Raw genomic sequence first — 56,581 nt, forward strand, 5'->3', positions numbered from 1 at the left:
ACCGCCTGGCCGCTCTATCGCCACGTTGGACGTCGATGACGTGGGGGTCGGGCGCCGGTGCCAAGAAGATAACGCAGACCGCGGGGGTGCCCCTCGACCAGGTGCTCAGCGCGTTGGCCGGCGATGCAATCGAACTGTTTTCGGGTTCGGACGCCGTACGCCTGCGGATGTGCGAACGCCCGGGCTGCGATTTGTTCTTCCTCAAAGACCACCCGCGACGTGAATGGTGCACCCCGGCGTGCGGTGCGCGGGTTCGAGCAGCGCGGTCCTATGCGAAGCGCGTCAGCAGCCAGCGCGCACATTCCGCCTGACGTGTCCTAGTACGCTCCTCATTCAGTTGAACATGCTTGAATCGAGTCATGGATGCTGCCGAGGATCAGGACGAGTTCACCATCGTTGCCGTGCCGGAGAAGAACCGCTACGAGATGCGCGATGGCGAGAAGGTGGCGGGTTTCGCCGAGTACATGCTCACACCCGACCAGATCGTGTTCACACACACGGTGATCGACAAGGAGTACGGCGGACGGGGCCTCGGCTCCAAGCTCGCCAGGCATGTACTGGATGATGCGGCGAGCACCGGTAAACGGATCGTGCCGGTGTGCTCGTTCATCGCCGCCTACGTGAAGAAGCACCACGACTGGGACGAGTTCCTCGAGCCGTCGGGCAGCGCTCCACCTAGCTGAGCGAATGCTTCCAGCCGGCTAAGGCGCTTCGCTGACCACCTCAGCGGTGAAGGTACTCGACCTCCACGGGATCGTGCTGGGGTAAAGGGCGGTTCCGTCTGCCTTCACGGGGGAGGGGGCGAACACCCGCTGGCTGAGCAGCGTGCCGGTCACCGTGTCGATCGTGATCTCACGAAGGCTGGCAGCCTCAGGCTCATCGATGGCATCGTCGGCGGTCGCCACTGTGGCATCCGGCAGACCGATGGTGACCGTGGGGTGCCCGTCCTCGGTGGTGCCTTCGTCGGAGATGACGATGCCCGGGATGGATGCCATGGCCCTCCAGATTTGTCCCCGCTGGGCTGCCGGAAAGAGATTCCAGCGAAGGTCGATTGCCATCAGGTCGAATGCTGAACCGTCGTCGCCTCGCATCCACTCCTCATCTTGGGCTTGCTGCCGGTACCAGGCCATCAGGTCGTTGGGGTCGGATGGCATCGAGTCGGCCAGGTGGAGGCGCGGGCTCCACGTGCCGCGGTAGAGATTCTTGGTTTTGAGGAATCCATCACGGAACCGCAGAACGAGGTCCTCACCCGGATAGGCCCCGTAGATGAACGACATGCGCTCCTGGCGCCCCTCGGCAGCGCCTTCTCCCCAGGACTGGAGCACCTGGCCGCCCAACGCCTCCGGAGTGGTGTCCATCACCCACACCCATTCATCGGCACGGTTGGCCGGAATGTACAGCTCGGATTCGGTCCGCTCGAGCCACCCCCACGTGGCGGTGCGATCAATATCGACAGCGCCCCGGAACACGTTGGTGAAAACCTGTTCTGTCGTTGTGGTGACTTTGAGAAAGCTGCCAGGCCCGACAACGGGATCCGCGGCGGCTTCACTGAGGGACGCCGTCTCCAGGAGCACCTCCGCAGCGCTGGCGCTGTCCATGGGCAGCGTTACTTCGGGAAAGCCCGGAACGGTAACGCCGCCGGAGAGGTTCACCGCGACCAGAGCCACGGTGAGTGCGGCGGCCAGGGGAATCCCGGCTCCCCAGAGCACCCGTCCGCGATGACGGATGCGACGGCGCGGCATGCGCTGCTTCGGTGCAACTTCGCTGGCGGCTGCTTTGGCGAGAAGGTCGCGCGTTCGCTGTGTTGCGGAGTCGCTGGGACCCTCGATGTCGCTTCCGATGCTTCGTAGCAAAGTCAGTTCGTCCATGGGTTTGCTCCGTTCTCATTGATGGTTCGGAGGGATACCATCCGGTTCGGCACCTCTGCGCCAGATGGGCCGGCGGCTCCGTCCGGGTCGAGTCGCGAGCTTGATTCTCGGGCTGAGGTCGCGTTCCTCATGCGTCGTCGCGCCCTGTTCAGTCGGGACTTGACTGTGCCGATGGCTGCTCCAGTGGCTTCGGCGACGCCTTCGTAGTCCAGGTCGCCCCAGGCGTAGAGGAGCAGGGTGTCGCGGTCTGCCTTGCTCAGAGCAGCAAGCGCGGGACCGAGCCCGCCGACGTGGGCGATGGCATCCAGCCTCGCATCCGCCGACTCGAAGGCATCGGCGGCGACGTGATCAGCAGGGACCGCGGCGATGAGGGCGAAGCGACGCGTTTCAGCGGCAAAGTGCCGGCTCACGAGGTTGTTTGCGATCCCGTAAAGCCAGGGCCGGGCATCCGTTCGTGTCAGGTCGAACCGACTGCGTCCCCGGAACGCCGTGAGGAACGTTTCGCTCATCACATCCTCAGCAGTGGTGTGCCCAACTCGGCGCGCGACGTACCGGTAGATGACGGACCCATGACGCTCGAACAGGTCACCAAAAGCAGACGGGTCGTCGAGGGAGCGCCGGATGATCGCATCGTCTGTGGTCACACTTGGTATTCCTCGCTCGCCGCGTTTGTGTTCACGGTATCTTGCTGGCGGCTCTGGGAGCTCTTGCCGCAGCTGACAGCGTGCGGGATCCTTGATGGATGGCGGCATCCGCACGCAAGCTGGTCGAGGTTCCGGAAGTGGTGGGCCTGCCCTTCCACGTCGGTCGCGACCTTGCCACCGAGGCGGGAGTGACCCTCGCGAACATCGACCCGGATGGGCCGCCCATAGGCGCGCTGGCCTGGCCGGGGTTGTTCTACATCTCCACCCAGGATCCGTTGCCCGGGGTGTCTGTGCCTGAACACGACTCAGTCAGGGTCACAGTGGTCGAACACGGCGAAGCACCCCGGACGAGTTCGCGAGAACCAGCTAACCCTCCCGCGCTCGACGCTCATGCCGAGCGGGAGCCGGATCCGGAGCTGTTGACCTGACATTTCCGGATGATTGCGCATCCGCCCGTTCCCTGCTCCAGCTGACCAATGGGTGCAGCAACGAGATCAGTTGCCTGCCGGACGCGGTGAGGACATAGGTGATCGACACTGGAGTAGTCGGTCGCACGTCGCGAACGATGAGGCCCTCGAGCTCGAGTTCTCTGAGCCGCGAGGTGAGAAGCCGATCGGAGATTCCCTCGACGAGCGCACGGTACTCGGAGAACCGGCGGGCGCCCCTCGCACCGGCCAGGAGGATCGCCGCGTTCCACTTGCGGCCGGCAAGCTCGGCGGATGCCTGGAACCTGCGGCATTCCTCTTCGTCGATGCGGACGAACTCGGTGTCAGTCATTCTGTCCTCACTAACTATTGGTAAGTAGCTTACCTCAAGTTGGCGTTGTCGGGTGCAGCTTGCGATTCTTGAGTACCTCAGCAGGAAAGGCGCTCATGGTCAGCACCATCGCAATCCTCGGCGCGGGCCGGGTCGGATCGGCGATCGCGCGCACGGCGTTGGCCGCCGGCTACTCCGTGAACATCGCCGCTTCCGGCCCTGGTTCAGACATTGCCCTGTTGGCCGAGATCGTGGTTCCGGGCGCCCGCGCCAGGTCGGCGGCTGAGGCAACAGCCGGCGCCGACCTGGTTGTCCTGGCCGTGCCCCTGCACAAGTACCGCACAGTGTCGCCGTCCATACTGGCGGGCAAACTGGTGGTCGACACCATGAACTACTGGGAACCGATCGATGGCAGGCTCGATGATTTCGAGGCGGATGCTCGGAGCAGTAGCGAGATCGTCAGCGATCATATTTCGGGGGCGACGGTTGTGAAGACGCTCAACCACATCGGATACCACGAGCTGGAAAGCGACTCGCGCCCGTTCGGTCACGAGCACCGGCGGGCACTCGCGATCGCCGGTGATGACGAAGATGCGGTCGACACCGTCGCCGAGGTCATCGACCGGTTCGGCTTCGACCCGGTCACATCCGGACCGCTTGCGACCGGCGCCGCGTTCGAGCCGGGTACGCCGATTTTCGGTGGGCGCCACTCAGCCAACGCACTTCGGGCAGAGATCGGGCTGGCTTGTACAGCCGCATCTCTGAGCGGCGCTGGGCGTCGCTGACCTGCACCGAACATCCGCATCATCACCGACCTCTTGGAGAACATCATGGAAATAGGCGCCTACAGCTTCGGCGACACCCAACTCGACCCGGCCGGGGGCACTCGGCCGACTGGCGAGGCGATCCGCAACCTGTTCGAAGCGATCGTGCACGCGGACCGGGCCGGACTGGACTACTTCGGCGTCGGCGAGCACCACACCGTGAGCATGCCGGCATCGTCCCCGGGCACGGTCATCGCCGCAGCTGCGGCCGCGACCAGCAGGATCGTGCTGGGAAGCGGCGCCAGCATCATCAGCACGGATGATCCGGTGCGGGTGTTCCAGCAGTTCGCTATCGCCGACGCGGTTTCCGGCGGCGGGCGGGTGGAAATCACCGCCGGGCGGGGGTCCTCAGTCGAAACGTTCCCGCTGTTCGGCTACGACCTGCGCGACTACGACCGGCTCTATGCCGAGAAACTCGACCTGCTGATGACCATCAACAACAGCGACTCCGAACAGGTGACCTGGTCGGGCACCGTTCGCCCCGCGATCGATGATCTGGCCGTGGTTCCTCGACCGTTGGGCGGACGCCTGCCTCTCTGGCTTGCTACCGGCGGTAACGCGTCGTCGTCCGCGCGCGCCGGCACCCTCGGATTGCCGATCTCATACGGGATCATCGGGGGAGAGCCGCACCGCTTCGCTCCGCTGGCCGAGCTTTACCGCCGCACCGCCGCCCAGGCCGGTCACAAGGGGAACGACATCAAAGTCTCGGTCGGAGCCCTCGGGCTGATCGCCGCCACCAAGAAGGAGGCGCTGGAACGCTTCTACCCGGGTTGGCACAACCTCAACATCGAGATGGGCCGGTTGCGCGGCTGGGGCGCACCCGACAAGCGGCAGTATGACGCCCAGGCGACCGCCCCGGGCGCCTACTACGTGGGTGACCCTGACGATGTGGCCGAGCGGATTGTTCACCTGCACGGCTACATGGGTCACATGCGCCACTTCCTCCAGATGGACATCGGCGGGCTGCCGCACGAGCACTTCCTCGAGTCCCTGACCTTGCTCGCCACCGAAGTGAAGCCACGCGTAGAGCGGCTCCTCACTGCGAAGTGAGGGCGCGGCGCATCATGTCGATGAGCGTGCGCGCTGCCTGTTCTAGCTGGGTGTCGCCCAGAGTCTGGGTGATCAGCCAGGTGTCGATCGCCTGGCCCATCCCCATGGTGACGGCGAGGATGAGTTCCACCGGGACGTCGGTGCGCACCGCGCCGATGCGCTGGCCGGCGACGACTGTCTGTGTGAGCCACGGCAGCATTTCCTGCTCGGCGTCGTGCTTTGCGTCACGCAGCGGCGGTGTCCCCGGCCCGGTGAGCCAGTCGCGCAACAGCGAGGCGGCCTCGGGCGATGCCGTCAGCATCCGCATCAATCGCAGGTAATAGTCGAGCAGCGTCGCCCAGAATTCGTCCGGATGCTGTGTGTCCGGCACCGGCAGCGGCCCAACTCGCTGAAGAAGCGCTTCCAGCTGCACGCGGATCACGTGCGCGTACAGGTCCTGCTTGTCGTCGAAGTAGTAGTACATCGACCCCTTGGAGATTCCCGCGGCTTCGATGATCCGGTTCAACGATGCGTCGCTGTATCCGTGGGCGGCGAACTCCGCCAGTGCAGCATCCAGGATGGCAGCCTGTTGCCTTGCAGGGAGTTTGTGGAAGCGCGGACGGGTCATAAGAGCATTCAACCGGTTGGCGGCGGCGGAAGCTGGATGGGATCGCGCAGGCTGCGCCCCATGGCCAGCTGTGCGATGAACGGGACAGCCATCAAGCCGACCACGGTGTTGCGCAGCAGCACCTGCATGCGGTTGCGCGGTGCGAAGGCTACACCGAGACCGATCGCAGCATCCTGCTTGGTGCGTACGAGTGGCGCCAGTTGTCGTTCGTACGCCGCGAAGGCTGCCCGGTAGTCGTCTCCTGCCTCATGCAGTTCGGCCGCGAGAACGTAGGCCTCCACCATTGCGAGCGCGGAACCCTGACCAGCCAGCAGCGACGGGCAGGCCGCGGCATCGCCGATCAGCGCAACGCGGCCACGCGACCATGACGGCATCCGGATCTGGCTTGCCCGGTCGCAGTAGAAGGTGCGCGCCTGCGGCATCCGATCCAGGATGTCCGGAACCTCCCATCCGACCTCGGCCAGACGTGTGCGGAGGAGTTCCTGCTGCGCCTCCACATCATCCGTAGGTAGGTCGCCGTCATGGCGGAAGGTGAAACAGAACATGGTCGTGTCGTCGCGCATGGCGAAACGGAGCGCCTGCACGCCGACTTCCGTATGGGTCACAGCAACGAGTTCGTCACGCGGCCGATAGCCCTGGACGTCGAAAACAGCGACGGCAATGCCGAGATCGCGCGCGAACTGCTCTTCCGGCCCGAAGGTCAGCGACCGCACCCGGGAGTGGAGCCCATCGGCGCCAACCACGAGGTCGAAGTCCCGCTGCGTGCCGCTGGCGAACTCGACATGCACGCGGTCGCCGTCGTCGTCAAGCGTGCGCACAGTGTCATCGAAGATCGTCTCGACCTCGCCTTCCAGCGCGTCATAGATGGCGGATGCCAGGTCGGCGCGTGCGATGCTGACGTAACGGCCACGGACGTTGTCGATGAGACGGCTCGGGTCAAGATGGGAAATCCGCCGGCCGGTGGTGGACACTTCACGCAGTTCGCGAATTCGGTAGCCCTCGTCCATCAGGCGCGGGACAATCCCCATCCACTCCGCCACGTCGAACCCGGAACCCCAAAAATCCACGACGTAGCCGCCCTGCCGCAACTTTGGTGCGCGTTCGACCAGTGTCGGCTCGTGTCCGGCTTTGCGCAGCCAATATGCGAGCGCGGGGCCGGCGATTCCTGCGCCGACGATCAAGACCTTCATGCGGATCACCGCTTTCGACCATTGGTTAGACCAGTGGTCTAATTCTAACGCATGTTGGCCGGTGATCAAGCCTGCTGGTTAGGGTGAAACCATGTCAAAAACCGGCAAGGTCCGAGATATCGCTACGAAGGTTCAAGACAATGCGGCGATGCGCGCAGCGGCCCGGGTCGGGTTCGTGGTGAACGGCCTGTTGCACGTGCTCATCGGCTTCATCGCTGTGGGGGTGGCGTTCGGCACTGGGGGAGAGGCAGACACTGGAGGTGCCATGTCCCAGGTCGCTGCAACTCCGGGCGGGTTAGCCGTCCTGTGGGCTGTGCTCGTCGGGCTGTGGGGGCTGGCGGCCTTCCAACTGCTCGAGACGGCACTGGTCACCGGCGTGGACAAGGATTCCTGGGGAGCGCGGGCCAAGGAGGGCGGGAAGGCGATCGCCTATGCCTTCGTTGGCGCAACAGCGCTCAGCTTTATCGTCGGTCGTTCCTCCGACAGCGGTGATCAGGCGAAGGGGTTCAGCGCGCAACTGCTTTCATCCCCGGGCGGGGTCCTGGCCTTGCTGCTGGTCGCGACCATGGTCGCGGCGGTAGGCGTGTACTTCGTCGCCAAAGGCATCCGTCAGCATTTCTTGCACGACCTCAACCTCCCCGGCGGAACCACCCGCCGTGTCACCGTCGTCATCGGAACCGGCGGGTACGTCGCAAAAGGCATCGCAGTGGCGGTCGTCGGTATCCTCTTCGGGCTGGCCGCCCTCTCCGCGGATGCGAGTGGGGCCACCGGACTCGATGGAGCGCTGAAGGCCCTTGCGGCTCTGCCACTCGGCACCGTCGTGTTGTCGGTTATCGCCCTCGGACTCGTTTCGTACGGCGTCTACTGTTTCGTGCGGGCGGTCCATGCGCGTCTCTGATCACGGGCTGCCTACAGTCGCGGTACCAATCGTGATCTACGCACTCATGCCGCAGCTTCACTGTGTCCGCAGGGCAATAATCGGCCGCCAACACAACTGATTGGTCAGGGCCCGGGTCGGTTACCGGGTAGCCGGAAAGGTGACGCCTGTGAGTTCCTCCGAAGCCTCCCACAAACGTCGGGCAGTAGCCAGGTCCTTCGCCGCATCCGAACGACCGACCAATGTCGGTGCGCCAGTCATCTCTCTGGCGTTTCCCGGCCCGGCATAGCTTCCGCCGGGTAATTGGGCAGTGGCCGCGAAGAGAGTGGGTGTAGCACCGCCCGCAGCGTCTTGTGCGAAGAGGCGGACGACGACCGCTCCGATGAACGTCATGATGGCGCTACCGGAGTGGGAGCCTAGGTTTGTCGCAGCCATGCCCGGGTGCGCCGCCATGGCAAGGACTGTCGAGCCCGAAGCTTCAAGACGTCGCTGCAACTCGATTGTGAACAGCAAGTTGGCCAGCTTCGACTGTGCGTAGCCAGCCGAGCCGTTGCCGTACTTGCGGCGCTTCCAATTGAGGTCCTCGAAGTCGATGGTTCCCGCTCGGTGGGCCCCACTCGCAACGGTCACAACGCGCCCGGTGACATAAGGGACCAAGAGGTTGGTAAGGGCGAAGTGACCCAGGTGGTTGATTCCAAGCTGGAGCTCGAACCCGTCCGCGGTCCGGCCGAGCGGCGGGATCATGACGCCGGCGTTGTTGACGAGCGTATGAATGTCACCGCTCCAGTCTTCGGCGAACTGTCGAACCGATGCGAGGTTCGCGAGATCGAGGCGTCGGACCTCGACTGACCCACCGATCACGGCGGCTGCCGCATGCCCCTTGACTTCGTCCCGCACGGCCAGCACGACGTGTGCTCCGTGGGCTGCAAATGCACGAGCGGCTTCGAAACCGATGCCGCTGTTCGCGCCTGTGACAATCACGGTTTTGCCCGTCAGGTCGGGAGTCTGATCGATCGTCCACTCAGCGGTCCGGGTAATTGTCTTCACGGCTTTGTCCCTTTCGTGGGCTTAGCGCTGCGGCGGAATCGCCTTGGCGTACGTTGTACATTACAGGATAATGTACACCGTACGCAAGCGCGAATATCAGGTTCGCGTCGCTGCTGGCCGGCTCAGGTATCGAGCCCAGCGCGAGAGCGCATCATGCACATCCGGATGTCGTAGCCCGTGGCGTCGGGCAAGGTCCTCTGCTTCCGTGTGTGGGTATCGATCTTCCGCTAAGAAGCTCAACGTTTCTCTTCCGACGCCTGATAGCCACGGCGGAAGCAGCTTCACCAGAGGGACTGGAATTCGCAGTCGCGGTGGCTTTACGTTAAGTTCGGTCGCCAGGAAGCGGAGCATATCGGGAAGGGGTGGAGTGCGGTCATCCAATACCCAGTAAGAGCGGTTCTCTGCGTCGGCGACCCGCGGGACGAGGGCCATGAACGCCGCAAGGTAGTCCGCTGTGACGACAGGAAGAAAGGTGCGGTGATTGCCGACAAGGGCACGAAGCCGACCTGCGCTTAGCTCCACGACGGTGGCCGCTAGCCCAATCGTCTGGCTGGACTCTCCAGTCGTTGAGTGACCAATTACTGTCGCCGGGTTCAGCACCGTCCACGGCACACCGAGCCGCATGGCGGTAGAGCGGACAACTGCGTCGCCTTCCACCTTTGACGCCTCATATGCACCGAGGCGGGCATAGCGCTCCGATCGCTCCTCGTCCGACCAGGGGACCGGCTCTCCGTCACGGCTCCCGACTCGGTAGCCCGATACGTGCACTAAGCGCTTCACGCTGCCGAGCCGCGATGCGAACTCCACTATTCGTGCCGGCCTCTCGACGTTGGCTTCACGCGCATGCGCAGCTGCCATCCCGAATGCGTAGGCGCCAGAGGTGTTGAAAATCTCGTCGACTTCGAGCGACCCGTCGCGCAGCCCTATTCCCAGCGCGCCCAGGTCCACCCTCGCCGTCCTTACCGGGCGACTGGCATGGTGGTCGACAAGCCACTGCTGAAACGGGCGGGGGTCGTTGCCGTCGCGCACAGCGACTGTGACGTCGACGCCTTGCTCCAGTAGTTCCTTGACTAGCCACCGGCCGATGAATCCGCTCGCTCCGATCACCAGCGCACGCCGGTCAGCGGTCACAGCAGGAGCGCTATTCCGGTTGCGACCAACCAGACCGACCACAGGATGTAGACGGCAGGGGTGGCGGATGCCGCGACGCGCCACCCCTTCACTTCGAACGGCCCTACAAACTCCAGTGAGCACAGCACCAGGGCAGCACCAATGACGATACCCACGATGCCAAGCCACCCTGGGACGTTGGAGCTCTGGAGGATGCCCACGCCAACGAGGGCGCTCCAGCCGCCGGTGAACAGGAAGCCGAGGTGCTCGCCCACCGCGACCCCTAGGTAGCGGTTGAAGGCCTGAAATACGATGTCGATGGCTTCTTTGCGGGCTGGCGAATCGGCATCCGCTGACTCACGCGCGAGGTACGGCACCAAGAAGGGCCAACGGATCAACCCGAGAAACTGCACCACGCTCGCAATGACCCCAGTGGTCGCTGCCGCAAGTGCGAGCCACTGGGGTACGCCGTCCAGCGACGCGGACACGAGAATCGCCAACGGCGTGAGCATCACAGCCGTCAGGGCGAATCCCCACCACAACAGAACCAGTCGCGAGCCGCCGTCGCGGAATTTCTCCAGAATCTCCGAAGACGGTCGCCGAAGGATGTCCGGATAGTCGAAGGTGGCCGCTAGGGCTGCGAACGCCGCGTTGAAGGCTAGGGGGATTGCGATGAGAAGGATGCCGGCGACCGTGGTGATGGCTGGGTCAATGGGTGTCATTGGATCGCGCCTCCATCGCGTTGGATGTTGCTGACGCCAGTGACAAGCTGGCGGAGAACGAATTTGTAATGAGCATCGCTCCCGTAGTTGGCCAGCTCGCTCGCAACGGACAGGGTCAATGGAAATTGGACTGAGGGTAGCCTCGCCAGCGAGGCGGTCAGTTCGGCCTCGGGATCGGTTGCCGCTCGTGTTGCGTCGCGAGCGGTGTTGAATGCGAACCAGCCATAGTTCAGCGCCAGGATTCCGCTGAACGTCGCCACAGACTCCGCCCCAGTGATGCCTCCGCGCTGGAGGATTCTCAGTGCGGTTTCACCGATGACGGTCGCGTTGACTCCGGGGTTGGAGTGCGTGAATAGGGGGACGATGGCCCAGGGATGGTCCGCCAGCACCACCCGGTGAGCGGTCGCGAATGCTGCGAGGTCGGCTTGCCAATCGTCCGTGGGAGCGTTGACTTGGATGCGGCCGAGGACCCGGTCGAGCATGGCGTCGATCAATTCGTCTTTGGTCGCGAAGTACCGGTAGAGCGCCATGGGGGAGGCCCCGATCTGTGTGGCTACAGCGCGCATGGTGAGCGCTTCGAACCCATCGCGTGCGACATGTTCGGCGGCTTCCAGAATCTCGTCGGCGTTAACGGAGCTGCGTGGCCGCCTCGGGCGGGGAGCTGCGGATTTCTTTTCTGTCATCGCTTGACTCTTTCTTCGTGTACGGCGTACATTATGACTTCACGTACACCGTACACTATCTTTGAGGAGAATCAACAATGAGCACGACATCCACAATCACAGCAAGGCCCCCGCAGGTTCGCCCGCCGTTCCGCACCCTTCTCATCTGGATGCTGAGCTTCCTTGCTATACCCATCGCCGGATACCTCGGCACGTTCCTGGTCGGGCGCGTTGACAATCTTGCGTCGGCCATACTCGGCGGAGCATTGGTTGGCGCGATCGTCGGTTTTTCACAAGCACTCGCGAGCAGTCGGCGCCTGGACAAGTTCACATGGACACTCGCATCCGCTCTGGGCACGGGCGTTGGAGTTGCTCTCGGAACCCTCGTCGTCGGCTACCGAACATCCCTTGCCGATCTCGTTGTGGGTGGCTTGATCACCGGTGCGGTCATCGGACTGACCCAGGTGCTCGCCCTTCCGCGCCAGGCCCGCTTTCGTTGGTTGTGGGCACCGGTCACTGCTGCACTGTGGCCACTTGCCTGGGCTGTGACGACTCTGGCCGGCATCAACGTCGAAGAACAGTTCATCGTCTTCGGCGCAAGCGGCGCATCGGTTTACACACTCCTCGCAGGACTGACCCTGCTCGCCCTTCGCCTTCCCTTACGCAAAAACGGCTGAACCCCCGAAACCGGGGGTTCAGCCGTTCACGATGTCCTGGGAAGACTTGGGCGCATGACCACGCTGATTCAGCCATGACACGCAGGTACGTGTGAGTCCGATGCCATCCGCGAGGGCAGCGGCAGCAAACTCCCGCCCGCAGTCTCCAACGGGCATAAGGACTCCTTTCGGTCTAGGTTCAGCTACGCGGCACGTTCATCGGCATACCGAGGCGCCAGCTGCTCCATCTGTTCCATCACGAGTTTGATTGCTTCAGGCTGCTTGTCCGGCGGATACCCATTGCTCACCAGCAGTCGCTTGATGGATGACCGCAACTTAGCTTTCACGTCGTCGCGTACGGTCCAATCGGTGCGCACGTCGCGACGCATCACGTCGACCAGGTCGCGAGCGATCTGCGCGAGGACCCCCTCGCCCTGCATCTGTACGGCCGACTCGTTCTGGGATACCGCGTCGTAGAAGGCGAGTTCGTCGTGATTTAGCGGGGGAGTGAACCGTCCGCCGCGCGATGCCTCCTCAGCCACTTCTCGCGCCAGCTCCACCAGGGCAGCAATCACTTCGGCGGAGGTGAGCTGCTGGTTGGTGTACTTGTTCATCAGTTCGGTGATGCGCTCCGAGAACGCGCGCTGGCGAATCACGTTGTTCCGGGTAACGGTTGCCGACTCCTGCAGGAGGGCCGCACGCAGGGCTTCAATCGCGAGCTGTGGGTTGCGGGCTTTCTGCGCCTGCTCGGCGAAGGAAGACGTGAGTTCGCCGAGCGAGGGACGCGGCATCCCGGCCGCTTCGTAGATGTCGAAAACCTCTCCAGTAGCCGTTGCGTCGTCGATGAGGGCGGTCAGCAGTCGCTGCACCTCAGCCGGCACCGGTTCGCCACGCGCCTGACGGTCGCGGGCATCGAATTTCGCCATCCACACGCGCACTTCTTCATAGAACGCGATCTCGCCGTGCAGTTCGGCCAGGGTTTGTCTCCCTGAAGCGAGCGCCCACGCCCGCGCCAACTGGCTGGCCGCCCGTCGATACTGAGCGGCCAGCGTTTCACTGCCAAGTTCGGGATCGTTGGCCGGCCCGACTTTGCGAAGATAGTTGGTGGCTCCGCTGGCCGCGTTGATATACGCCTTCGGCCCTCCGGCCTGCCACACGGTCTTCCAGTCATACCCCGCGAGCAACTCACGGATGCGGTCGACCAGCTCCAGCGCCAGCGTGGCCGCCTCGTCGACGTCACGCCCAACCGGCTTCTCGGCTTGGTCGCGCACGGTGTACTCGGCGAGGGCCTTAGTCAGGTTGTCCACCAACGGTGCATACGCCACCAGCAGCCCGTCTTTCTTGCCGCGGAATGTGCGGTTCACCCGGGCCAGCGTCTGCATGAGCAACGCTCCCTTGAGTGGTCGGTCGAGGTAGAGGGTGTGCAGGGGCGGTGCGTCGAACCCGGTGAGCATCATGTCTTTGACGATCACGATCTCGAGTTCGTCTTCGGCATCCCGCAGCCGGTTCTTGATGGTGTCGTTTTGGGAGGCGCGGCGCACATGCTCGACGACCGGCGAGGTGTCGGATGGCGTGCCGGAGTAGACCACTTTGATGCGGCCGGCGCTCAACTCGTCGGAGTGCCACGTCGGTTCGAGAGCGATGATCGCGTCGTACAGGCGGGCGCAGATCTCCCGGGTGGCGCCCACGATGAGTGCCTTCCCCGGGCCTTCGATGAACGGTCGCATCCGTGTGCGGCGTTCGGTCCAGTGCGCGACCAGGTCGGCGGCGAGGGCTTCGATGCGTTCCGGTGCTCCGTAGACGGCGTTGACGACGGCGACGGATGCTTCGAGCCGGGCTCGTTCAGTTTCGTCGAGTCCGATGGTGACTTCGTCGGCGACCGCGTCGATGTCTTCCTGCTGGATGTCGTCGGCCAGCGCGACTTTGATGAGCCTTGGTTCGAAGTAGACGGGCACCGTGGCGCCGTCGTCGACGGCACGCGTGAGGTCGTAGATGTCGATGTATTCGCCGAAGACTTCGCGGGTGTTGCGTTCGTCGAATGAAACCGGGGTGCCGGTGAAGGCGATGAGGGTGGCGTGGGGGAGTGCGTCTCGCAGATGGCGTGCGTAACCGTCGAGGTCGTCGTAGTGGCTTCGGTGTGCCTCATCGACGACGACGATCACGTTGCGGCGGTCGGTGAGCAGCGGATGCTCGGTGCCGGCGGCGCGTTCAGCATCCGTCAGCCCGAACTTCTGCAGCGTGGTGAAGTAGATGCCGCCGGTGGTGCGGCCGGTCAACTCTTCGCGTAGCTGGCTGCGGCTCTTGATCTGCTGCGGTTGTTCGGGCAGCAGCAGGCTGCGGTCGAACGTCTGGAAGAGTTGCCCGTCGAGTTCGGTGCGGTCGGTGATGACGACCACGGTGGGGTTCTTGAGCTTCGGGTGTCGCGAGACGAGGTTGGTGTACAACTCCATCTCCATGGACTTGCCCGACCCTTGCGTGTGCCAGACGACTCCGGCCTTGCCGTTGGAGTTGACCGCCTGCACCGTCTTGCCGACGGCCTTGGAGACGGCGAAGTACTGGTGCGGTTTCGCGATCCGCTTGATGAGACCGTCTGGGCCTTCGTCGAACGCGGTGAAGTTGCGCAGCAGTTGCAGGAACCGTTCCTGGTTGAACACGCCCCCGAGTGCGTCTTCGAGCGGAGTGATGACGTCACCGTTGGCGTCGGTTCGGTTCTGCGCGACTGGTTCGCCGTCGTCGTCGACGTTCCAGGGGGCGTAGTGGTTGAGCGGGGTGAATGGCGTGCCATAGAGGGCGTCGGTGCCGTCGCTGACGAGGGTGAGCACGCTGAACCGGAACGCCATCGGGAACTCGCGTACGTAGGTCTGTAGTTGGGCGTGCGCGGATGCGACCGTAGCGCTGACCGCGCCCGCCCTCTTCAGCTCGATGATGCTGAGCGGCATGCCGTTGACATAGAGGACGAGGTCGAAGCGGCGAAGGTAGTCACCCTGGCGGAGAGTGACCTGGTTGACGGCGAGCCAATCATTCTCGTGTGGCTCGGTGCTGATGACGCGGATGGTGGCGTTGACTTCGCTGCCGTCGGGTTCCAGGTAGGAGAGCCTGTATCCGTCGACGAGGATGTCGTGGATGCGGTGGTTTTCGGCAACGGCATCTTGCGACTTGGGGCTGGCAATCTCGGCGAGCGCCTGCTTGACGTACTGCGCCGGAATCGTCGGGTTGAGCCCCTGCATCGCCTGGAGCAGTCGTGGGCGAATCAGCAGTTCGTCCCAGCTGGCACGCTCGTCGGTGCCCGGTGCGATCTGGTCGCCGGTCTTCGGTAACCAGCCGAGTGGTTCGGCGAGCGTGTCGAGGGCCAGTTGCTCCCATGCGGCTTCACTGAATCCGGTCATACCCGTCACTTCTCCTCGGTGTGCACGGATTTTCGTGCATGCCTGAATGCACGAATATCCGTGCACTGCCGATTGTGGGGATTTCGTACCCGACATTGTGACCAGCCATCATGCGCCGACCTCCGCGGCTAGTTTCTCGGCGCCACGCACTCGAAGCTTGCCAGACATGAGCCGGGGGAGGAGCGCGTCGCGGGTGGCGGCGAGACTCAGGCTCTCACGATCAGCGCTGGCTGCAGCTGCCAACAGCGGGCTTGCCCTGCGGGCGAACCCATGGAGGGTGGCCTCGTCAGGAACGGGCACAGCGAGGGCCTCAACGTCCCCCTTGCTCACGTGTTGTTGCGCAGCGCCTGTTGCATGGCGGAGAAGCTCAGTAGTGCGGTGGCGAACGGCAAAATGAAGCCAATCAGTCAATCCAGCATCGTCTGCCCAAATTCCAACGAGCGACTGATTGCCAGCTGCCTCAATCTCCAACCGCGACACCTGGCCTAGTGTCGCCCCAGTGATGGCAACGACAGTCGCAGACCGAGGCATCAACTTCGCGGCACTTTTTCTCAGAGCATCTTCAGTGATCATCTCAGTTGGCGTCAGGATGCGATCGTCGTTCGCTTTTCCGGAGTTCAGCCAAGCGACGGTGCCATTAGCCCAAAACGCAGGCTCGTCTCGGGATGGCGTGCCGCCCAAGACGACCGTCGCAGTGGAACCTAAAGCCTTTTCATTGGACTGACCAACGGCAAGTGACTGACGAAATAGCTGCGTTGCGAGTGCGAAACTCGACGCTGCAAGCTCGGCGTTAATGTTGATCTTGTCGTCGAGAGCGCCCAGTACCTCCGCGATCGCGATTTGTTCGCTGAGCGGGGGCGTTGGAACTCGAACTCGTTTTAGATCGCTGAGATTCAGGGTGGACTGCACAGTCGTGTTCAGCAGCGAGTTGATCTGGCTCTGACAGGTCGGCGATTCGAAGGCCAACTGCAGCCATTGAGCGGTTACCTTCTCACTGCGCAGCACAGCAACCGCACGCGCGACGTTCCACCCAGCCAAAGAGTAAGGAACCACGGCAGCCTCCCCGACAGTGCCGACAAGCGATAGAACGAGCTCACCTCCGCGCAGAAGAGTACGAGAGTGCCTGGCTGAGATCTCTTGCGCCACGCGCATCGGTGCGCTCGTGTCGATCACGCCATTTCGAATGTCTTTCACCCGAATGATCGGAACGCCGCTCGGGTCATCGGTGCCAGGCTGCACCACGCCATACGACACCTGCCCGTCAACAAGCAGGTCTTCGAGGGGAACGCTTGTCATTGGGCTCACAGCACCCTCCCCAGCTGCTCGCGGACTACCTGGGCCAACCGCTCCGACTCGTCGAACTGCGCATACAGTTCCGTCGTCAAGCGCTCGAGCTTCTGCTCGATGGGCTCGCCGTCGTCCTCGACCTCGGCGGCACCGACGTAGCGGCCGGGAGTGAGCGCGTAGTCCGCGGCCTTGATCTCGGCGAGGGTCGCGGAGTAGCAGAAGCCGGGGATGTTGGCATATTCCGTTGGAGTCTCGACAGGCTCGACCAGGGGGGTCTCAATACGCTCGCTGGCGCTCGCTACTCGACTCGCAGGGGAGGGAGTGCCGCGCCAGGCGTGGTAAGTGTTCGCGATCTGCGCGATGTCTTCGTCAGAGAAGGCACGCTCGGCCCGGTCCACCATGTGGCCGAGGTTACGGGCGTCGATGAACAGCACCTGCCCGGTGCGGTCGATCGTGCCAGTCGGCCCGGCAGCCTTGTCCTTGGCGAAGAACCAGACGCACACCGGAATGCCAGTGGAGCGGAACAACTGCGTCGGCAGTGCCACCATGCACGACACCAGGTCGGCCTCAACGATCTGCGCCCGAATCTGCCCTTCACCGCCAGAGTTCGACGACATCGACCCGTTCGCCATCACCACGCCTGCTTCGCCGGTCGGAGCCAGCTTCGACAGGATGTGCTGAATCCACGCGTAGTTCGCGTTGTTCGCCGGCGGCACGCCGTACCGCCAGCGCGGGTCCGACTCGTTGCGCGCCCAGTCCTTGATGTTGAACGGCGGGTTCGCCATCACGAAGTCCGCCTCGACCTCCGGGTGCAGGTCGCGCGCGAACGTGTCACCCCAGCGCGGCCCCAGGTTGCCGTTCAACCCGTGAATGGCAAGGTTCATCTTCGCCATCCGCCAGGTGCGCTCGTTCAGCTCCTGCCCGTAGACCGAGATGTCGCTGCCTTCGCGGTCGTGGGCCTCCAAGAATTTCTCCGCTTGCACGAACATGCCGCCCGAACCACAGCACGGGTCATACACTCGCCCGCGAGAGGGGCGCAGCACCTCTACCAGCACGCGCACCACACCGGCCGGCGTGTAGAACTCGCCGCCGCGTTTACCCTCAGCCGCCGCGAACTTCTCGAGGAAGTACTCGTACACCTCACCGAGCAGGTCCCGTGCACGGGTCGCACCATTGCCGGTGAACCGCGCCGTGTTGAACATGTCGACGAGTTCACCAAGGCGCCGCTGGTCGACGTTGTCGCGGTTGAAGATCTTCGGCAGGGTGGCCGCCAGGGACGGGTTGTCCACCATCAGGGCATCCATCGCCTCATCGATCAGCTGGCCCACCTGCTTCGGAGCCGCACCTTCGATCACCGGCAGCCCCTTCGCGTGCTCGGCCAAGTGCGCCCAGCGGGCGGCCGCCGACACCCAGAACACGCCGGCACCGGTGTACTCGTCGGGGTCGTCGACGAACTGTGCGATCTGCTCGTCGTCCATGCCGCTGGCCGAAAGCTCAGCGCTGATTCGTTCCCTTCGCTCCTCGAAAGCGTCCGACACGTACTTGAGGAACACCAGCCCGAGGATGACGTCCTTGTACTGCGAAGCGTCCATCGACCCGCGGAGCTTGTCGGCAGCCTTCCACAGTGTGTCCTTCAGCTCCTTCATCGTCGACGGCGCAGCATCCGCCTTGACCTTCGTTCGTGCGGCCATCAATCGGTTCCTTTCGTGAGCGAAACGGCGCCGCTGGTAACGGCATCGGTGACGAGATGTTCAAGTTCGGTGAGCTGCGCGACCCGTTGCTCGGCGTCGGCACGGGCAGTACGGATACTCGCCAAGGCGAGCTGGAGCGGCTCCCGCTGCTGCTGTCGCACCCGGCGTAAAATCCATCGACGCCACTCGCGGCTACGCGCCGTCCGGATGTCCGCTGCCAGCAGCTCGGGGAGCACACCGGCACTATCGGCACGATCGATCCGCAGCACACGGGCAGGGTAGGCAACGACGGCAGACCCCTCGTCGTCAACCAGAGCGCGGGGAACCGGTCCGGAGCTGAAGACAACGTCACCCGGCTCGGTGAGACGGGCATTCGGATGCAGTTCAGCAAACCGCAGCCGGTCGACGGTTCGACCACCGACCGCTGCCCCTGCAAGTTCCGCATCGCCGATCACCGAGAAACCTGCGCCTGTGCTCAGTTCCCCCGGGTCGATACGGGTACCTGGGACGTAACGAAGGCGACCCTCCGACAGCAGCGCACCAATCGACGCGGATGCCATGGGCGGCGCCGAATCCGGATGCACCGACCCGGCATCCAGCGGAGTGCCCTCAGCCAGCGCCGCAATAAGTGCGTCAACTCGCGTAGCCAAGCCATGCGCATCCGCCTGCCTTGCTGACACGACGGCGTTCAACGCCCCCGCCTCACCGAGAATTGAGCCTGAGCGGGCGAGCAAACCACTCGTGAGGGTGAACCTGGCGAAGCGGAACGCATGTGCTCGGACGGCGCTGCGGTCGCCCATGGCTGCGATCACATCACTCACCAGGTCGTGCTGCACATCCGGTGTCAGGTTCGCTTCGGTCAGGTCTGCGAGCATCGTCCAGCGCTCAGCGAGGGCGATCTGCCGGTGCGACGGACCGAGCACCCACAAGGCAAGAGACTGCCTGGGATTCGCCGTTACCAGGCCCCGAGGCAGGCGAACTATCGCACGAACGCGACCGGTGCGGATGACGTCGCTGCGAAGCGTTGATGCGGAATCGGAAAGCCCGCCATCGCAGAGCACCGAGGCAGGAGCAAGCACAAGCGCACGCTGCTGGTCATCCATCTGCAACGCGAGGTTGTCGATCGTGGCGAGCACCTCGTCGTCGTTCGAGCTGCCTTCCGCCGGCAGCTGAACGATGTACACCACCGGGCCATGCTCGTCGGGTTCGTCGCTTTGCACAGAAAGTCCCGCGCGGGCGATTCCATGGGCGAGAAGACGCCGACGCAACAGGCGCGCTGTGCTGCCACCGGCATCCGTTGGTCCTGTATCGGATGTCAGCATCGTCACGTCGAGGTGTTCGGGCGCCTCACCGGCAATGCCCACCACAAGGTCAGCACCGGCTCCCGTCGGGTCAGCAAATACGGGGGAGTCGGGGTCAGCGGCAGGGTTGGTGCGGGCGAGCTCCAACGCCGCCGACTGCACCAGAGCGGATGCCGCAGGCGCGAGAGCCGAACGGGTGAGCTCGCGGCGCCCGTCACGGAACCGCTCGGCCATCACGGATTCGAATGCTGCAGCCGGGCCGTAGGCACCATCGACGAGCACGTCGACGAAACGGGCGAAAGGCTCGAGATCGTCCTGCGCCTCCAGCTCACTGAGCAGGAAGGAGTCGTCCGGATCCACCCGTTCCGCCAAGTCGAGAAGCGCTGCCCGGTCGAGACTTCCGAGCACACCGTCGTTGGCGCTGCGTAACGCGATCAGCGACGTCGTGGTGTCGAAGGCACGCGTGTCGCCGGGAGTCGCCGTGTCGAGACGCGCGAACACCGCGGCATCCGCCACCGGATCAGGGTTGTTACCCCGGCCGGTCGCAACCAGCCAGTCGGCGATCGCCAGGGCATCGAATCGCTCCTGACCCAGGTCAGTGGCGATGGGGGCCGGGAAAGGGGCATCGGATGCTGCGGAGCGAGTGCGCCACATTGATACCACCGGGCGTTGGACCCGGGCAAGCCGGGCAATTCCGGATAGCGAGATGCGCAGGTGCGGGCTCGTGGGGGTGGAACTCTGCGTCGTGGCATTCGTGGCCATGCGTCGCTCCTCCCGTATCGATGCTGCTTCCGTGAGCCGAGAGTATCGCGGATCCGTCCTTTCTAGTTCGCTTTCGCGATAACACCCCTTATCAATGCATTCTGTGACTCGACCGGAGTTTGCTGTGACTCTCGTTTCGAGACCACGAACAGCACTCAACATCGTGACCTATTCACCACTGATCAAAGGAGTTCCAGATGTCGGACACCGACGCGTCACATGCGGCAGCAGTGCCCGAATCCACCGATCCAGTGGCGCCTGACGCGAGCGTTCCACAGAGCACTCGTCATCTCGCATTCGGCGCCGCAGGCATGGGAATCGGGCTCGTGGTGGGCCTGGTCTTGGGGTTTGTCGTTTTACCTATCGCCGGCTCGCTGTCCGAAGAGCTGGCCCCGAGTCGTATCCCAGGGGCATTGGAATCGTGTGATGTCGAGAGCGACCCGTGGATCACCGCAGGCGACAACGGAAACAGTCTCTCCTTGCAGAGTTCCGGAGACGAAGCGGCGGGGGCGGACGTCGGCGACATTGTCTGCGTGCTGGACGAACTCGATATTCCGGACAGTGTCCTCACGCGGATGTCCAGCACCCGCGCGTTGGACGGACGGCAGGCCGGCGAATGGGACGAATTCTCCGCCTCTTGGGGCTACCACCCCGACAACGGCCTCGATGTGGTCATCGAAACCGTGCAGAAGTAACCACCGCACTCGAAAGGAAAAACATCATGACTGACCAAACCCTCAACAACAGCGCGCAGCCCCTACCGGCACCACCGGCATCCGCGCCTGTCACAGGCGAATCCAGCAAGACATTCATTCTCACCTGGCTGTTCGCCTGGTTCCTCGGCGGCATTGGAGTCGACCGTTTCTACCTGGGCAAGGTCGGCACCGGGTTGCTCAAGTTGTTCACTTTCGGAGGTTTCGGGGTGTGGTGGCTAATCGACCTCATCCTGGTGTTGGCCGGAGCGCAGCGCGACAAGGCTGGCCTGCGTCTGGCCGGATATGACCAGCACAAGAAGGTTGCGCTGATCGTCACGGCAATCGCCGTCGCCCTGGGGATGATCATCGGAACGTTCAACAACGCGAACGCGACGCGCGATGACACCTCCATTGACACGGTCGGGGCGGTCGAACAGCCCTCAGAAGTCGAGCCCGCAGTCGAGGAGCCGGCTGCGGAGGTGGAGACCGTTCAGGGCTGGGCAGACCGCACCTACGGATCATTCGTTGCCGAAACTCACACCGGAGCTGGGGACGATCTCATTACCCTGCCCGTCGGGGTGACCGCTGGAATCGTAACCGCGACCCATGATGGGACGTCGAATTTCTCGCTTTCCGTGCTTGACGCTACCAACCAGCCCACCGGCGACTTGCTCGTCAACACCATCGGCAACTACACCGGTACGACCGTCTACGGCTTCACGTCGTTCGGGGAAGGCACCACGGTGCAGGTCAGTGCCGACGGGAACTGGTCAGTGACACTGGCGCCCGTCTCGAGTGCTCCGGTAGTCGCGGCAACCGGAGTCGGCGATGCGGTGTTCCTGTATGACGGCTCCACCGGCAAGCTGACCGCAACGCACGACGGTTCGCGCAACTTTGTGGTGAGCGAGCAGACCGATGACGCCTTCCACTTCGGACTGCTCATCAATGAGATCGGCGCGTACTCGGGCACGGTCCCGCTGGCTGGTGGGCCGTCTGTCATCTCGGTGAATGCGGATGGCGGGTGGACGCTGGCGGTCGAGTAGTCCGAGCACAAGACTGGCGCGCCGGGCGGGGGCCGGCGTGCCAGTTGGCTTCACCCACGCGACGGCCGGGTAGGCCATTATGAACCCAGGGAATCACAATTGAAGGGGAACCTCGATGAGCAGTTACATCGATCCAATCGTCGTCGGCGCAACCCCGATGAGTCCGTACGAGCAACAGGTATGGGACACGCTGAGCAAGCACTGGCAGAGCCGCAGCAACCGTCGCGGTCTGCCGAACTGGGCCAGCACCGCAATGGAGCGCACCGGCGAGTTCGGGAGAAACGCCGCCAACCGGATGACCGACGCGGTGCCAGAGACCATCAAGAAGCCGGTGCGTCGAGCAGGGGGTGCGATCGCCGACAAGGTCGCACGACCCGCAGTTGATGCTGCAGAGGGGCTTCTCAACCTCGTGAACGACTGGGCCCTCGACCTCAACGATCCGAAGAACGTGGAGAAGCTCGCCAGAAAGCGCGGGCTCGAACTCAACAGTTTCACCGAACTGCGTCTGCAGGACCTCAAGGTCTGTGACCGGTTACTGACCCGCAATACACTCAAGTGGCGCACTGCTGGCGCGTTCGAAGGTGGCGGCATGGGCATGCTGGCGTTGGTCCCCGTCGCCGGGATTCCGGTCGCGATCACAGCCGACATCCTCGTCATTCAAGTGCTGAGCACCGCAATCGCATCTCGCATCGCATACTCCTATGGCTACGACGCCAAGGACCCAGATGAGCAGGCCTTCATACAACGTCTGGTGCGCCGGTCTTTCATAGCGCAGGCTGCCAAAGCCAAACCGTTGCGTGAGGCAGCACAGGCGGCCCGTGCGATCAAGGGACGCGTGAGGTGGTCAGCCAAGCTTCGCGCAGACCACCGCCTCGTGGTTGCCCTTGAAAAACTGATGCAGCAACTAGGTCCGGTCGGTGCCAAGGTTCCGGTCCAAAGTGTTGCCAAGGTCGTGCCGTTTGTGGGGGTCCTCATCGGCGCAGGCATGAACGCAGCCATCCTCGGCAACGTGGCCAAGGACGCTAAGCGGTACTGCCAGACCCGGTTCCTCTGCGACAAGTATGGGCTGCCGCTTCCCATAGCACTGGTGACTGATCCGGACCCAGAGGTCGACGCCACGTAAGGCCGCAGGCGGCGACGCCTCACCCGATGTAATTGGAGCCATCACGATCCCATCCCTACAGCAAGACGAGAAGCGCGCAGATCACGTTCCGGTGATCAGCAGTTAAAGGCGTTGGTAGAGATGCGCACGGGAAGCAATCTGATCAGCGACTACAAGATGACGCTCAGCGGCACGCGGGAGCCTTGAACTGGCGCAGCTGATCGTCGCGGGCAGGCGCCGCGTCGTCAGACGACGAGGAAGTCGAGCAGTCGCTGGGGATCTTCGCGCACGTCGGCGGCCGGCGAGTCGAGCACGATCGCGCCCTTCTCCATGGCCAGGACGCGTGTGGCGAATTCCACGAGCGGCTGCGGCGATTGGTCCACCAGGACGATGACGACTCCGGCGCCGGCGATTTCGCGGAACGCCGCCAGCACGTCGCGAACGAGCGAGGGCTGCAGGCCTTGTGAGAACTCGTCGACGAGGATCGCCTTCTCGCCCGCCAGGATCGCGCGCGCGAGTCCGACCTGCTGCTTCTGCCCTCCCGAAAGGTCACCGGCGTTGACGTTCATGCGCTCCCGGATCACGGGAAACAGTGCGGTGACATCCACCGGCGGCTCGTAGCCGCGACGGCGCGCCAGGGCGAGGTTCTCCGCGACCGTCAGGCGCGGGAAAACGCCCCTATCGTCGGGCAGGAGTGACAGGCCGGCGCGCGCCGCGAGATCGGCGCGGCCCGAGCGAAGCGGCATTCCGTCCAGGACCACTTCCCCGTCGATCGCGGGCAGGTGGCCGGCCAACGTGCGCATCACCGTGGTCTTGCCCATGCCGTTGCGGCCCAGGAACGCGATCACTTCCCCGGCGACGATGGTCAGGTCCAGGCGCGGGACGACGGGGACTCCGTCGTAACCGGCCGCGAGCGCATTCACCTCGATCACGTCACAACTCCCAAGTAGGCATCCTTCACATCGTCTCGCGCGGCGATCTCCTCCATCGTCCCCTCCGCGAGGAAGCGTCCGTTCGCGAGCACCACGACGCGGTCCGCGAGTTCGCGGACGATGTCCATGTCATGCTCGATGATCACCAGCGTCGCACCGGTCTCGGTCGCGACGCTGCGCAGGAGCCGCGCCAGTGCGACGGACTCCTCGTGCGACAGACCGGCGGCGGGCTCGTCCAGGATGACGACCTCCGGCCCCCACGTGAGCACCATCGCGAGCTCAAGCGACCGACGATCCGCCAGCGGCAGCTCGGCGGCTGAACGTGCGTCGTCCCGTTCGAATCGGGCGAGTGCTTCGGGAACCTCTCGCGGCTGGAGTGCTTCGCTGCGTGCGAGGCGGAGGTTGTCGGCCGGGGAGAGCTCTGTGAAGACGCTCGGGATCTGGAACACCTTGCCCATGCCCGCGAGGGCGCGACGGTGGATGCGCCACCGGCTCGCGTCGGCGTCGAAGATCGCCACCGTGCCGGTGGTAGGGGCCACGTCTCCGGCGACGATGTTCAGCAGCGTCGTCTTGCCGGCGCCGTTCGGCCCGATGAGGCAGAGAACCTCCCCTGTTGGGACCATGAGGTCGACGCCCAGGAGCACCTTCGTCGCGCCGAAGGACATGCGGATGTCGCGGGCCTGCACGGCGAACTCCGTCTTCGTGGGCAGCGTCCGCCGGGGGATCGGGCTGGATAGCCGCGCGTCCTGCCTTGCCGCACGGTAGGCGGGGATGCGGATGACGCGACGCACGAGCCCGACGAGGCCTCCCGGGGCGAAGCGCACGACGATGAGGAAGATCACGCCGAGCACGAGCAGGTACCACGAGCCGATCGCCTCGCCGAGGTACTGCTGGCCCATCGTGACGATCACAGCTCCGGCGAAGGCGCCGATGAGCGTGCCGCGGCCACCGACGGCCAGCCACACGAGCACCTGCGTGGAGAGCATGATGCCGCCGGCCGATGGCGACACGAGGCCCATGACCGGAGCTGCGATCGCGCCCGCCGCGGCGGCCACGGCCGCGCTGATGACCAGCGCCGACAGCCGCGTGCCACGGACGTCGATGCCCAGATGGGCGGCCCGGTCTGGATTGAGATTGACGGCGAGGGCTCGGCGACCGAGGCGCCCGCGGAGCACGAAGAGCCAGACCACGGCGACGATCAACAGCACCAGGGCGGCCGTGGTGTAGTAGTCGGGGATGAGCCCGCGGGAGCGCACGACGATGCCGTTGCTCCCGTTGGTCACATCCGACCAGGTGCGCGCGAGCTGCTCGAACAGCAGCGTCAGCGCGAGGGTGAGGATCGCCATCGTGGAGGGCAGTGCGCGGCGTCCGAGTCCCGCCAGTCCGATGACGACCGCCACGCCGGCTGCGACGAGGATGCCGCCCACCGCGCCGACGACGCCGGGCAGGTCCTGTCGTTCAGCGATGGCCCAACCGTAGGCCCCGAGTCCGAAGAACGCGGCGTGGCCGATGCTCACTATCCCCGTGCGCCCCCATGCGATGTCCAGCCCGAAGGCGAACAGGCCGTAGACCAGCGCGAGCGTCAGCAGGGCGAGCGGGTACGGCGGCAGGACGAACGGGGCGAGCCCGACCAGTCCCACGGCTGCGGCGAACCCGAGGGCTCGCCGCAGCCGCAGGCGCGGTTCGACGGAGTGCATCACGAGCAGGTGCGCGCCGTCGTGTCGTCGATCGGGTCAAGCACCTCGACGGTCGAGTAGACGCCGCCCTCGTCGATCCGCACGAGAACCATGTCGCTGTTGACGTAGTGGTTGTCCTCACGGAAGCCCAGGTCGCCCAAGAGCCCATCCAGACGGATGGTCGACATCTGCTCGCTGATCGCGTCGGCGTCGTAGCCGCCGGCCGCGTTGACGGCCGCGGCGATGAAGCGCACGGCTTCGTACGCGGTCGCGGCGATCGCAGAGATCGAGCCGTTGTCGCCGTGCTCTTCACGGTAGGCCGCGACGAACGCCTCGTTGTCGGCGCCCGGCGTCTGGTCGGAGTACTGCAGCGCCGTCGTCCGTCCCTCCAGGATCGGGCCGAGAGCACCGTAGAACTCCTGCTGCGACGTGGTGCCGGTGACACCGCGGTCGGTGAGCAGGCCGAACTGATCGGCCTGGCTCATGAACGATACGGCGTCGCCGCCGACGACGGCCGTCAGGATCCAGTCGGGGTCGGCGTTCACGAGCTTGCCGATCACCGGCTGCCAGTCGGCCGTTCCCAGCGGGCTGTACTCCTCCGCGACGACCTCGCCGCCATTCTCGGCGATGAACTCGCTCGCCACCGCGTGGTACGTGTGCGGGAAAATGTAGTCGTTCCCGACCAGTCCGACGCGCGGACCGTACTGCTCGATCATGTGCGGGATCAGGTCTTCGACCATCATGCGCTCGCTTGCGCCGAACGGCCAGAAGTGAGGGCTGCAGAATTCGACCGTGCCGTTGACGACGGTCGAGAACGGCACATCCGCCTCGGCCGCGACCGATCCCGCAGCGACGGAGGTGTCACCGGCGATCGTTCCCAGCACATAGTCCACGTCGTTCTGGCGGATGAGCTGCTGTGTCACCTGCGTCGAGGTCGCGGCGTCCGACTTGTCGTCTACGACGACGAGCTCGATCGGGTGTCCGAGCACGCCGCCATCGGCGTTCACGGCCTCGACGGCGAGCTTGGCGCCCATGACGAGCGAGTTGCCCTCGAGCGAGGCGACACCGGTTGTGGGGGCGACGAGGCCGAGGCGGAAGGCGCGGTCCTCCGCACCGTCATTGCCGTCGTCGGTGCCGAAGGAACCCCCGCCGCACGCGGTGAGAGCGAGCGTGACGGCGGCCAGCGCCGCGATTCCGGCGGTTGCGCGGCGCCCGGTCAGGCGACGCGCCGTTGAAGCGTTTTCCATAGTGTGAACCTCCAGTTGGGGCCTTGCGGCTGTAAGGCGATCAAGACGATGAGAACGATGAAGAAGACGACGCCGGCGACGGTCTCGGGAAGCACCGTGCGCAGCCCGATGTCCAGCACCGCGACGACGAAGGCGCCGAAGATCGGCCCGCCAATGCTGCCGGGACGCCCGAGCAGCACGGCGAAGAACGTGGGCGCCAGCAGCGACACACCGACTTGCGGGGTGATGCCGAGCATGGGGCTCTGCAGGGCGCCGGCGAGCACCGCCAGCGCGGTGCCGACGGCGAAGGTGCCCGTGACCATGACGCCGGTCGGGATGCCGAACCCGGCGGCCATCGCACGGTTGTCGATCGATGCGCGCAGCCGCAGTCCGAGGCTCGTCCGGTACATCACGAGCACGAGGCCGGAGACGATGAGGAGCGAGATGGCCGCGCTGACCAGGCGGAAGATCGGGTAGTCGACCCCGAGGACCTCCACGGTGCCGGTGATGGGCGCGGGGACGGACGCCGGTGTAGGTCCGAAGATCGCCTCAGCGGTCTGGCGCAGGACGATGCCGGAGCCCCACATCGCCAGGAGGGTGGCGAGCATGCCGTGCTGGTACAGGCGGCTGAGCAGTCCTCGCTCGATGAGCGTGCCCAGGACGAGACCCCCGATGAAGGCGAGAAGCAGCCGCAGCGGGAAGGCCACCGGAGTCAGCACGACCATGAGGTAGGCGCCGACCATGGCCATGTCGCCGTGGGCGACGTTCACCACGTTGAGCTGACCGAAGATCAGCCCGAGGCCCCACGCGAGCAGGGCGTAGAAACCGAAGGCGGTGAACACCGACAGCGCGAAGAGGACGAAGGGCTCCATCAGCTCACCACGCGAGGGCGGGGACGGGAAGGCGCTCCTGCAGGGCGAGGGCGATGGCGAGGGTCTCGGCGTCGGCTTCGCCCGGCCCGATGACCGACACGCCCACCGGCAGACCGGTGCGGCTGCCGATTCCTGCGGGGAGCGCGGCGACGGGGAAACCGGTGACGTTCCAGGTCGCGGTGAAGGCGGTGAGCGGATCGGTACCGCCCATCGGGCGGCCCGCGTCGTACCCGTGTCCGCGCAGGGGCGCGGTCGATGCCGCGGTTGGTTCGATGAGGACGGCAATGTCGTTATCGGCGAACCAGCGATGCCACACGGCCGTGACGCCTGCACGGCGCTGCTGGGCGGCGAGGTAGACGTCAACGGTCATGGGCGCCAGTTCGTGGGCGAGAAACTCGCGCACGCTCGGCCGGTACTCGCTCGCGCGGTTCGCGTACTGCGCGTGATAGGTGCGCGCCTCGGCGAGGAAGATCGTGTCGTAGTCGGCTTTGGACAGGTCCGCCGGCGCTGGGACGGTGACGACGGTCGCGCCCAGCTCCCACAGAGCCGCGACCGCCCGCTCCAGACCGTCCCGGACATCCGGTTCGACGTCGACTAGGTCGGGCCGGTTTGTCACGGCCACCCGGATTCCGCGCAGGTCCGCCGCCCGCGGTGCCACGATGCCGGGACGCGCACCGACACCGAACGGGTCGCGGGAGCGCGGCGCGGCGCTGAGGACCTCGAGCGCGACGGCGCAGTCGTCGATCGTGCGGGCGATCGGGCCGGCGTGATCGAGCGTCGTGGACAGCGGGATCACGCCGTCGGTGGGCACACGACCGAAGGTCGCCTTGAAGGAGGAAACGCCGACGAGGGCCGCCGGGATGCGGAGGGACCCCGCCGTGTCGGTGCCGAGTGCCAAGGGCACCATGCCGGCGGCGACGGCGGCGGCGGAGCCTCCACTGGATCCCCCGGGGCTGTGAGCGAGGTTCCACGGGTTGCCGACCTGGTCGGTGGTGCCGCCGGCGGCGAACTCGTGCGTGTGAGTGTGCCCCACGTACACGGCACCGGCGTCGGAGAGGGCCGCCCACGTGGCGCTGTCCTCGCCCGCCGTCTCCGTCGCGCGGAGGCGGCTCGAAGCGGTGAGCGGCTTACCTGCGACGGCGAACAGATCCTTGAGTCCGACGGGGATGCCCGCCAACAGGGAGGGGTCACCCTGCGCGATGCGCCGATCCGCGGCATCCGCGGCAGCCATCGCGGCGTCGCGGTCGAGACGCACCCACGCGTTGACAGCGTCCGGGGCTCCGTCGAAGTCGGGCTCTCCGCCGTTTCGCGCGTCGATCCTGTCGAAGGCGAGCGCAGTCAGGTCGCGCGAGCTGAGGCTGCCGTCGCGCAGCTGTTCTGCCAGGCGGCGGATTCCTGAATCCAGCGGGTGAGCACCATTGTTCGACACATCATCATCTTGAGAGCACGGGGCGATCCGTGCGCGGGAAGTGAGAGAACTACCCCGGATCTGTCGCAGATGGCTGAATCAGCGCGGGTGATGCACGGTGCGCAGCAGTCGCTCGATGTCGATCTGCGGCGCCACGAAGCCCCCGACGATCGTGGCCAGCATGGGAGTGCGACGCTCTTTGTTGCGGATGGAGCCGACGAGCTCGACCGCGTCCCGGGGGTCGGCCCATCGGCGCACGGACCCCGACGCCCGAGCGGCGTTCCAGAGTTCGTCGAAGCGCGCGTCGAAGACCTCGCGCACTGGCGCGATCGCCGTGGGGGTCGTGCCTACCTTCAGCCCGGCGGCCTGGATGAACTGCGCGTCGTCGCTGACGAGTCGCGAGAATCGGTCGAGCACGAGGGCGATGTCGAAGACCGCCGGGCGAGAAGTGCGCGAACCTCGCGCCCACTCGCTCATGCGCTCCCAGCGATCCACGGAGATGCCGTCGACGAGCGCCTGCTTGCTCGGGAAGTGACGATAGAGCGTCGCCGAGCTCACGCCCGCGCGATCGGCGATGTCGCGCGCGCTGGTCTCATCGGTTCCGACCTGCGCGATGAGGACGCATGCGGCATCCAGCAACAACCTGCGATTCTGTTTGGCGTCGCTGCGAAGCATCGGCTGACTCCCTTGACGAGTGGGTCAGTCACCATATCACCGTCTCGTCGAGGCAGAGTTTGCACGCCCCGCCCTAGCCCGCATTCTCTGGCTCCGCGCGTTCAGAATCGACGCATCACACCCGCAGGCTCATCAGTAGTGATCGCGCGCTTGCACGACGGTGACAAATTGTTCGTCGGCAGATCGCCGCAATGGTGCCGATGCCACTGAACGGGTTCTTCGAGCCACGGGGAGTCGCAACACTCAATATTTTCGCTCGATATCTGTAGCTCAGATGCATCGAACACCAGTGCTCGAAAGATGAAGGCGTCTTCCCCACTCCGGGGGCCGATCGGTCGCCTCCATGTCATCCACGGGAGGAAAAGCGAACCGCTTGGCGCATCCAGCTAAAAAGGGATGATTCGCTGGACCGGGCCCCCCGCGGGCGGCGAGGGACGGCGACATATGTGCTGTTATAGGAAAACAGGCCGGTCGCCTGAGGCAGTTCAGCTCGCTCCATTGCCGGCTGTGCCCTTATTAGGACGATACGCACCCCGGTAGTTGCGATCCTGGAACTTCAGCCATTTCTTTCCGACCTGGTGCGACGTCAGATGCCACGACCCGCACCCCGGGCATGGGTAGACGGCCAGTGTTCCCGGGAATCCGGGTTGCTCCGAGATCGCACGCGCGGCGCGGAGCGCCTCGATGCGGAATGAGTAGGTGACTTTCTGGCACATGCAGACTCCTTGATGGCGCTACAAATAGCGCCGAATAAAGTGACTGCACTGCGTCGAATCGGTTCACAACAAGATATCGGACCGGCGAGTAGCAGGGCATTGCGATGAAGGCTTTCGTTACACCTTCGACGTCACCGCGGGTTCTGCGGCGAGCCATATTTGGTCTAACGCCAGAGACCTTCTTGAGCCGAGGCGCAAATTAGTAGCCGATCTCTGGACACGACAGCATAGAGTCCACGAGTCTGCTCGCTGCCACTGCTTCATTGATGAACGCTGTCGGCACCATCTGGCAGATGGTGGCCGCTGCAAGGGCTTCCGTGGACGCCATGAGCGGGCTTCTTGCTGACTACAGCGAATTAGCGCGACTAGAAAGCAAGTCAGTTCTGGCCGAAGTGCCCTGGTGGAATCGAGTCGAACGTCGTCGTCGGCTGAAAACTATGAAGAGGGACCTGCCCCAAGTCCTCAGTGCGTCGGAACTCCAACTCTCAAATGCGTACGACCGTGCGGCATCCGGCTGGGCACTGTTGTCTGTGGGTGCCCTGACTGCCGCATGCGTCGCATCACACTCGCTCTTTACGGCCCAGTAGGCAGCACTTGGTGGCTGAACGCCCACAAGTCGCGACGGTTCGCAAACCACGCTGACTAATGCAGCACAGGCCCCCGTGCTTCGTACCTGCCGGAGATCGGGAGTCTGCCGTCTAGAGCGGTTGCTTCGTCTCCTCGGGCATTGAAAGAATGCCTGGATGTCGTGGCATCAGCCGTTTCCGTTGCAAGTGCCAGGCGATCATGCCCGCCAGTCCTCCCAATAGCAGCAGAGGCCCCACGACCGGGATCTGTGCGAGTGCCAGCAAAAGTATGATTCCGATTACCCAAAGCACCAAATGCAACCCGGTGGGGGCAGGCGGTGGCGGGAGCTCGCGTTCGTCCACATAGCTTGAAGGGGCCGCGGCTCTGGTGGGCGACAGTCGAGGTAGCCGATCCGAGGACGCCGGCCACGAGTCGGCAACCAATTCCGCCTTCGTCACATCCAGCACCACTTCCGCGGCGAGGCGCGACCCTGTGATCTGAGCCCACGCTGCAGCGGTAGCCCCACGAGATTCAGCCTCCGTCACGAGCGGGCGAAGTCCCTCCGAGGTGACTGGACTGAGTTGGCCGATGCGTTTTCCATCGAGACGCACCTCCATCACTGCGACATTGCTGCGAGCCCGTGGGACCTCGACCGGATGTAGCGTCACGACCACGTCGTGATCCGCCTCGGAGCTAACGTATTGCCTCAGGACATCAAGGTGATCCTGCTCACCGGTTACCTGAATCCGCCTCCCGCGCGGAATCACGTAATGCGACTCGGGCGGAGGTTCATTCTTGGGGAGTATCCGGTGAGGTGCGGGAAGAGCGAGCCGGATTGCACTCTTGAGCTCGTCGCGTGAACGACGTGTCGACCACCGAGTCACCGCCCAGATCCGAACATTAACTTCGGGAACTATCCCGCATCGAGTGAACAGAGATAGCGGAGCGAAATACTCGCGTGCCGCGTCCCGATCGAGGTAGCCGACGATGAGGCCATCGACTCGCACCGAGACAGCCTTGGCGTCGTGGGGGTTGTCTGGCTCTGGTACAAGCTCAGCTACACCCTCCCAGACGATTTCTTGATCGCGCGCTGGGCGCCCGCCGATCACCGTAGAAATTTGCACCTCGCGGAAGTTCTCCCCAACGACGTCAAATCTCGCTTCCCCTCGAGCCGAGATGTTGAACCTCGGAGCGCCCGGCAGATATGCGGCGGCAGGGCGGCTGACCTGCCAGTAGGCGGGTGCCCACTCCTTGCCGCTCCACCAGCGAACCCAATGTGCATTCTCTGGCGCCGGATGCCATCCAGCCTTAACAGTGCCCATCTCAGATCCCCCCAGTAATTTGTCGCCTTATCCGACACATTCTGTCGCTTGCCACGCAAAGTGTCTATTGCTCAAATACGGGGAGGCTGTCGACGAACTGCTCAGCCAGCGATACTCAACCGCAACAGGGACTACCAACCCCAAGACGTAGAAAACCCCCGAACCTGAGGGTTCGGGGGTTTTCTATGTCCTAAGACATCACAGCGTGGGAGGTTCGGACAATCCATTTAGCCCCGTGTCTGCAGGGTAGTTCGGTGACCACGTCAATGGCGTTCCACGAATTAACTCCTAGGATTCCACGAGCGCGACGGCCCGGGCTGCTTCGGGCCCCATCCTGTGTCCGCCGAGAGACGTGCCTGCGCCCGCCGCGCTAGGTATTTCGCCCGAGCCTTCACCTTGGGCATGATGCCTTCGCTGCGGGTCAGAACGCGTCGCCGCTCGCGGTTCATGTACGCGCGCACGGCTTCGTGCACCCGCTCATCGAGGGCCTCGATCAGGACTGTGTCACCAGTGATCTGCACACCCATCGCATTCTCAACACCGAACGCAGGAGAAAGGTGTTCAAGGACCTGCACAAGGGCTTCATCGTCGGTCACGAATACTGCAGGCACTTCCGCGTATTTTCGAAACGCCGGAAGGGAGAACATTGCTGGGAGCCGCGAGTACATCAGGTCCCAGGTTGCACCCCAGACGCTGTCGCAAATATCAGCGGATGCGTCTATTTTCAGGAACCGCCGCACGCGACCTGAAAGGTCCCCGGTTCCCGCGAGAAGGCAGAAGCCAATCCATGCTTCTCTGCTAGCTGACACCTTGAGCTCGTGCTCCAACCAGAATCGGTAGCGATCGAATCGCTCCTCTGGCGTTCTCAGGTCCTCTCTATGGATCACCACGGCCTGAAGCAAGGCCGCATATGAGACCATGAACCACGATCTGAGCCAGGAAGTCCAGTCATCGACGGGCAAAACCTCCGACTCAATGACCAAGCCGCCGGTCTCACCGCCATCGAGCAAGTGGAGTAGGTAGCCGCGACCTTCGGTCAGGTAAAACGACGCGGTATCTGCGCGTGCGTTGTACCGCTCCGCGTCAGCGGTACTTCCCAACCGCCGAATCTCTGGCTCCGCGGCGCTGAACGCGCTGATTACCTGAGCGCCGTCCGGGATAGCGATTGCGAGCTTTCGCAACCGTGTCATCTCGACGGCACCCAGGTTCTGGGAGACGCCATCCGTCTGGCGCTTATGTACGCTTGCGATTCGCGCGCTGATGTTCCAATCGAGTAGCACCGATCGCGCGTTGCTAAGCCCACCAGGAGGCAACTGCAAAAACTCTTTGCGCAACCGTCAACACCTCCAGTGGTTCAGCACGTCTACCCGAACGTTCAGGCTCCGGCCCTTTCGGCGTACCGCAGTTCATCTCGAAACACGATGTTGCTCCTAAGGCATACGGAAGTAGGAGTGATCGCCGCCGTAAGGGATCAATTTGCTCCGCATCTTGTTCTTCGGATGCTCCCACCAGGTCATTTGAAACACCCCGGGCTGGGGCACGTCGAGCCAGTTGAACGAGGTGCGCTTCGTCTCATCCGTTTCCAGCGAACCGAGTTCGTGCTCGCCCGCCTTCGCGTACCCCGAAATGCTTACCCGAACGTCATATGCGGTCCCGTTGGCCCTGTTGGTCACCGCAAATTCGAGAACTTGATAGTCGTAAGGGTCGCCGTCCGGATCTAGATCCTCGTGAACGTCAAAGTCAACATTCGACTCTGTCTCTAGCCGCGGCCGGGGAGTAGCTCGCTCCGATCGTATGTAGACGATCACGCTCAGTACGATCGCGGCCGTAGAAAGCCCGGATGGGATCGACGCGATCGGAGTGCTTATAAAGTCCCACAAGTCGGCAAGTAATTTCGTGAGCCACTCCATGAAGCAGAACTGTAGTGCACGCGTGCAGCAACCAGTCCCTCTCGATCTGACGGGGAGCGGCGTTATCGTTTACGGCGGGTCACCTCAGCTCTCCCGTCTCTTGGGTTCCAGTAAGCGCTAAATTGGACGGGGGCGTCCATCGACTCGCCCCGGCGACCCCCAGGGGAAGTCGATTCCGGCAAAGGTTCCCTCAGCCGTCCATTGCACTCACAACAGCACCTCCCGGAAGCCCGGGTCATTGGCGCGTCCGAAATCACTCGGGCGCGCCTTCTTTCGTTAACAAACGCCTTCCGTGTCAATTCGAGCGCCTGCCTGACTGGCCGAACAGCGATCCCGCAATGCACGACAGCGCGAAAAAGGGCCGGCAACCAGATAAATCCGGTTGCCGGCCCAATTGTCCAAAGAGTTCTCCGGAATACTCCGAAGCACCCAGCGTGCGCGAAGGGGGACTTGAACCCCCACGCCCTATACGGGCACTAGCACCTCAAGCTAGCGCGTCTGCCATTTCCGCCATCCGCGCGCAGTCGGTCGTCCATCACTGAACTACCGAGGTACGAGATTAGCACGATTGGCCGTGCCCGATAACCGCCTCCGACCGGTCCGCGCGAGCCTCCGGCGCGTTTGCCGATACCGTGGAGGGATGGACCTGCCGCCGCCCCTGACGAGCACCGAACCCGAACTCGATGAGACCGCAATAATCGCGCGGGACCTCATCCGCATCGACACCTCCAACTACGGCGAAGGCAAGTCGAACGGCGAGACTGAAGCCGCCGAGTATGTGGCCGCCCGGCTCACCGCAATGGGGCTGGATGCGCGGATGTTCGAGTCGGAGCCGGGACGCGTGAGCGTTGTGGCGCGGGTTGAGGGGGTCTCGACAGGCTCGACCAGCCAAAGGGGCTCGACCAGCGGAAGCAGCTCGACCGGCGAACGGACTGGCGCGCTTGTCGTACACGGGCATCTCGACGTGGTTCCCGCGGTCGCCGACAACTGGAGCGTCGACCCGTTCGCCGGCGTCGTCAAGGACGGCATGCTCTGGGGCCGCGGCGCCGTCGACATGAAGAACATGGATGCCATGATCCTCACCGCCCTGGAAGACATCCTGGGCTCAGGCAGGCAACCCGCTCGCGACCTGGTCATCGCATTCTTCGCCGATGAGGAGGCCGGGGGAGTGCTCGGTTCCGGCTACCTGGTGCGCGAGCATCCGGAACTCTTCGCCGGCGCCACCGAAGCCATCAGCGAGGTCGGCGGCTACTCGATCACCCTCGGCGGCCAGCGCGCCTACCTGCTGCAGACCGGCGAGAAAGCCCTCATCTGGATCAAGCTGATCGCCCGTGGCACGGCAGCGCACGGCTCCCGCATCATCCACGACAACGCCATCACGAAGCTCGCCGAGGCCGTCGCCAAGGTGGGGCGCCGCCAGTGGCCCATCCGCCTCACCGAAACCACGACGCTTCTCATGTCGGAGATCGCCAGGATCCTCGGTGAGGACCCGCAGAAGGTCGGGCCGGATGAGCTTGCGATCGCGACCGGGACGGCATCCGGCTTCATCCAGGGGTCGCTGCGCACCACCACCAACCCGACGCTGCTACAAGCCGGCTACAAGCACAATGTCATCCCCGACACGGCCGAAGCACTTATCGACATCCGCGCCTTCCCCGGCGAAGAGGATGAGGTGCTCGCCGAGATTGCGGACCTCGTGGGCCCCGACATCGAGATCGTCACCATGCACCGCGACATCGGGATGGAGACGGCATTCGACGGCCCCTTGGTCGACGCAATCAAGAGCACACTGAACCGCCACGACCCGGGTGCGCCGGTGCTGCCCTACCTGCTCTCCGGCGGCACCGACAACAAGGCGCTCAGCACGCTGGGCATCAAAGGCTACGGGTTCGCCCCACTGAAGCTCCCGGCAGAACTCGACTTCCCTGGCATGTTCCACGGCGTTGACGAGCGGGTACCGCTCGACGCATTAGTCTTTGGCAGGCAGGTTCTGACCGACCTGCTGCTCGACTACTAGACCCCTGGAGAATCCGTGGAATTCATCGAAGCGATCATCCTCGGGCTGATCCAGGGGCTCACCGAGTTCCTGCCGATCTCATCCAGTGCCCACCTACGGATCGCCGGCGAATTCCTCCCCAGCGCCACCGACCCCGGTGCCACCTTCACCGCCATCACCCAGCTGGGCACCGAGACTGCAGTGATCATGTACTTCTGGGGCGACATCACGCGGATCATCGGCAAATGGTTCCGCCACTTCGGATCACAGCGGATGCTCGCGGAGCCAGCCACGGTCGACTCAGCCGAGGTGCTCGAAGGCGCGACAGCACTCACCCGCCGCACGGCCCGGGCTTCGAGGATCATCGAGAAGAATGATCCGGATGTCCGGCTCGGGTGGCTGATCATTATCGGCACCATCCCCATCGTGCTGCTCGGATACTTCGCGCAGGAGTACATCCGCTCCGTCTTCCGCTCGCTCTGGCTGGTCGCGATCGTACTCATCGTCTTCGGGCTGATCCTGGGCCTCGCGGACTGGGCGGGCAAGCGCACGCGGGAGATCGACGACATGTCGTACCGCCACGGCATCCTCATCGGAATCGCGCAGATGCTCGCGCTCATCCCCGGTGTCTCACGGTCCGGGGCAACGACCACCGCAGGGCTTGCCCTCGGCTATTCGCGACCGGCTGCGGCACGGTTCGCGTTCCTGCTGGCCATCCCCGCCGTGTTCGGCAGCGGGCTGTACGAACTGGTGCACAGCTTCGGCGAACCGCCCGGACACTACGGCTACCTCGAAACCGCCGTGGCGACCGTGGTCGCGTTCGGCGTCGGACTCGCGGTCATCGCCTGGCTGATGAGCTACATCTCGAAGAAGTCGTTCCTACCGTTCGTCATCTACCGCCTGGTATTGGGCGGGGCGCTCATCCTGCTGCTGTCGACCGGGGTGCTGGCGCCGCTGTAGGAGCTGTCGCGGGTCGCAGGTCGAGTTCATCGAGACCCCCTGAGCTTGCCGAAGGGTGCGAGCACGAACTACTCCTCCACAGGCGGCCTTCAAATACTTCTCCACAGATTCGCGAGAACTCTTCGGATATAGTTACGACTCTGCGATAATTGATGCATGTCCAGAATCGTCTTCACTTTCGAAACAGCGGATGCCTCGGCCTCCGCATCGGAACTGTCGCGCGCCGTCGCAGAGGTGCTGCCGACAGGCGAAGTGGTCGGCCTGTCGGACGATGCGCTGCTCCAACACGGCGCCTCCCTCGAACAGCTGGGCCGCCAGATCGACGCGCGCCGGGTCGAATGGGCGGCGGAAGTGGGGGAGCGGTCGCGGCGGGAACTCGGTTCCGCCTCCCTGGCCGCAAAGAAAGGTTGCCGTACCGCTGTCGAACTAATCCAGCGAGTGACCCGCACCTCGGGAGCAACTGTTTCCCGCCTCCTCAAGCTGGGCGCGGAGACCCGACCGCAGCGGTCGCTGGCCGGCGTTGAGTTCCCGGCCCGATTCCCGCGGGTCTCCGAGGCGCTCAACAACGGAGACATCGGCGCCGACACAGCCCGCGCGATAGTCAACGGCCTCGCTCCGAGCCTTGACCACATTGCCATTGATGACCTCGCTGTCGCCGAGTTCGAACTGGTCGCATCGGCTATGGGAACCAGCCCTGAGAGCACGGTACCGGCCACCGCCGACGAGATCACCGTGCAGGCGACCCAATGGCGCGCGTTCCTTGACCCGGACGGCGTGCGACCGACCGAAGAGCGAGCCATGGCAGAGCGATCGTTCAGCCGCGGGGTGACCAAGGGCGGGCTGGTGATCGGAACGTACGCCCTACTGCCCGAGATCGCGGGCAAGCTGAATCGGGTGATGGACTCGTACCTGTCGCCAAAGACAACCGGCACCTTCCTGAGCGATGAAGACCGGGAAGCGGCCGAAGCTGCCGAGGCGGAAGGCGGTCGCGATCCGCGAACGGACGTGCAGAAGCGTCACGACGTCTTCGCCAGCATGATCGATGCGGTTGCACGCAGCGGCGAGACACCGAGCATCGGGGGAGCAGCCCCTACGGTTCTGGTGAGCGTCACCTCAGACGACCTGTCCCGCGGCCGCGGCGTCGGGTGGATCGACGGGGTCGACGACCCGATCTCCTTCGACGCCGTCAAGCAGTTCATCTGCACCGGCGGAACCCAGAACATCCGCTTCGACTCCGACGGCCGCATCATCGAGCTGGGCTCGCCACAGCGTTGCTTCACACCAGCGCAGCGCAAGGCGATCACGCTCCGTGACGGCGGATGCATCATCCCGGGCTGCAACATCCCACCCGACTGGACCGAAATCCACCACGTCATCGCAGACGCCGACGGTGGCCCAACTCACACCGACAACGGCGTGCTGCTCTGCTGGTACCACCATCGCAGCATCGAAAGCTCCGGCTGGCAGGTGCGGATGCGAAAAGGTGTGCCCGAAGTCAAGGCACCACCCTGGATTCAATGGGACGCGCCCTGGCGACCCGCCAGCAAATCCCGCACCAGATACAAACCACCTCGCACGACACCGACCGAGTGAGGCTGTCGTAGTGCAGCGTTGACGCCGGAACTCGCACGCTGCCTGTCGGCGGAGGTGAGGTGTCGGTCCGTGATGACGGCCATCCGTCGGTGATGTGGACATTGTCAACGCGCATAAGCTCAAAAGGTGAAGTCCTGGAGCCATCCCGCCGTCCCGTCCCTACCCGGAACGTCCCCTGTTCCCCGACTACACGACACGTCGACCGGTGAACTCAAGGATGCCGGCGGCACAGGCGAGGCCTCCCTCTACGTCTGCGGGATCACCCCATACGACGCCACCCACATCGGCCACGCCAACACCTACCTCGCCTACGACACCCTCGTTCGGCTGTGGCTCGACCGCGGCTGCGACGTCCGCTACGTGCAGAACGTCACCGACATCGACGACCCGCTCCTGGAGCGCGCGAAAGAACGCGGCATCGACTGGCAGGAACTCGCCGAGTCCCAGATCGAACTGTTCCGCGGCGACATGACCGCCCTGTCGATCATCCCGCCGCACCACTACGTCGGCGTCACCGAAGTCATCGACGAAGTAGCGGATGCCGTCCACACCCTCCTCGAGCGCGGTTACGCCTACCCGGTCCCCAGCGACAACGCCGAACCCGACCTCTACTTCGACACGGATGCTGCGGCACGAAACACCACCTGGCGCCTGGGACTCGAAAGTAACCTCGACAGCGAAACCATGCTCGCCCTGTCCGCCGAGCGTGGTGGAGACCCCCGGCGCGAAGGCAAGCGCAACCCGCTTGACCCGCTGCTCTGGCGGTCCAGGCGCGACGGCGAGCCGTCCTGGGCATCCGTCCTCGGCGAAGGGCGTCCCGGCTGGCACATCGAGTGCACCGTCATCGCCCTCAACCACCACGCGACATCCGTGACCGTGAACGGCGGCGGCTCAGACCTCGTCTTCCCGCACCACGAATTCAGCGCCGCCCACGCGACAGCCCTCACCGGCGAACCGCTGGCCAAGGTCTACTCGCACACCGGAATGGTCGCCTACCAGGGCGAGAAGATGAGCAAGTCGCTCGGAAACCTCGTCTTCGTGTCCGAGCTCACCGCAGCCGGCGTCGACCCCCGCGCCATCCGGCTGGCGCTCCTCGCCCACCACTACCGCAGCGACTGGGAGTGGACGGATGCCGACCTCCAGTCCGCGACGGAGCGACTGGGTGCGTGGCGGGCGTGGGCCGCCGCGCCAGGGGAGAACGACCAGGCGCAAGCGCACCTCGACGAACTCCGCACTGTGCTGGCCGACGACCTCAACACACCGGCCGCGCTCGACGTCGTCGACGGCTGGGTCGCATCCGGACGGCCCGCTGCGGGCGTCATGGTGAGTGTCATCGACGCGCTGCTCGGGGTTCGGCTCTAGTACACCCGTCAGGTACGGACTCGCCCGGCTCGGGGGCGTGTACAGGTGTGTCTGCAGTTGACGGGTGGGCACCGTTCCCCTTCGACGAGCCCAGGGAGCGGGGCAACCCAAGGAGCGGGGTAACCCAAGGAGCGCGCGGCCCAGGGAGCGGCCCGCGCTACTGCTTGCCGCGCGGGTCGCCCTTACCGTTGTCTCCACGCTTGCGGAGGTACTTCTCGAACTCCTCCGCGATCGCATCACCACTGGCCTCGGGGGAGTCCACCGTGTCCCGGGCCTGCTCCAGCCCGGCAATGTAGGCCGCCATGTCGTCGTCCTCCCCGGCGAGCGCGTCGATTCCGGTCTCCCAGGCGGCCGCCTCCACCGCCAGGTCGCCGCGCGGAATGTCGACCCCGATCACAGTTTCCAGCTTCTCGACCAGCGCCAACGTCGCCTTGGGCGATGGAACACTGTGCACATAGTGGGGCACGGATGCCCAGATGGACGCCGTCGGGATGCCGGAGGTCTCACACGCCATCGACAGCACGGAGAGGATGCCGACCGGCCCCTCATAGGTGCTGCGTTCCACACCCAGCGCCGTCCGAACCTTCTGGTTCTCGCTCGAGACGGAAACCGAGATGGGCCGGGTGTGCGGGACATCCGCCAGCATGGCACCCAGGAAGATCACGCCGGTGATCTCGCGGTCCTCGATCGCCTCCAGGATCTCCACCGTGAACGACTTCCAGTTGCGGGACGGTTCAGCACCCAGCAGCAGGTAGAACTCGGCCGGCCCGGTCGGGCCGTACAGGGTCACGCCCGGCCAGGCGAGCACCCGGCTTCCGCCCTCGTCGAAGGCCAGGTTCGGGCGGTTGAACTGGAAATCGAAATACTCTTCGGCGTCCACCTCGAACATCGGATAGAGCTCGAGCAACTCACGGAGGGAACTGACGGCACCGGTGGCCGCCTCCCCGGCGTCGTTCCAGCCCTCGAACGCCACAATCAGCGGGCGTTCCCCGAAAACTCCTGCGCTACCTGGCACTTAACCTCTGAACTGATCACACGACCGCACGGACTGCCCGGCCTATCCTGCAATCAAGGATAGGCAGGTTAAGGATAAAACCTGCTCCCGGCTAAACTCGTCTCCTGTGACTGAACCGCTACTGGCCGGTGTCCTGTGGGACATGGACGGCACCATCGTCGACACGGAGCCGTACTGGATGCGGGCCGAAGAGGAGCTGGTCGCCTCCTTCAACGGCGTCTGGACCAGGGAGGCCGCCCTGGCGGTGGTCGGCGCCGACCTCTGGGTGGCTGCCCGTATCTTCCAGAACCACGGAGTCGCCCTCCCCGAAGACGAGATCGTCACCCGGCTCACCGACCAGGTGATGGAGCAGGTCAGCGTCGAGGTGCCGTGGCGACCGGGTGCGCGCCAACTCCTGCAGGAACTGAACCAGGCCGGCATCCCGTGCGCCCTGGTCACCATGTCGCTGAACCGGATGGCGCAGCAGGTGGTCTCGGCCATGGGGTTCGACGCATTCACCGCGGTCGTCGGCGGGGACGACGTGACCAAGGGGAAACCGGATGCCGAACCGTACGTTCGGGGTGCCCAGCTGCTCGGCCTCGACGCGTCACAGTGCATCGCCTTCGAAGACTCGACCACCGGTCTCGCCTCGGCCGTCGCATCCGGTGCCGTGACCATCGGTGTTCCCGCCCACATCCACCTGCCGCCGAGCGCCGACTACACGCTCTGGCCGACCCTGGAGGGTCGCCGTGTCGCCGACCTGCGGGAACACTTCGCCACCGCCAGGCAGGACGTCGCCTGATGGCCCAGCACGAACAGCCGGCACAGCGCAGGCAGAGCGGCCCCTTCCGCCTCGGCGACAAAGTGCAGCTCACCGGCCCGAAGGGGCGGATGAACACGGTCACCCTCGAGACCGGCAAGACCTTCCACACCCACCGCGGCATGATCGAACACGACAGCCTCGTCGACCTTCCGGATGGTTCGGTCGTCACCAGCACCACCGGCGACGAGTACCTCGCCCTGCGGCCACTGCTCACCGACTTCGTCATGTCCATGCCCCGTGGCGCGGCGATCATCTACCCGAAGGATGCCGCCCAGATCCTCGCCCACGCCGACATCTTTCCCGGCGCGACCGTCGTCGAGGCGGGCGTCGGCTCCGGCGCTCTCAGCCTGTGGCTGCTGCGGGGCATCGGCCCAACCGGAACCCTCAAGTCGTTCGAGCGCCGCGACGAATTCGCTCAGGTCGCCAAGGGGAACGTCATCAGCTTCCTGGGCGCGGAACCCACCAACTGGAGCGTGACGGTAGGCGACCTGGTCGAGTCGTTGCCGGATGTCGCCGAGCCAGGCTCCGTGGACCGGATCGTCCTCGACATGCTGGCCCCGTGGGAGTGCCTGGACGCCTGCGCATCGGTGCTGAAGCCCGGGGGAGTGCTGCTCTGCTACATCGCCACCGTGACCCAGCTCTCGCGGGTGGCCGAAGCCATCCGCCACACCGGGATGTTCACCGACCCGGACTCCTCGGAGACGATGGTGCGCGGATGGCACGTGGAAGGCCTCGCGGTTCGTCCCGACCACCGGATGGTCGCCCATACCGGGTTCCTGCTCACCGCCAGGCGACTGGCCCCGGGAACCGTGCTTCCCTCGCTCAAGCGCCGGGCGTCGAAGACCGACTTCTCCGACGAGGATGTCGAATTGTGGACACCGGGTTCCCTCGGGGAACGGCAGTCGAGCAGCAAGCGCGCCCGCAAGGTCGCCCGGCAGGCGAGCGGCCAGGCGGAACTGGCCGTGGCGGCGGGCGAGACGACTGAACACGACGACCCGGCCGCGGCCAACTAGAATCGCAGGGGTTGCCCAGACAAGCCGACGCCTGGTCAACGCAGAACCCCGGCAGATCGAAAAGAGGATTCGTGCGCAAGATTTCCGCGCTGCTCGTCACCGCAGGACTCGTGGCAACCCTGACCGCCTGCGCCGGTGACCCCGGCTACGCCGCCTGCGGACAATACGAGTCCGGTGACGCTTCGTCGATCATCGATGTATCCGGAGAGTTCGGCTCGGCGCCGAAGGTGGACTTCCCGACGCCGATCGTGACCTACAACACCGAGGCGACCCAGGTCATCGCGGGCGACGGCGAACGCATCACCATCGGCCAGCCGGTGCGCGCAGAACTTGGCATCTACTACGGCAGCACCGGCCAGGAACTGCAGTCGACCCCCTTCGATGGCAAGGGCATCATGACCATGGCCGGCGAGTCGACGCTGCCGGCCGTTGGCCACGCCCTCGAATGTGCCACCGTCGGATCCCGCATCGTCATCGCCACAACCGCCGAGAAGGCATTCAACGCATCAGCGGTCATGCAACTCGGGGTCAAGCCAGAGGACAGCATCATCTTCGTCGTTGACGCGCTCGACGCCTACCTGCCGAAGGCGGATGGCGCCCCCCAGTCCCCGAATCCCGGCGACCCGGTCGTCGTCACCGCGCCGAACGGTGCCCCGGGCATCACCATCCCGCAGTCCGGCGGATCTGCCGTCGAACCGCCGGAAGACCTCGTCGTCTCCACCCTCATCCGCGGTGAAGGCGAAAAGATCGAGGCAGGCTCCTACGCTGTCGTGCAGTACACCGGCGTGCTCTGGAACACCAACAAGGTCTTCGACTCCACCTGGGCAGACAACTCGCCAGCAGTGTTCCAGTTGACCGAGGACTCGGTCGTGAAGGGCTTCCTCGACGGGCTCGTCGGGCAGACCGTCGGCTCGCAGGTACTCCTGGTGGTGCCGCCGGAGCTCGGCTACGGCGATTCCGGCAATGGCTCAGTGCCGGCCGGCGCCACCCTGGTATTCGTGGTCGACATCCTGGGCCAGATCGACCAACCTTGACATGACAAGCGGTGACAGGCGGCAGCATGACTGACATCAGTGGTGCACTTCGCGTTCCCGTGGAGGAACGCCTGTTCAGCCTTGTCCTGGCGCTCCTCGCCACCGAGACCGGGCTGACCAAGCACGAGATCCTGTCGACCGTGCAGGGCTACCGCCAGCGTTACAACACGTCAGGCGACAATGCCAATCTGGAGCGTCAATTCGAGCGTGACAAAGACGACATCCGTGAGCTCGGCGTTCCACTGGAGACCATCGAGGACCCGGGTCAGGCTGGCAACAACCAGAACCTGCGGTACCGCATCCCGCGCGGCAGCTACGAGTTGCCGACCGACATCACCTTCTCCGCCGAGGAGACGACACTGCTGAACCTGGCGGCAATGGTCTGGCGTGAGGGGTCGCTCTCCGACGAGTCCCGCCGCGCCCTGCTCAAGCTGCGCTCGCTCGGCCTGCCCGCTGACGAACCGGTTCTCAGCTATGCCGCCCACAACCGGGTGCGTGAGCCGGCGTTCGAACCGCTGAACGCCGCTCTGGAGAAGAACGCGACCGTGTCCTTCTCCTACCTGAAACCGGGCGAAGCGCACGCCGGCCACCGCGTCGTCGACCCCTACGCGCTCATCCAGCACCAGGGTCGCTGGCACCTGTATGCGATGCAGAACGGCGAGTCGAGAACCTTCCTGCTGCGTCGCATCACCTCCCCGGTCACGCTGACCGGCAAGACGTTCGCCCCGCCGCCGGGGGATCAGGCCGAGATCGGCCTGCAGGAGCTGGAGGAGGTCTGGAACGCCCGCTCGGCCACAGTCGAGGTGGTGCCGGGGTCGGATGCCGCCACCCGGCTTCTGAAGAGGCGCGGCACCGTGGCTGATGGTTCCACGCTCACCCTCCACTACGCCGACGCGAACATCCTGGCCGACGAGTTGACCGGCTACGGACCGGAAGTGCTGGTCGCCCAGCCGCCAGAACTCCGGGAAGCGGTGCGGGAACGGCTCGAGAGCACGGCAAGGACGCACGGCTCATCCGTCGGGCAGGGGGAACACCGTGGCTAAACGCAAGGCCGCCGCGCCCAAGCAGGCGGCGGACAAGCTCGCCTTCCTGCTCGCGCTGGTGCCGTACCTGATGGACCACGACCGGGTCAGCGTCCCGGAGGTGGCCGCCCATTTCGGAGTCTCAGAGGCCGAAATCCGCGACGCCGTCAACCTCATCGCCGTCTCCGGGATCCCCGGCGCCACCGGCACCTACCAGCACAACGACCTGTTCGATGTCGCCTGGGACGACTTCCTCGACAACGACCAGATCGTGCTGACCAACCTGGTGGCGATCGACGAGTCGCCGCGGTTCTCCGGCCGTGAGGCGGCCGCCCTCATCGCCGGCCTGCAGTACCTTTCCGCGCTGCCCGAGAACACCGATCGCGACGCGATCGCCACCCTGATGGCGAAGCTGTCCCGGGGAGCATCCGCCACCCCCACCCGGTTGGCGGTCGAAGATTCGGAGACGGATGCCACGCTCGCCGTCATCCGGGAATGCGTCGCCGCCGGGGTCCAGGTGGAGTTCGGCTACCGCGGGCACCGCGGCCAGGCTGAGCGCCGCCGGGTCGACCCGCTGCGGATCGAATCCCTCGACGCCGATTGGTACGTTCGCGGCTGGTGCCACCTGCGCGAGGCCGTGAGGACGTTCCGGCTGGACCGCATCAGCGACCCCCACCGCACTGACGAACCGATAACGCACCACAGCCACGACGTGACGCTTCCCGATTCCCTGTTCGAGGTGTCGCTGGACGACCTGGAGGTGACCCTCGAGCTTTCCGCCTCAGCGCTGCCGATACTCGAGGACTACATCCGCGACAACCCGGTGACCACGGTGGCGGATGATCGGGTGCGCACGGTCATCCGCGTATCCCACCTGCACGGGCTCAAGCGCCTGGTCGCCGGGATGCCCGGCGTCGTGACGGTGGTCGCGCCGGAGGAGGCCCGCGCCGCCGTTGCCGAGTGGGCAGCCGCGGGCGCCGCCCGTTACCGGTGACGCCGGCCTATCGGGCTACGTCCAGTTCATGGGGCTACGCACAATCCATAGGGCTAAAATGGCCTGAACCGCAAGTCTGACTCAGAAGGATGTTCCCCGATGTTCGGAAACGCTTTTACCGGGTGGCACGCGCTCATCCTGCTCGCCATCATCCTGCTGCTGTTCGGCGCGCCGAAACTTCCCGCGCTGGCCCGGAGCCTCGGCCAGTCCATGAAGATCTTCAAGAGCGAGATCAAGCAGCCCACCGACGAGACCGCGGCCCCTTCGGATGAGCAGCGGCCTTCGGATGAGCAGCGGCCTTCGGACGAGCTGCCGTCTGGCCCGGATTCGCCGACCAAGCCGTAAGTTCCGTGGCCACGCTCAGGAAGCGAGGCTCTGGCGATGCCCGGATGTCCCTCGGGGAACATCTCGTCGAGCTTCGCAAGCGATTGTTCATCGGCGGCATCTCGATCCTTGTCGCGTCGGTCGGCGGTTTCGTCGTTGCCCAATTCGTCTGGGATGCCCTTCGGGTTCCCATCCTGGCGATAGCCGAAGCACGCAACGCCACGATCAACTACTCCACCATCACCGGTGGGTTCGACGTCACGATGCAGGTCGCCGTGACCATCGGCATCGTCGCCTCCAGCCCGGTCTGGCTGTACCAGATCTTCGCCTTCCTGGTCCCCGGCTTGACGAAGAAGGAGAAGCGGTACACCTTCGGGTTCTTCTTCACTGCAGTACCGCTGTTCCTCGCCGGCTGCGCGGCCGGCTGGTTCGTGCTGCCTAACATCGTCAGCCTGATGGCGGGTTTCGTTCCGCCGGAGGACGCCAGCTTCGTGGAGGCGAAGGTGTACCTCGACTTCGTGCTCAAGCTGGTGCTCGCCGTCGGTATCGCGTTCGTGATGCCGGTCTTCCTGGTGCTCCTCAATTTCCTCGGGGTGATCTCCGCCGGCGCGATCATCAAGGGCTGGCGCGTCGCCGTCCTCCTGATCGCCGTGTTCTGCGCAATCGCCACCCCAGCCGCCGACGTGATGTCGATGTTCCTGCTCGCCGTCCCGATGGTCCTGCTCTACTTCCTCGCGGCGGGGGTAGCGTGGCTCCACGACCGGATCGCCGCCAAGAGGCAGGCGGCATTCGAAGACCAGTTGGGGACAGCGAACGCATGAGTTCACCACAACGAGGCAGGGCGTACGACGACACGCGCAGCCCTGCGGAACGCTTTGCCGCTTCCCGCCAGGGCACCCAGTCACCCGAAGTACGGGGCTTCCGCGAGGGACTGAAGTTCGACCTCGACCCGTTCCAGATCAGTGCCTGCATCGCGCTGGAGGAGGGCAACAGCGTGCTGGTGGCTGCCCCGACGGGAGCAGGCAAGACCGTGGTCGCGGAGTTCGCCGTGTACCTGACGATGCGCCGGCCGAAGGCGAAGATCTTCTACACCGCCCCGATGAAGGCGCTCAGCAACCAGAAGTACCAGGAGCTGGCCGCCGAATACGGGCACAGCGAAGTGGGGTTGCTCACCGGGGACACCAATATCAACTCGCAGGCCCGCATGGTCGTCATGACCACCGAGGTGCTGCGCAACATGCTCTACGCCGGTTCCGACCTGCTCCAGAACCTCGCCTTCGTCATCATGGACGAGGTGCACTACCTGGCCGACCGCTTCCGCGGGGCCGTCTGGGAGGAGGTCATCATCCACCTCCCGCAATCGGTGCGCCTGGTCTCGCTCAGCGCCACCGTCTCCAACGCGGAGGAGTTCGGAGACTGGCTGCAGGCGGTCCGCGGCGAGACAACGGTGATCGTCTCCGAGGAGCGCCCGGTTCCACTCGACCAGCACGTGCTGGTGCGCTCCAAGCTGCTCGACCTGTTCGACACTTCGACGGGCTCAGTACAGCGTGCCTCCGGTAGCCGCGTCCAGGCCGGTTCGGCCAATCGGGTGAACCCCGAGTTGATGCGGCTGACCTCTGGCGCTCGTGCCGGGGCCCGCCCTGGCGGGCACAACCGCGGTGGCCAGGGCCGAGGGGGCCGCAATCGGTACAACGCGAGAGAGCTCCACAGCCAGCGGGCCGATCGGGCAGAGATCGTCACCCTGCTCGGCTCCAAGAACCTGCTGCCGGCCATCTTCTTCATCTTCAGCCGCAACGGATGCGACCAGGCCGTCCTGCAGGTGCTGCGCGCGGGGGTGCGCCTCACCGAGCAGCACGAGCGCGACGAGATCCGCGCCTACGTGGAGGAACGCTGCCGCACCATCCCCGACCAGGACCTGGCCGTCCTCGGCTATTGGGAGTGGCTCGACGGGCTGGAACGAGGAGTCGCCGCCCACCACGCCGGAATGCTTCCTGCGTTCAAGGAAGTGGTCGAGGAGTTGTTCCGGCGCAAGCTGGTGAAAGCCGTCTTCGCCACCGAGACCCTCGCGCTGGGCATCAACATGCCGGCCAGGACCGTCGTACTCGAGAAGCTGGAGAAGTTCAACGGTGAGGCGAGGGTGCCGATCACGCCGGGGGAGTACACCCAACTCACCGGACGGGCCGGTCGCCGCGGAATCGACGTCGAAGGCCACTCGGTCATCCAGTGGCAGGACGGCCTGGACCCGCAGGCGGTCGCTTCCCTCGCCTCCCGGCGCACCTACCCGCTGAACTCCAGCTTCACCCCGACCTACAACATGGCCGTCAACCTGATCGAACAGTTCGGCCGCGACCGCACCCGGGACATCCTGGAGTCGTCGTTCGCCCAGTTCCAGGCCGACCGTGCAGTCGTCGACCTGGCCAGGAAGGTGCGCAGCATCGAGGAGTCGATGGCCGGCTACGAAGAGGCCATGACCTGCCACCTGGGCGACTTCACCGAGTATTGGGGCATCCGTCGGGAGCTCACCGACCTCGAACGCAAGAGCACCAATCGCAACGACCTGCAGGCGCGAGCCGAACGCGACCGGCGCCAACGGCAACTCGCGGGACTTCGGAAGCGCCTCAAGCAGCATCCGTGCCACGCCTGCAGTGATCGGGAAGCCCACGCCAGGTGGGCGGAGCGCTGGGGGCGCCTGAAGAAGCAGAAGGACGAGCTGAGCGCCCAGGTGCGCACCCGCACCGGTGCGGTCGCGAAAGTCTTCGACCGGGTGACGGATGTTCTCCTCGAGCTCGACTACCTCAACCGTGACAAGAACGGGAAGGTCGGCGTCGGCCCGCACGGTCGCATCCTGAGGCGCATCTACGGGGAACGCGACCTGCTGGTTGCCGAGTGCCTGCGTCGTGGCGCCTGGAACGACCTCGATGCCGCCGGGATGGCCGCCATGGCGGTCGCCCTCATTTACGAACCGCGCCGCGATGAGGGGCAACTCTCGGACCGCTACCTGCCGCGCGGGCCGTTCCGTGCCGCGCTGGAGGCCACCACCGACCTGTGGAGCCGGCTCGATGACCTGGAGCGAGACCACCGCCTGCCAGGCAGCAACCCGGTCGCGACCGGGCTGTCGCTGCCGATGTACCGCTGGGCGCAGGGTGCGTCGCTGGACGCCGTATTGCAGGAAGCAGAGCTGGCAGCAGGGGACTTCGTGAGAGTCACCAAGCAGGCGATCGACCTGCTCGACCAGCTGTCGGTGGTCGCGGATGCGCCGGTCGGCTCGACAGCGCGCCAGGCCCTCGACGCCATCCGCCGCGGCATCGTCGCGTACTCCAGCGTCGCCTGAGCGCCGCATCCCTGAACTGCGCCTCTGAACGCTGCACCTCTGAACACTGTGCTCGCTGAAGTACGCTGATAGCGATGAAACCCGACCTGAGCCGCCCGGCACCCCTGTGGCTGGCAACAATCGCCGCGGCTGCCGGGGGAGCCATCCTGGCCGGCGCCTTCCCCGCTCTCGGCTGGTGGCCGTTGGCGATTCCGGGAACAGCGCTCATCCTCTGGTCCCTCCTCGGTCGCACCTTCGGGGGAAGCATGCTGGTCGGCCTGGCCGGCGGGTTCGCCTTCTACGGCATCCACATCTTCTGGCTCACCACCTACCTGGGCGCCGTGCCGTGGCTCGCCCTCGCCGGTCTCCAGACGATCTTCTTCGCCATCGGTGCTTCGCTGATCGCCCTCGCCTGGCGCCACGGGCTGCAGGCCTGGTCCGGCGGTGGCACCTTCAACACTGCTGGCCGTCTGCTCCTGCTTCCGGTAACACTGGCGGGTCTATGGACGCTTCGAGAGGCCATCGTCAGCGTCTGGCCGTACGGCGGCTTCTCCTGGGGCCGGCTGGCCTTCTCCCAGTCGCAGAGCCCGCTGGGTGATCTCGTCGCCTGGCTGGGCGCATCCGGACTCAGCTTCGTCATTGCGGTGCTGGCCGCCATGATCCTCCAGGCCGTTCGCGAATGGCGGTACGGGGCTTGGCAATCCACCACCTGGCGGCGGATGCTCGTCCCGGCGATCGCCGTGGCCGTCGCCTTCGCGATGCCGGCGTGGCCGACCTCGGTGAGCGGCAGCATCCGCGTTGCTGCAGTCCAGGGGAATTCGGATGCCGGACTCTTCGCCGAACGGGAGCGCGGCGACATCCTGGACGACCACCTGCAGGCCACGGTGCCGGTACTCGACGAGAAGGTCGACCTGGTCGTCTGGCCGGAGAACGCCGCAGACCTCAACCCCCTGGACTACCCGCAGGCGGCCGGCGTGCTCGATTTCGTGACCGAGGAGCTGAATGCGCCTCTTGTCGTCGGCACCATCACCAGCGACGAGGTGGGCCGGGTCTTCAACAGCCTGCTGCTCTGGCAGCCGGGGGAGGGGTCGGTGGCGCAGTACGACAAGATCCACCCGGTGCCCTTCGCGGAATACCTGCCTGACCGGGAGTTCTGGTATCCGCTGGCCCCCAGCCTGTTCGACCTGGTGCCGCGTGACTACTCGTTCGGCGAGCGGCCGAACGTGTTCGACATCGAGCTGACGGACGGGGGCACCACCGATCAGGGCAGCACCGATCAGGAGCGCCTGCTGGCGGGCCTCGCCATCTGCTTCGACATCGTCGACGACGCCCTCCTGCACCAGATGATCGACGGGGGAGCGGAGGTCATCCTCGCCCCGACCAACAACGCCGACTTCGGTCAGAGCCAGGAGAGCGTGCAGCAGCTTGCCATCGCCCGCCTGCGCGCCATCGAGTACGGCCGCAGCGTCGTCAACACCTCAACAGTCGGCACCAGTGCGATCATCGGGCCGGACGGCAGCACCATCGTCGAACTAGAGACGTACACACCAGGCGTCATGCTCGAAGACGTGCCGCTCAGCGACACGGTGACCCCGGCATCCGTCATCGGACGCTGGGTGGAGTGGCTGGCCGGCTTCCTCGGCCTCGGTGGCCTCGCCGCGGCGATCCTGCTCACGCGCAAGCGCGGCAGCGCCGAGCGGATGCCACGTGGCTGACACCCTGGTCATCGTTCCGACCTTCAACGAGGCGGATAACCTGCCGGCCATCATCGGGCGATTGCGCCAGGAGGTTCCCGCCGCTGACATCCTGATCGTCGATGACGCATCACCGGATGGCACCGGGGACCTCGCCGACCGGCTGGCAGCCGGCGACCCCGCAGTCACCGTGCTCCACCGGAAGGCCAAGCAAGGGCTCGGCCGCGCCTATATCGCCGGATTCGAGCAGGGGCTGGATGCCGGCTACCGCTACCTGGTCGAGATCGACGCTGACGGTTCCCATGACCCCGCAGAGCTTCCGCACATGCTGGCGGCAGCCGAGGCGTCAGCAGACCTGGTGATCGGCTCCCGCTGGGTCACCGGGGGAGCGGTGCTCAATTGGCCGTGGTTCCGCCGAACCATCTCGCGCACCGGCAACCGGTACGCCCGCATGGTGCTGCGCAGCCGCATCCGCGACCTGACGTCCGGATACCGCGTGTTTCGCGCGGATGCCCTGCGTGCGGTCGAGTTCGGTCGGGTGTCGTCGCAGGGCTACTGCTTCCAGGTCGAGCTGGCGTGGCGACTGGAGCGGGCAGGATTCCGGGTTACCGAGCACCCGATCACTTTCGTGGAGCGCACGGCGGGGCGGTCGAAGATGCACGCCGGGATCGTGGCGGAAGCACTGGTGCGGATCACGCTCTGGGGGTTCGTCCGCTAGTACCTGCCTGCTGGGCAGAGACAAGAAGAACGCCCAACCCGAAGGCTGGGCGTTCTTCTCGTTCTCACGAGTGCTTTCGGTCAGGCGCCGATCTTCTGCTGCCCCTTACGGGCACGCAGGAAGTCGAGGCGCTCCTGGAGCAGTTCCTCAAGTTCGGCGCGGGTGCGGCGTTCCAGCAGCATGTCCCAGTGGGTACGTGCCACCTTGCCCTCGACGAGTTCGTGTTCGACCAGTTCGCCGACCTCGTCAACCAGCCGGCCCTCAAGCCCGCTCTTGGGCGACTCCCACACGGTGGGCACCTCGGCCTCGGATGAGAACATGACCTCGAAGGTCGATCCATCCGCTGCCCGGTAAGTACTCTTCTTCCGCGGGGAGAAGGTAACGCCTTCTTCACTCTGGAGGCTCTGTGCTCCCAGTCTCATTCCGCGCAAACTGCGGTCTGCCATGGCGGTCTCCTTGCTGCTCGCGACGATCGTCCCAGTTATAAACCGTCCGGCTGGGAGAATCCTTTCCGCTTCCCGCCTTTCACAGCGGGTTCACAGGCTCGGGAGGCTGTTCAGCGACGCCGGCGCACGACTTCCAGCGCCAGGTCTGCCCGGTCGGTGACCAGCCCGTCAACGCCGATCGTGAGCAGGCGTTCCATGGTGGGGACATCGTTGATGGTCCAGGCGTGCACCTCAACGCCCGCGGCATGCATCGAGGTGACCAGTCGCGGAGTGATGATCCGCACCCCCTTGAGCCGCTCAGGCAGTTGTACGGCATCCACGCCCTGCAGCGCCGCCCTGACCAGCCGAACTTGCCCGACGCGTGCGACTGCGACGGCCTGGGCGGACGCCCTGCGGGAAGCGGATGTCGCCACTCCGGGCAAACGGGAGACGGCCAGTTTGCGACGTCGATCGCTGAACGAAGCAATCAGCACGCGTTTCACGGCACCGGCAGCCAGAACCGCCTCGACGGTCGGCTCGAGCGCGGCGTCGCTCTTGATGTCAATGTTGAACCTGGCCGCTGGAAAGGCATCCAGAACCTCCGCGAGACTCGCAAAGTGCTGGCCGTCGCCGAGACTGACCTTGCGCAACTCAGCCATCGTCAGGTGGTCGACACGCACCGGACGGCCGGCCACCCGCGACAGGTCGGGGTCGTGAGTGATCACCGCGACCCCGTCCTGGGAGGCGTGAACGTCGGTCTCGAGGTAGTCGACCCCGATGCTCAGCGCCTTGAGGAAGGCGAGCATGGTGTTCTCCGGCGCTTCGGTCGCCAGGCCACGATGGGCCAGAACGCGCGGCGAAGCGGGGGAGAAGTACGAGTCGCCATCCGCCCCCCGCCTACTTCGTGGGTGGCTGCTCATTCGCCCCGCCGCCGAAGAAGCCGGCACTGATGCCCTTTACCGCTTCCGTGAGTTCGGACGGGATGATCCAGAGCTTGCTGGCCTCGCCTTCCGCAATCTTGGGGAGGGTCAGCAGGTACTGGTACGCCAGCAGCGCCGGGTCGGGGTTGCCGTCGTGGATCGCCTTGAACACGGTGGTGATGGCGGCACCCTCACCCTCCGCCCTCAGCACCGCGGCCTTGGCGTAGCCCTCAGCCTCGAGGATCGCGGCCTGCCTGGAGCCCTCAGCCTCGAGGATCGCGGACTGCTTGGTTCCCTCGGCGGTGAGGATGACGGCGCGACGGTCACGCTCGGCGCGCATCTGCTTCTCCATCGAGTCCTGGATGGACAGGGGCGGGTCGATGGCCTTCAACTCGACGCGACCGACCCGGATGCCCCACTTGCCGGTCGCCTCATCGAGCACGATGCGCAGCTGGCCGTTGATGTTGTCGCGGCTGGTGAGCGCCTCCTCGAGGTTGAGGCCACCCACGACGTTACGAAGGGTCGTGGTGGTCAATTGCTCGACCGCGCCCAGATAGTTGGCGATCTCGTAGGTGGCTGCGCGGGCATCCGTCACCTGGAAGTAGACGACGGTGTCGATCGAGACGACCAGGTTGTCCTCGGTGATCACCGGCTGCGGCGGGAACGACACGACCTGCTCGCGCATGTCGATGAGCGGTCGCATCCGGTCGATGAACGGGACCAGGATGTTCAGGCCCGGCATCAGGGTCTTGTGGTACTTCCCGAGACGCTCGACCACGCCGGCTGTCGCCTGCGGAACGATGCGGATGGCGCGGGTCAGCACGACCAGGACGAAGACGCCCAGGACCACCAATAACGCGACAATGAACCACTGGCCGATGTTGGCCGATACGTCAATCATGCTCAGTTCCCCTTGCTCAGTTTCTAGGCGTGCTCAGTTTCTAGTCTTGCTCAACTTCGTTCAGCGGGCACCACCACGGCGGTGGACCCTTCAATCGCGGTCACAATGACCCGTTCATCGATCTCGACGAGCCTGTGCTCGGTCAGATCGGACAGCCGGGCGGTCCAGGTTTCGCCGTTGGCCAGCCTCACCTGTCCGCCGTTCTCGCCGACCGCCAGCACGACGCGGGCGGTCATGCCTGCCAGCGCGTCAATGTTGCTGGGGGTCGGGTCTTCGCCCTTGCGCAGGTAACGCAGCATGAACGGCCGGATGATCAGGATGAGCAGCACGGACAGCACGGCCGCAATGCCGATCTGCATCCACCATTCCAGCCCCAGCAGGTTCGCGCCGAGCCCGCCCAGGCTACCGACGGCGATCATCAGGAAGGTGAATTCCAGCGTGAGGAGCTCGATGATCACGGCGATGAGGATGAAAACAAGCCAGACGATCCAGAGGTACTGCGTCAGGTCGATGACAAGCAGATCCATGCGTGCGCTCCTCGGGTGGCGGTCTTGATCGAAACTACCATTCAGGCGGGGAGCACGGGGGAGCGGCACGGGGAGTGGTTCAGGGGAGCGGCTTGGTATCCTCAGAACTCTGCCCCCAGCATTAGGAGTTCGACGTGTCACAGCCCCTCAACCCCGGTTCCCTCGCAGGCAAGCGCGCGCTCGTCACCGGATCGTCGCGGGGGATCGGTGCAGACACTGCGAGCCTCCTTGCTGCGGCCGGTGCGTCGGTGGTGATCAACTACCGCAACAAGGAGAAGCGCGCGCTGCAGTTGGTCGAGAAGATCGAGGCGGCCGGGGGTGCGGCCATCGCGGTCGGAGCCGACCTGACCGACCCGGCATCCGTCGCCGCGATGATGCAGACGGTGAAGGAACAGTTCGGCGGACTGGACGTCCTGGTGTTGAACGCCTCGGGCGGCATGGAGTCGGGTATGGCCGAGGACTACGCCATGCTGCTGAACCGCGACGCGCAGGTGGGCGTTCTCACCGCGGCCCTGCCGCTGCTTGGGCCAGGTTCTCGCGTGGTGTTCGTCACCAGCCACCAGGCCCACTTCATCCGCACCACCGAGACGATGCCGGAGTACCAGTCGGTCGCGCTCAGTAAGCGTGCGGGGGAGGACGCCCTTCGTGAGATGATTCCTCAGCTTCAGGATGCTGGTGTCGAGTTCGTCGTCGTCTCCGGCGACATGATCGAGGGCACCATCACGGCGACGTTGCTCGAGCGGGCGAACCCGGGAGCGATCGACTCACGTAAGCAGGCGGCGGGGAGGCTCTACAACGTCGGCGAGTTCGCCGCTGAGGTGGCTGCCGCCGCCGTCGAGCCGGTGCCGGCCAACAACACGCGCTACGTCGGCGACGTGAGCGGTTTCCAGCCCGAGTAGCGCTCCAGGCAGGTTGTGGGGCTACTCGCCCTCGAGCAACTCCAGGAGACGGGTGGTCGTGCGCCAGTTGCGCACGGTGATCTGACGAAAGACCGGCTTGCCCATGAAACGGTTGATGTTGGTCTCGGTCGCCCGCGCTTTCACCCTCGAGAAGTACAGCGCACCTGGCCCGAGAGCCACCGAATCGACCCCTTCGCGCAGTTCCGGCAGTTGGGCGTGCGCCTCGTCAGGGGTGAGCGGCGCTTTGAGGAAGTAGACATCGCTGCGCAGGTCAGGGGAGCCGTGGCCCGCCGGTGCCGCGGCGATCGTCTCGGCGAGCTCATCGCGTGAGCGCACCACGACCGTAAGGGGAATCCCGAAACGCTCTTCCAGCATCCGTTCGATTGCGGTCTCGGGTTCGGGGCCAGGCGTGCGAGCTGTGGTGAACAGCACATTGCCGCTCTGGATGTAGGTGCGAACGTTCCGGTAGCCGGCGTCGCGGAAACACT

Annotated in this window: 54 protein-coding genes and 1 tRNA gene (2 of these 55 running past the window's edge); 25 read left to right on the top strand and 30 right to left on the bottom strand. The window is 65.0% G+C overall.

The features are described from left to right. Both ACX3O0_RS04950 and ACX3O0_RS04955 read left to right on the top strand, forming a co-directional pair. On the top strand, positions 1-311 hold the 3' end of the coding sequence (locus ACX3O0_RS04950) for a CGNR zinc finger domain-containing protein (protein ID WP_459106970.1). The gene continues 388 nt to the left of window position 1, outside the view; the window shows 311 of its 699 coding nt (coding positions 389-699); its start codon lies off the left edge, out of view; it ends in the stop codon at positions 309-311. A 48-nt stretch (positions 312-359) separates the two neighbouring features. Then, the gene (locus tag ACX3O0_RS04955; protein ID WP_459093467.1) at positions 360-683 is read left to right on the top strand and encodes a GNAT family N-acetyltransferase; all 324 of its coding nucleotides are present in this window, start codon (positions 360-362) and stop codon (positions 681-683) included. Between the two features lie 18 nt (positions 684-701). On the opposite strand, the gene ACX3O0_RS04960 is transcribed toward ACX3O0_RS04955, so the two are convergent. Both ACX3O0_RS04960 and ACX3O0_RS04965 read right to left on the bottom strand, forming a co-directional pair. Beyond that, the gene (locus ACX3O0_RS04960; RefSeq protein WP_459106971.1) at positions 702-1,868 is read right to left on the bottom strand and encodes a hypothetical protein; all 1,167 of its coding nucleotides are present in this window, start codon (positions 1,866-1,868) and stop codon (positions 702-704) included. Then, positions 1,856-2,512 carry an RNA polymerase sigma factor gene (locus tag ACX3O0_RS04965; RefSeq protein ID WP_459106972.1) on the bottom strand — a complete coding sequence of 219 codons (657 nt, stop codon included), beginning with the start codon at positions 2,510-2,512 and terminating at the stop codon, positions 1,856-1,858. Before ACX3O0_RS04965 ends, ACX3O0_RS04960 begins: the two co-directional genes overlap by 13 nt. A 98-nt stretch (positions 2,513-2,610) precedes the next feature. On the opposite strand from ACX3O0_RS04965, the gene ACX3O0_RS04970 reads away from it, so the two are divergent. Beyond that, positions 2,611-2,940 (top strand): PASTA domain-containing protein, encoded by a 330-nt coding sequence (locus tag ACX3O0_RS04970; RefSeq protein WP_459106973.1) that lies wholly within the window; start codon positions 2,611-2,613, stop codon positions 2,938-2,940. Here ACX3O0_RS04970 and ACX3O0_RS04975 read toward each other — a convergent pair. Continuing rightward, positions 2,879-3,289, bottom strand: coding sequence for a winged helix-turn-helix transcriptional regulator (locus ACX3O0_RS04975; RefSeq protein ID WP_459106974.1), 411 nt, complete (start codon positions 3,287-3,289; stop codon positions 2,879-2,881). The genes ACX3O0_RS04970 and ACX3O0_RS04975 overlap by 62 nt on opposite strands. A 68-nt stretch (positions 3,290-3,357) precedes the next feature. Here ACX3O0_RS04975 and ACX3O0_RS04980 point away from each other — a divergent pair, with 68 nt between their 5' ends. Together ACX3O0_RS04980 and ACX3O0_RS04985 are read left to right on the top strand one after the other, a co-directional pair. Then, entirely contained in the window at positions 3,358-4,053 is a 696-nt protein-coding gene (locus ACX3O0_RS04980) for an NADPH-dependent F420 reductase (RefSeq protein ID WP_459106975.1), read from the top strand. Between the two features lie 45 nt (positions 4,054-4,098). Then, complete coding sequence (locus tag ACX3O0_RS04985) at positions 4,099-5,142, top strand: LLM class flavin-dependent oxidoreductase (RefSeq protein WP_459106976.1); 1,044 nt, start codon at positions 4,099-4,101, stop codon at positions 5,140-5,142. On the opposite strand, the gene ACX3O0_RS04990 is transcribed toward ACX3O0_RS04985, so the two are convergent. Further along, a complete protein-coding gene (locus ACX3O0_RS04990) occupies positions 5,129-5,749 on the bottom strand; it encodes a TetR/AcrR family transcriptional regulator (protein WP_459106977.1) in 621 nt (206 codons plus the stop codon). The two genes, ACX3O0_RS04985 and ACX3O0_RS04990, sit on opposite strands and share 14 nt — an antisense overlap. A gap of 8 nt (positions 5,750-5,757) precedes the next feature. Then, a complete protein-coding gene (locus ACX3O0_RS04995; RefSeq protein ID WP_459106978.1) occupies positions 5,758-6,939 on the bottom strand; it encodes an FAD-binding domain in 1,182 nt (393 codons plus the stop codon). Positions 6,940-7,030: 91 nt separating this feature from the next. Here ACX3O0_RS04995 and ACX3O0_RS05000 point away from each other — a divergent pair, with 91 nt between their 5' ends. After that, positions 7,031-7,837: a DUF1206 domain-containing protein gene (locus ACX3O0_RS05000; protein ID WP_459106979.1), complete on the top strand. Its 807-nt coding sequence runs from the start codon at positions 7,031-7,033 to the stop codon at positions 7,835-7,837. Positions 7,838-7,957: 120 nt separating this feature from the next. On the opposite strand, the gene ACX3O0_RS05005 is transcribed toward ACX3O0_RS05000, so the two are convergent. The 4 genes from ACX3O0_RS05005 to ACX3O0_RS05020 form a co-directional block, all read right to left on the bottom strand. Further along, positions 7,958-8,863: an oxidoreductase gene (locus tag ACX3O0_RS05005; protein WP_459106980.1), complete on the bottom strand. Its 906-nt coding sequence runs from the start codon at positions 8,861-8,863 to the stop codon at positions 7,958-7,960. Positions 8,864-8,959: 96 nt separating this feature from the next. Then, positions 8,960-9,994 (bottom strand): SDR family oxidoreductase, encoded by a 1,035-nt coding sequence (locus ACX3O0_RS05010; protein ID WP_459106981.1) that lies wholly within the window; start codon positions 9,992-9,994, stop codon positions 8,960-8,962. Further along, entirely contained in the window at positions 9,991-10,695 is a 705-nt protein-coding gene (locus tag ACX3O0_RS05015; protein ID WP_459106982.1) for a DUF4386 domain-containing protein, read from the bottom strand. The genes ACX3O0_RS05010 and ACX3O0_RS05015 overlap by 4 nt, the downstream gene beginning before the upstream one ends. After that, entirely contained in the window at positions 10,692-11,378 is a 687-nt protein-coding gene (locus tag ACX3O0_RS05020) for a TetR/AcrR family transcriptional regulator (protein WP_459106983.1), read from the bottom strand. Before ACX3O0_RS05020 ends, ACX3O0_RS05015 begins: the two co-directional genes overlap by 4 nt. A 77-nt stretch (positions 11,379-11,455) precedes the next feature. Between ACX3O0_RS05020 and ACX3O0_RS05025 the strand changes: the two genes are divergently transcribed. After that, the gene (locus ACX3O0_RS05025; protein WP_459106984.1) at positions 11,456-12,034 is read left to right on the top strand and encodes a hypothetical protein; all 579 of its coding nucleotides are present in this window, start codon (positions 11,456-11,458) and stop codon (positions 12,032-12,034) included. A gap of 182 nt (positions 12,035-12,216) precedes the next feature. Here the strand turns inward: ACX3O0_RS05025 and ACX3O0_RS05030 are convergent, their stop codons facing one another. The 4 genes from ACX3O0_RS05030 to ACX3O0_RS05045 form a co-directional block, all read right to left on the bottom strand. Beyond that, a complete protein-coding gene (locus tag ACX3O0_RS05030; protein ID WP_459106985.1) occupies positions 12,217-15,399 on the bottom strand; it encodes a type I restriction endonuclease subunit R in 3,183 nt (1,060 codons plus the stop codon). Positions 15,400-15,507: 108 nt separating this feature from the next. Next, entirely contained in the window at positions 15,508-16,695 is a 1,188-nt protein-coding gene (locus ACX3O0_RS05035; protein WP_459108448.1) for a restriction endonuclease subunit S, read from the bottom strand. Between the two features lie 5 nt (positions 16,696-16,700). Beyond that, positions 16,701-18,377 (bottom strand): class I SAM-dependent DNA methyltransferase, encoded by a 1,677-nt coding sequence (locus ACX3O0_RS05040; protein ID WP_459106986.1) that lies wholly within the window; start codon positions 18,375-18,377, stop codon positions 16,701-16,703. Further along, positions 18,377-20,440: a hypothetical protein gene (locus ACX3O0_RS05045; RefSeq protein WP_459106987.1), complete on the bottom strand. Its 2,064-nt coding sequence runs from the start codon at positions 20,438-20,440 to the stop codon at positions 18,377-18,379. Before ACX3O0_RS05045 ends, ACX3O0_RS05040 begins: the two co-directional genes overlap by 1 nt. A 197-nt stretch (positions 20,441-20,637) precedes the next feature. Between ACX3O0_RS05045 and ACX3O0_RS05050 the strand changes: the two genes are divergently transcribed. From ACX3O0_RS05050 to ACX3O0_RS05060, 3 genes are all read left to right on the top strand, one after another. Next, positions 20,638-21,135, top strand: a complete 498-nt coding sequence (locus ACX3O0_RS05050; RefSeq protein WP_459106988.1) for a hypothetical protein — start codon at positions 20,638-20,640, stop codon at positions 21,133-21,135. Positions 21,136-21,161: 26 nt separating this feature from the next. Next, positions 21,162-22,178, top strand: a complete 1,017-nt coding sequence (locus tag ACX3O0_RS05055) for a TM2 domain-containing protein (protein WP_459106989.1) — start codon at positions 21,162-21,164, stop codon at positions 22,176-22,178. Positions 22,179-22,293: 115 nt separating this feature from the next. Then, complete coding sequence (locus ACX3O0_RS05060; protein ID WP_459106990.1) at positions 22,294-23,301, top strand: EcsC family protein; 1,008 nt, start codon at positions 22,294-22,296, stop codon at positions 23,299-23,301. Positions 23,302-23,525: 224 nt separating this feature from the next. On the opposite strand, the gene ACX3O0_RS05065 is transcribed toward ACX3O0_RS05060, so the two are convergent. The 11 genes from ACX3O0_RS05065 to ACX3O0_RS05115 all read right to left on the bottom strand — a co-directional run bounded on the left by ACX3O0_RS05065 (position 23,526) and on the right by ACX3O0_RS05115 (position 35,104). Beyond that, positions 23,526-24,212 carry an ABC transporter ATP-binding protein gene (locus tag ACX3O0_RS05065; RefSeq protein ID WP_459106991.1) on the bottom strand — a complete coding sequence of 229 codons (687 nt, stop codon included), beginning with the start codon at positions 24,210-24,212 and terminating at the stop codon, positions 23,526-23,528. Beyond that, a complete protein-coding gene (locus tag ACX3O0_RS05070; protein WP_459106992.1) occupies positions 24,209-25,909 on the bottom strand; it encodes a branched-chain amino acid ABC transporter ATP-binding protein/permease in 1,701 nt (566 codons plus the stop codon). Before ACX3O0_RS05070 ends, ACX3O0_RS05065 begins: the two co-directional genes overlap by 4 nt. Further along, positions 25,909-27,135 (bottom strand): substrate-binding protein, encoded by a 1,227-nt coding sequence (locus ACX3O0_RS05075; protein ID WP_459092382.1) that lies wholly within the window; start codon positions 27,133-27,135, stop codon positions 25,909-25,911. The genes ACX3O0_RS05070 and ACX3O0_RS05075 overlap by 1 nt, the downstream gene beginning before the upstream one ends. Continuing rightward, a complete protein-coding gene (locus tag ACX3O0_RS05080) occupies positions 27,105-27,986 on the bottom strand; it encodes a branched-chain amino acid ABC transporter permease (protein WP_459106993.1) in 882 nt (293 codons plus the stop codon). Before ACX3O0_RS05080 ends, ACX3O0_RS05075 begins: the two co-directional genes overlap by 31 nt. A gap of 4 nt (positions 27,987-27,990) precedes the next feature. Beyond that, on the bottom strand, positions 27,991-29,415 hold the full coding sequence (locus tag ACX3O0_RS05085; protein WP_459106994.1) for an amidase: 1,425 nt from the start codon (positions 29,413-29,415) through the stop codon (positions 27,991-27,993). Positions 29,416-29,493: 78 nt separating this feature from the next. After that, positions 29,494-30,069, bottom strand: coding sequence for a TetR/AcrR family transcriptional regulator (locus ACX3O0_RS05090; RefSeq protein WP_459106995.1), 576 nt, complete (start codon positions 30,067-30,069; stop codon positions 29,494-29,496). 485 nt (positions 30,070-30,554) lie between these two features. After that, on the bottom strand, positions 30,555-30,785 hold the full coding sequence (locus tag ACX3O0_RS05095; RefSeq protein ID WP_459106996.1) for a hypothetical protein: 231 nt from the start codon (positions 30,783-30,785) through the stop codon (positions 30,555-30,557). A 698-nt stretch (positions 30,786-31,483) separates the two neighbouring features. Continuing rightward, on the bottom strand, positions 31,484-32,674 hold the full coding sequence (locus ACX3O0_RS05100; RefSeq protein ID WP_459106997.1) for an HIRAN domain-containing protein: 1,191 nt from the start codon (positions 32,672-32,674) through the stop codon (positions 31,484-31,486). 281 nt (positions 32,675-32,955) lie between these two features. Beyond that, complete coding sequence (locus ACX3O0_RS05105; protein WP_459106998.1) at positions 32,956-34,008, bottom strand: hypothetical protein; 1,053 nt, start codon at positions 34,006-34,008, stop codon at positions 32,956-32,958. Between the two features lie 96 nt (positions 34,009-34,104). Beyond that, the gene (locus tag ACX3O0_RS05110) at positions 34,105-34,584 is read right to left on the bottom strand and encodes a hypothetical protein (protein WP_459106999.1); all 480 of its coding nucleotides are present in this window, start codon (positions 34,582-34,584) and stop codon (positions 34,105-34,107) included. A 435-nt stretch (positions 34,585-35,019) separates the two neighbouring features. Continuing rightward, positions 35,020-35,104, bottom strand: a tRNA-Leu gene (locus ACX3O0_RS05115). Between the two features lie 120 nt (positions 35,105-35,224). Here ACX3O0_RS05115 and ACX3O0_RS05120 point away from each other — a divergent pair. From ACX3O0_RS05120 to mshC, 4 genes are all read left to right on the top strand, one after another. After that, entirely contained in the window at positions 35,225-36,601 is a 1,377-nt protein-coding gene (locus tag ACX3O0_RS05120; RefSeq protein WP_459107000.1) for a M20/M25/M40 family metallo-hydrolase, read from the top strand. 15 nt (positions 36,602-36,616) lie between these two features. Then, a complete protein-coding gene (locus ACX3O0_RS05125; RefSeq protein ID WP_459107001.1) occupies positions 36,617-37,540 on the top strand; it encodes an undecaprenyl-diphosphate phosphatase in 924 nt (307 codons plus the stop codon). 156 nt (positions 37,541-37,696) lie between these two features. Then, a complete protein-coding gene (locus ACX3O0_RS05130; protein ID WP_459107002.1) occupies positions 37,697-39,133 on the top strand; it encodes an HNH endonuclease signature motif containing protein in 1,437 nt (478 codons plus the stop codon). A 126-nt stretch (positions 39,134-39,259) separates the two neighbouring features. Further along, positions 39,260-40,495, top strand: a complete 1,236-nt coding sequence (gene mshC / locus ACX3O0_RS05135) for a cysteine--1-D-myo-inosityl 2-amino-2-deoxy-alpha-D-glucopyranoside ligase (RefSeq protein WP_459107003.1) — start codon at positions 39,260-39,262, stop codon at positions 40,493-40,495. Positions 40,496-40,652: 157 nt separating this feature from the next. Here the strand turns inward: mshC and ACX3O0_RS05140 are convergent, their stop codons facing one another. Further along, positions 40,653-41,510, bottom strand: a complete 858-nt coding sequence (locus tag ACX3O0_RS05140) for a proteasome assembly chaperone family protein (protein ID WP_459092360.1) — start codon at positions 41,508-41,510, stop codon at positions 40,653-40,655. Between the two features lie 106 nt (positions 41,511-41,616). On the opposite strand from ACX3O0_RS05140, the gene ACX3O0_RS05145 reads away from it, so the two are divergent. From ACX3O0_RS05145 to ACX3O0_RS05190, 10 genes are all read left to right on the top strand, one after another. Continuing rightward, positions 41,617-42,291 carry an HAD family hydrolase gene (locus tag ACX3O0_RS05145; RefSeq protein ID WP_459107004.1) on the top strand — a complete coding sequence of 225 codons (675 nt, stop codon included), beginning with the start codon at positions 41,617-41,619 and terminating at the stop codon, positions 42,289-42,291. Beyond that, entirely contained in the window at positions 42,291-43,325 is a 1,035-nt protein-coding gene (locus tag ACX3O0_RS05150; protein WP_459107005.1) for a tRNA (adenine-N1)-methyltransferase, read from the top strand. The genes ACX3O0_RS05145 and ACX3O0_RS05150 overlap by 1 nt, the downstream gene beginning before the upstream one ends. Before the next feature lie 71 nt (positions 43,326-43,396). Next, complete coding sequence (locus ACX3O0_RS05155) at positions 43,397-44,359, top strand: FKBP-type peptidyl-prolyl cis-trans isomerase (protein WP_459107006.1); 963 nt, start codon at positions 43,397-43,399, stop codon at positions 44,357-44,359. A gap of 26 nt (positions 44,360-44,385) precedes the next feature. Further along, positions 44,386-45,402: a helix-turn-helix transcriptional regulator gene (locus ACX3O0_RS05160; protein WP_459107007.1), complete on the top strand. Its 1,017-nt coding sequence runs from the start codon at positions 44,386-44,388 to the stop codon at positions 45,400-45,402. Beyond that, positions 45,395-46,375: a helix-turn-helix transcriptional regulator gene (locus ACX3O0_RS05165; RefSeq protein ID WP_459107008.1), complete on the top strand. Its 981-nt coding sequence runs from the start codon at positions 45,395-45,397 to the stop codon at positions 46,373-46,375. Before ACX3O0_RS05160 ends, ACX3O0_RS05165 begins: the two co-directional genes overlap by 8 nt. Before the next feature lie 99 nt (positions 46,376-46,474). Beyond that, entirely contained in the window at positions 46,475-46,720 is a 246-nt protein-coding gene (gene tatA, locus ACX3O0_RS05170; RefSeq protein ID WP_459092348.1) for a twin-arginine translocase TatA/TatE family subunit, read from the top strand. A gap of 44 nt (positions 46,721-46,764) precedes the next feature. Then, positions 46,765-47,520: a twin-arginine translocase subunit TatC gene (gene tatC, locus ACX3O0_RS05175; RefSeq protein WP_459092418.1), complete on the top strand. Its 756-nt coding sequence runs from the start codon at positions 46,765-46,767 to the stop codon at positions 47,518-47,520. Further along, positions 47,517-50,030 carry a DEAD/DEAH box helicase gene (locus tag ACX3O0_RS05180; protein WP_459107009.1) on the top strand — a complete coding sequence of 838 codons (2,514 nt, stop codon included), beginning with the start codon at positions 47,517-47,519 and terminating at the stop codon, positions 50,028-50,030. The genes tatC and ACX3O0_RS05180 overlap by 4 nt, the downstream gene beginning before the upstream one ends. 74 nt (positions 50,031-50,104) lie before the next feature. Continuing rightward, positions 50,105-51,724, top strand: coding sequence for an apolipoprotein N-acyltransferase (gene lnt / locus ACX3O0_RS05185; RefSeq protein WP_459107010.1), 1,620 nt, complete (start codon positions 50,105-50,107; stop codon positions 51,722-51,724). After that, the gene (locus tag ACX3O0_RS05190) at positions 51,717-52,421 is read left to right on the top strand and encodes a polyprenol monophosphomannose synthase (protein ID WP_459107011.1); all 705 of its coding nucleotides are present in this window, start codon (positions 51,717-51,719) and stop codon (positions 52,419-52,421) included. Before lnt ends, ACX3O0_RS05190 begins: the two co-directional genes overlap by 8 nt. Before the next feature lie 80 nt (positions 52,422-52,501). Here ACX3O0_RS05190 and ACX3O0_RS05195 read toward each other — a convergent pair whose 3' ends face one another. From ACX3O0_RS05195 to ACX3O0_RS05210, 4 genes are all read right to left on the bottom strand, one after another. Beyond that, the gene (locus ACX3O0_RS05195) at positions 52,502-52,867 is read right to left on the bottom strand and encodes an RNA polymerase-binding protein RbpA (RefSeq protein ID WP_459092339.1); all 366 of its coding nucleotides are present in this window, start codon (positions 52,865-52,867) and stop codon (positions 52,502-52,504) included. A 110-nt stretch (positions 52,868-52,977) separates the two neighbouring features. Then, complete coding sequence (locus ACX3O0_RS05200; protein WP_459107012.1) at positions 52,978-53,766, bottom strand: glycerophosphodiester phosphodiesterase; 789 nt, start codon at positions 53,764-53,766, stop codon at positions 52,978-52,980. Further along, the gene (locus ACX3O0_RS05205) at positions 53,744-54,667 is read right to left on the bottom strand and encodes an SPFH domain-containing protein (RefSeq protein WP_459092335.1); all 924 of its coding nucleotides are present in this window, start codon (positions 54,665-54,667) and stop codon (positions 53,744-53,746) included. Before ACX3O0_RS05205 ends, ACX3O0_RS05200 begins: the two co-directional genes overlap by 23 nt. A gap of 50 nt (positions 54,668-54,717) precedes the next feature. Next, entirely contained in the window at positions 54,718-55,194 is a 477-nt protein-coding gene (locus ACX3O0_RS05210) for an NfeD family protein (RefSeq protein WP_459107013.1), read from the bottom strand. Positions 55,195-55,328: 134 nt separating this feature from the next. Between ACX3O0_RS05210 and ACX3O0_RS05215 the strand changes: the two genes are divergently transcribed. Continuing rightward, positions 55,329-56,093 (top strand): SDR family oxidoreductase, encoded by a 765-nt coding sequence (locus ACX3O0_RS05215; RefSeq protein WP_459107014.1) that lies wholly within the window; start codon positions 55,329-55,331, stop codon positions 56,091-56,093. A 21-nt stretch (positions 56,094-56,114) separates the two neighbouring features. Here ACX3O0_RS05215 and ACX3O0_RS05220 read toward each other — a convergent pair whose 3' ends face one another. Further along, positions 56,115-56,581: the 3' portion of a DUF1697 domain-containing protein gene (locus tag ACX3O0_RS05220; protein ID WP_459107015.1), read on the bottom strand. Its footprint extends 88 nt past the window's final position; only the last 467 of its 555 coding nucleotides appear in the window; its start codon lies off the right edge, out of view — the gene reads right to left on this strand; the stop codon is at positions 56,115-56,117.

The organism is Homoserinimonas sp. A447, assembly GCF_054489325.1.

What these genes read in the sequence shown, in the direction of transcription:
- ACX3O0_RS05060 (WP_459106990.1), top strand. Translation starts at nt 22,294, where the DNA reads ATGAGCAGTTACATCGATCCAATCGTCGTCGGCGCAACCCCGATGAGT.
- ACX3O0_RS05000 (WP_459106979.1), top strand. Translation starts at nt 7,031, where the DNA reads ATGTCAAAAACCGGCAAGGTCCGAGATATCGCTACGAAGGTTCAAGAC.
- ACX3O0_RS05040 (WP_459106986.1), bottom strand. Translation starts at nt 18,377, where the DNA reads ATGGCCGCACGAACGAAGGTCAAGGCGGATGCTGCGCCGTCGACGATG.
- ACX3O0_RS04990 (WP_459106977.1), bottom strand. Translation starts at nt 5,749, where the DNA reads ATGACCCGTCCGCGCTTCCACAAACTCCCTGCAAGGCAACAGGCTGCC.
- ACX3O0_RS05070 (WP_459106992.1), bottom strand. Translation starts at nt 25,909, where the DNA reads ATGCACTCCGTCGAACCGCGCCTGCGGCTGCGGCGAGCCCTCGGGTTC.
- ACX3O0_RS05205 (WP_459092335.1), bottom strand. Translation starts at nt 54,667, where the DNA reads ATGATTGACGTATCGGCCAACATCGGCCAGTGGTTCATTGTCGCGTTA.
- ACX3O0_RS05195 (WP_459092339.1), bottom strand. Translation starts at nt 52,867, where the DNA reads ATGGCAGACCGCAGTTTGCGCGGAATGAGACTGGGAGCACAGAGCCTC.
- ACX3O0_RS05030 (WP_459106985.1), bottom strand. Translation starts at nt 15,399, where the DNA reads ATGACCGGATTCAGTGAAGCCGCATGGGAGCAACTGGCCCTCGACACG.
- ACX3O0_RS05055 (WP_459106989.1), top strand. Translation starts at nt 21,162, where the DNA reads ATGACTGACCAAACCCTCAACAACAGCGCGCAGCCCCTACCGGCACCA.
- ACX3O0_RS05210 (WP_459107013.1), bottom strand. Translation starts at nt 55,194, where the DNA reads ATGGATCTGCTTGTCATCGACCTGACGCAGTACCTCTGGATCGTCTGG.
- ACX3O0_RS04975 (WP_459106974.1), bottom strand. Translation starts at nt 3,289, where the DNA reads ATGACTGACACCGAGTTCGTCCGCATCGACGAAGAGGAATGCCGCAGG.
- ACX3O0_RS05120 (WP_459107000.1), top strand. Translation starts at nt 35,225, where the DNA reads ATGGACCTGCCGCCGCCCCTGACGAGCACCGAACCCGAACTCGATGAG.
- ACX3O0_RS05015 (WP_459106982.1), bottom strand. Translation starts at nt 10,695, where the DNA reads ATGACACCCATTGACCCAGCCATCACCACGGTCGCCGGCATCCTTCTC.
- tatC (WP_459092418.1), top strand. Translation starts at nt 46,765, where the DNA reads ATGTCCCTCGGGGAACATCTCGTCGAGCTTCGCAAGCGATTGTTCATC.
- ACX3O0_RS04955 (WP_459093467.1), top strand. Translation starts at nt 360, where the DNA reads ATGGATGCTGCCGAGGATCAGGACGAGTTCACCATCGTTGCCGTGCCG.
- ACX3O0_RS05090 (WP_459106995.1), bottom strand. Translation starts at nt 30,069, where the DNA reads ATGCTTCGCAGCGACGCCAAACAGAATCGCAGGTTGTTGCTGGATGCC.
- ACX3O0_RS04970 (WP_459106973.1), top strand. Translation starts at nt 2,611, where the DNA reads ATGGCGGCATCCGCACGCAAGCTGGTCGAGGTTCCGGAAGTGGTGGGC.
- ACX3O0_RS05020 (WP_459106983.1), bottom strand. Translation starts at nt 11,378, where the DNA reads ATGACAGAAAAGAAATCCGCAGCTCCCCGCCCGAGGCGGCCACGCAGC.
- tatA (WP_459092348.1), top strand. Translation starts at nt 46,475, where the DNA reads ATGTTCGGAAACGCTTTTACCGGGTGGCACGCGCTCATCCTGCTCGCC.
- ACX3O0_RS05100 (WP_459106997.1), bottom strand. Translation starts at nt 32,674, where the DNA reads ATGGGCACTGTTAAGGCTGGATGGCATCCGGCGCCAGAGAATGCACAT.
- ACX3O0_RS05025 (WP_459106984.1), top strand. Translation starts at nt 11,456, where the DNA reads ATGAGCACGACATCCACAATCACAGCAAGGCCCCCGCAGGTTCGCCCG.
- ACX3O0_RS05150 (WP_459107005.1), top strand. Translation starts at nt 42,291, where the DNA reads ATGGCCCAGCACGAACAGCCGGCACAGCGCAGGCAGAGCGGCCCCTTC.
- ACX3O0_RS05080 (WP_459106993.1), bottom strand. Translation starts at nt 27,986, where the DNA reads ATGGAGCCCTTCGTCCTCTTCGCGCTGTCGGTGTTCACCGCCTTCGGT.
- ACX3O0_RS05200 (WP_459107012.1), bottom strand. Translation starts at nt 53,766, where the DNA reads ATGAGCAGCCACCCACGAAGTAGGCGGGGGGCGGATGGCGACTCGTAC.
- ACX3O0_RS05180 (WP_459107009.1), top strand. Translation starts at nt 47,517, where the DNA reads ATGAGTTCACCACAACGAGGCAGGGCGTACGACGACACGCGCAGCCCT.
- ACX3O0_RS05095 (WP_459106996.1), bottom strand. Translation starts at nt 30,785, where the DNA reads ATGTGCCAGAAAGTCACCTACTCATTCCGCATCGAGGCGCTCCGCGCC.
- ACX3O0_RS05160 (WP_459107007.1), top strand. Translation starts at nt 44,386, where the DNA reads ATGACTGACATCAGTGGTGCACTTCGCGTTCCCGTGGAGGAACGCCTG.
- ACX3O0_RS04995 (WP_459106978.1), bottom strand. Translation starts at nt 6,939, where the DNA reads ATGAAGGTCTTGATCGTCGGCGCAGGAATCGCCGGCCCCGCGCTCGCA.
- lnt (WP_459107010.1), top strand. Translation starts at nt 50,105, where the DNA reads ATGAAACCCGACCTGAGCCGCCCGGCACCCCTGTGGCTGGCAACAATC.
- ACX3O0_RS04985 (WP_459106976.1), top strand. Translation starts at nt 4,099, where the DNA reads ATGGAAATAGGCGCCTACAGCTTCGGCGACACCCAACTCGACCCGGCC.
- ACX3O0_RS05075 (WP_459092382.1), bottom strand. Translation starts at nt 27,135, where the DNA reads ATGGAAAACGCTTCAACGGCGCGTCGCCTGACCGGGCGCCGCGCAACC.
- ACX3O0_RS05050 (WP_459106988.1), top strand. Translation starts at nt 20,638, where the DNA reads ATGTCGGACACCGACGCGTCACATGCGGCAGCAGTGCCCGAATCCACC.
- ACX3O0_RS05035 (WP_459108448.1), bottom strand. Translation starts at nt 16,695, where the DNA reads ATGACAAGCGTTCCCCTCGAAGACCTGCTTGTTGACGGGCAGGTGTCG.
- ACX3O0_RS04960 (WP_459106971.1), bottom strand. Translation starts at nt 1,868, where the DNA reads ATGGACGAACTGACTTTGCTACGAAGCATCGGAAGCGACATCGAGGGT.
- ACX3O0_RS05130 (WP_459107002.1), top strand. Translation starts at nt 37,697, where the DNA reads ATGTCCAGAATCGTCTTCACTTTCGAAACAGCGGATGCCTCGGCCTCC.
- ACX3O0_RS05110 (WP_459106999.1), bottom strand. Translation starts at nt 34,584, where the DNA reads ATGGAGTGGCTCACGAAATTACTTGCCGACTTGTGGGACTTTATAAGC.
- ACX3O0_RS05045 (WP_459106987.1), bottom strand. Translation starts at nt 20,440, where the DNA reads ATGGCCACGAATGCCACGACGCAGAGTTCCACCCCCACGAGCCCGCAC.